Here is a 40,642-nt window from a genome sequence, read left to right as displayed (position 1 = left end):
CAGTTTGTGGTGCGGTACTTGCGCCGACCCCAGTTCGTCTCACTCATCATCCGAGCCTACTACCGCTGCGGCCCGGATTTGTGCAACAAAGCCCTCTGAATTGGAACAGACGCGAAATCTGCTCGGTGCCCTCCATGGAGCGAAATTCCAGTTGTTCGCCGAGCGGGCTGTGGGCGACAAAGGTGCGGCTTGACATGCTGGCCCCTGGTTTTTATTGGTTTATGTGTTTTGGTATGGGGCTCGATAGTAGATAAAGACAACCAAAAATCAGCGACCGATTGTCGGAAGACGCTGTTTAGAGACAGCGAACGCAAGCGATTGAGATCTCTCAATACGAAGAAGTAAAAAGCATGGTGAATGCCTAGCGGCATTTGCATGGATGGGAAGTCACCGTCATGCAACAACGCCCTTGTAAGCCCAAATGCGCTTCACACGTAAACGGCAGCGGCAAGCGCACTAGTGCGCTAATGCGTAGCCGTGTGCTTGAGGCGCAGGCTGCTGAACACTGCGGACATGGCGGCAAACGCAGCCGCGATGTACAGCGCCACCGTGGTGCCCATGCCGCTGTGCACGGGCCACAAGGTGAAGATGATGGCCACCAGCACCGCTCCCAGCGATTGCCCCGTGAGCCGCGCGGTGCCGAGCATGCCGCTGGCGGCTCCGGCACGTGCCAGCGGCGCCGAGGTAACGATGGTGTGGTTGTTGGGCGACTGGAACAGGCCGAAACCCAGGCCGCACAGCGCCATGCGCCAGCCGATGTTCAGATCGCCCGGATCGGCAGGCAGCAGGGCCAGACTGAGCAGTCCGAAAGCCAGGATCGCCATGCCGATGCCGCCCAGCAGGCCGTCTTCCACCTTGCCGATGAGCTTGCCCGCCACCGGCGCCACCAGCACGATGGCGGCCGACCACGCCGTCATCAGCATACCGGCGGCAAAGTGGCTGCGGCCCAAGGCATCGAGCAGCATGAACGGCAAGGCAATGAACGAGAGCATCTGCGCGCTGAATGCACCGATTGACGCCCCCATGGAGAGTGCAAACACCGGAATGCGCAGCAGATCGAGCGGCAGCAGTGGCAAGGTGAGCCTTTTTTGCCGCAGCACATACCAGGCACCCAGCACCAGTCCCAGGCCCAACATGGCCCAGCCGGTGCCGGCCTGCCCAGCGGCAGCGGCATCGTGCCGCACGCCGATGCGCTCTGCCCCCAGGAACACCAGCGAGAACATGGCAAAGTTCAGCGCCACATCCACTGGCGTGAGCCGTGCGTGAGGCGCGGCCAGCAATTGCGGCGGGTTGTGCGGCAAGGCCTTGCGCCCCAGCCACAAAGTCAGCAGCCCCAACGGTACGTTGATGGCAAACAGCCACGGCCAGCTGGCAATCGACAGGATCAGGGCCGCCACGCCCGGCCCGGCAACCGATGACACCGCCACCACCAGTGAATTGAGCGCCATGCCCTTGCCCAGCCGGGAAGCCGGATACGTCAGCCTCACCAGCGCCGCGTTCACCGCCATCACCCCGGCCGCACCCATACCTTGCAGGCCGCGCGCTGCAATCAGCAGCCACAACGATTGCGCCAGCATGGCAATGGCCGATGCGATGGTGAAGCACAGCATGCCAATCAGGTAGACCTTGCGGTAGCCGATGCGTTCACCCAGCGCCGCCAGCGGCAACAGCAAGCCCAAGGTGCCCAGCTGGTAGGCATTGACGATCCAGATCGCCTCCGATGGTTGGGCATTGAGCTGTTTGGCCACCGTAGGCAGGGCCAGATTCATGATGGAGCCATCGAGCACGGCTACTATCAGGCCCAGCACGATCACCAGCATTGCCAGGCGCCGCTCGGGCATGGGAAGGCCGTCTCTCATGGTTGCAGCCGGTGCCAAGACCGTATCGGGTGTCAGAGACTTATCCATGGCTGGCTCGATTTGCTATGAAAATATGAGCAGCTGTGCGCATCTGGCAAGCGCCAGCAGCCGATTTGAACTGCAGTCGTGCAATATCCCATTTCGCGCATGGCAGGTGGATATGCATGCGCTGCAGCTCTCATGCGCCCTGGCTGCGGTACAGCATGGTCAGGTGCGGAATGCCGTCTTCCAGGTACGGCTGCGACACGACCTCGAAGCCGCAACCCTCGTAGAACTTTTGCAGATAGGCCTGCGCGCCGATGCGAATCGGTGAACCGGGCCAGCGCTGCTCCACCTCGGCCATCGCGTGGCGCATCAGCTCCCAGCCAGCGCCTGTGCCGCGCACAGCCGCCATGGCCAGCACCCGGCCAATGGATGGTTCTTCGTAAGCCAGCCCTGGCGGAAGTATGCGTGCGTACGATTGCAGCACACCAGACCCATCGCGCCCCAGCAGATGCCAGGCGCTCTGGTCTTTGTAATCCAGATCCTGAAACGCCACCTGCTCGGCAATGAATACCTGGCAGCGCACGTGCAGCGTGTCATACAGATCGCCCAGGCTCAACTGGTCAAAGGAAAGACAGGTCCAGTTCAACTGATCAGCAGGAGAAGAAGGCTTTGGCATGGGATCTATCACTCAAACAAAGGCAGAGCGCTGCGGCTGGTGGCGGCCAGGGAAGCCGGTGAATTCAATCGGTCTTGATCTGCTTTTTGGCGGCCTGCAAGGATTGCACGACTTCCGGCATCACGTACTTGAAGGTTCCGGTGGCATGGCAGCAGAGCTTGCCCGCCTCGTCATACAGCCAGCCTTCGCAGAAAGCCATGGTTTTGGTGCGCGAGAGCAGCTTGCCCTTGGCGACCAGCGGGCCCTTGGCCGTGGCCATGAAACTGGTTTTCATCTCGATGGTGACCGCACCGCTGCCTGCAATAGCGCTGCGCGCCGCGTGGGCCATGGTCACATCCAGCAGCGTCATCGATGCGCCCCCATGCGTCACATCAAAGCTGTTGAGGTGCTCGGGGCGTGCGTGGTAGTGCAGCTCGCTCTCGCCATCGGCCCATTTGTGCAAGCTAAAGCCCAGGTGACTGACAAAGGGGATTTCAACTTCAAAAGGCAGCACGGCGGGCTCCAGCATGAGAACGTAGAACGCAAAGACAAAAAGCAAAGGCCGCGCGGCGGCGGGCGGCCCATGCAGCAAGCATAACCGCTTGCTGGCGCATTTAAGGGGAAACCCTGACGTCTAGGTGACAGCTGCTTGCAGCTTTCCATGAAAGCGCTACTGCATCTCTGTTGCGGCCCCAAACCCGCTACAGTCAAAGGCCATACATGCAGATTCAGCGAGCCACACACCATGCCTACCCAGATCCGTCCCCTGGCACCTACCGATTACCTGGGCTGGAAGCCGCTTTGGGATGGCTACAACGCCTTCTATGGCCGCGAAGGCGAAACCGCCCTGCCTGACGCCATCACCCAGAACACCTGGCAGGGTTTTCATAACCCGGTGGTACCGATGTTCGCTCTGGTGGCGCAATCCGAAGGGCGGCTGCTCGGCCTCACGCACTACCTGTTCCACGTCAGCACTTCACGCCTGCAGCCGGTGTGCTATCTGCAGGATCTGTTCACCCTGCCCGCCTGCCGCGGGCAAGGCATTGGCAAGGCACTGATCGAGGCGGTGTACAGCGAGGCCCGCCGTGCAGGCGCCTGCCGCGTGTATTGGCAGACCCAGCACCACAACTCAGCCGGGCGCGCGCTGTACGACAAGATGGCAGAGCACAAGGGGTTCATCGTGTACAGCCACGAGCTTTGATTCCTTTGAACCACTGGCGGCTCTGCCTGAAGTCTACCCAGCCGTCACCACGCTCACGCCGCCGTCCACGGCCAGAAACTGGCCGGTGATGTGCTTGCCCGCATCGCTGGCCAGCAGCACCGCAGCGCCCTTGAGGTCTTCGTTATCACCCAGGCGCCCGAGCGGCACGTTGGCGGTCATCTGGTCTTCGCCCAACTGGTCGATCAGTCCGTTGGCGAGCTTGGTACGGAAGAACCCCGGAGCCAGCGCATTGACGCGAATGCCATAGTGCCCCCACTCGGCCGCCAGCGCGCGTGTGAAGTTGATCACCGCGCCCTTGCTGGTGTTGTAGGCAATGGTTTTCATCGCCAGCGGGTTGCCGCCCAACCCTGCGATGGAGGCCACGTTGATGATGGCGCCGCTGCGCCGACCAATCATGCTGTTCTTGGCGATGTGCTGCGATAGCAGAAAATAGCCGCGCACATTCAGGTTCATCACCTTGTCCCAGGCAGCGATTGGGTGGTCTTCGGCAGGGGCGCCCCAGCTGGCGCCCGCGTTGTTGACCAGAATGTCCAGGTCGCCCACGCGCTCCAGTGTTTCTGCGGCCAGACGCTCAATTTCCGTCTCTACCGCACAATCGGCAGCAATCCAGCGTGCGTCGATGCCTGCGCCGCGCAGCTCGGCCACGGCAGCTTCCAGCTCGGTGGCCTTGCGGCTGGTAACGACAATCTTGGCGCCCGCCTCGCCCAGTGCATGCGCCAGTTGCAGGCCCAGGCCGCGCGAGCCGCCGGTCACCAGCGCAGTCTTGCCGCTCAGATCGAAAAGCTGTTGAATCCTACGCGCCATGATGGATCTCCAATACTATGATTTTGATAGCTTCAAGCGCAATACAGTTATACGGCATCCATTGATTGTGCTGAAAATTCGCTCCTACCCCGCAGCCTGAGCGATGGCTATATTGCGGTTGGCAATACGTAGCCAGCATGCTGCTCGCGCAGCCGGGTTTTCAGCATCTTGCCTGTGGCCCCGAGCGGAATGCTCTCGACAAACACCACATCATCGGGAATCTGCCACTTGGCGGTCTTGCCCTGGTAGAAGGCCAGCAGTGCTTCCTTGCTGACCGACTGGCCCGGCTTCAAGGCCACAAACACCACCGGGCGCTCGTCCCACTTGGGGTGCGGCATGCCCACACAGGCGGCCATGGCCACGGCGGGGTGGGCCATGGCGATGTTTTCAATGTCGATGGAACTGATCCATTCGCCGCCGGACTTGATCACATCCTTGCTGCGGTCGGTGATGTGCATGAAGCCATCGGCATCGATGGTGGCCACATCGCCCGTGGGAAACCATTCACGCCCTTGTGCATCCTTGACCAGGGGGGACGAGCCCTCGTTGCGGTAATAGTTGCCCACCGTCCAGGGGCCGCGCACGAGCAGATCGCCATAGGTCTTGCCATCCCAGGGCTGATCCTCGCCGTTGTCGCCCACGATCTTCATGTCCACGCCAAAGATCACCCGACCCTGCTTGGCCAGCAGCTTCGCCTGCTCCTCTGCAGGAAGGCCCAGGTGCTTGTTCTTTAGGGTGCAGACGGTGCCCAGGGGGCTCAGCTCGGTCATGCCCCAGGCATGCAGCACGGTCACGCCATAGTCGTCCTGAAAGGTCTTGATCATTGCAGGGGGGCAGGCCGAGCCACCGATCACCGTGCGCTTGAATGTGCTGAACTTCAGGCCCTGGGTCTGCACATGGTTGAGCAGCATCTGCCAGACCGTGGGCACCCCGGCGGCAAAGGTCACTTTTTCGGACTCGATCAGCTCGTACACCGATTTGCCATCCAGACCCGGGCCGGGAAAAACCAGCTTGGCACCATTCAATGGCCCCGAATACGGTAGCCCCCAGGCGTTGACGTGGAACATGGGCACCACCGGCAGCACCACATCGCGCGACGAAATGTCCATCACGTCGGGCAGCGAAGCACCGTAGGCATGCAAGGTGGTGCTGCGGTGCGAATACAGCACCGCCTTGGGGTTGCCCGTGGTGCCGCTGGTATAGCACATGCCACAGGCGGTGTTTTCATCGAACTGCGGCCAGGTGTAGCTGGTGGGCGTGGAAGCAATCCAGTTCTCGTACGATACCAGGCCGGGAATGCCGCTGTCCGCCGGCAGCTTGTCTGCATCGCACAGCGCCACCCATTGCCGGACCGTGGGGCATCTGGCGTGTACTGCCTGGACGATGGGCAGAAAGCTCATGTCAAAGCACAACACCTCGTCTTCGGCATGGTTCACGATCCAGGCGATCTGATCAGGGTGCAGGCGGGGGTTGACGGTATGGATGACGCGGCCCGAGCCGCCCACGCCGTAATACAGCTCCAGGTGGCGGTATCCGTTCCAGGCCAGGGTGGCCACGCGCGTGCTCGGCGCGAGACCCATCGCATCGAGCGTGCCTGCCACCTGGCGCGCGCGCCGGGCAAAATCGGCATAGGTGTAGCGGTGGATATCCCCTTCCACCCGGCGCGAGACGATCTCGGTATCGCGGTGGTAACGCTCCGCAAACTCCAGCAGGTTCGAGGTCAGCAATTGCTGGTTTTGCATCAGGCCAAGCATACGTTCTCCTTTGGTTTTTTTGATGTGCAGCGCTTACCCGGCAAGCGCCAGCAGCAACCATTTTTGTAGCACCAACCGGTAATACCCAGCCATCGTAGCAACCCTAGTTGCAGCAAATCGGCATGAGCAAATGCCGCTGGTGCATTTGGGCGTTACGGTAAGGCAAGGCGCGCTGGCCAGCAGCACGCGGCTGTCGCATTCCGTACAGTTTCTACAATGTCGGTCTTTCTTTGGCGAGACGGTGGCCCGTGTTGATTCCTGTGTACGAAGATGCGCACCTCGTGGTGCTGAACAAGCCCTCGGGCCTGCTGTGCGTTCCCGGCAAGGGGCCGGACAAGCTCGATTGCCTCAGCAGCCGTGCCCAGGAGCAGTGGCCGGATGCACTGGTAGTGCACCGGCTCGATCAGGCGACCTCGGGCCTGGTGGTGATGGCGCGCAGCCTGGCCGTGCAGCGCGCACTGGGCGACGCCTTTGCCGCTCGCAAGGTGGACAAGCGCTACATGGCTGTCGCCAGCGGCTCTCCTGTGCCGCAGCCAATGCCTGCCGATACGGGCCTGCTCACCGGCATGCCGCAAGACGGAGAACGCTGGAGCCTGATCGACCTGCCGTTGATCGCAGACTGGGAGCGTCGCCCGCTTCAGCGCGTAGACCATGTCATCGGCAAGCCCAGCCAGACCTGGTGGCGTGCGGAAACAGGCCCGCAAGCCGCTGCCCTGCCTGCCACCCCGGTAGGCAGCACGCGCTTGTGGCTGGCCCCCGTCACCGGCCGCACCCACCAGCTGCGCCTGCACCTGCAAGCTATAGGGCACCCGATACTGGGCGACAGCCTGTATGCCGCGCCCGAGGTACAGGCGATGGCGCCCCGCCTGTTGCTTCAGGCCCAGCACATTGCCTTCATGCACCCGGTGACGCAGGTGCCGGTGGCATGCACCCTGCCCGCAGATTTTTAATCGGATCGGATCAGGCCCATACGGACGCCTGCTTATGGGAGGCAGCCACCGTCTCATCCATGTGCGCGCGCAGCAACTCCATCACCTGCTGGGCCCGCGGCCCCAATGCGCCCGGGCCGCTGCGCAGCAGCACGGAAACCTGCGGCAGTGACGGCAGGCCCTCGCCCGGCGCAATCACCCGCAGCCCCTGCAAGGGCAGCATGCGCTGCGACAGCAATGCCACGCCCAGCCCCGCGCGCACGGCAGCCTGGATGCCCGATACATTCGGGCTGGTATAGGCAATGCGCCAGCGCCGGCCCATGGCGTCGAGCTGACCGAGCGCATAGCCGCGCAGGATGCACTCATGCGGAAAGAGCACCAGCGGCAGCACCTGCGATTGCTCAGGGCGGCTGCCTTGGGCGCATACCCATTGCAGGCTTTCTGCCCAGCAGTCCGGGCCGGAGCTCGGCTGGCTTTCCACACGGCGAAACAGCGCTACATCGAGAAGGCCGTTACCCAAATCGGCCTCCAAAAGCCGCGAGAGGCCGCACCGCACCTCCAGCCGCACATGGTCGTCTCCCAGCGCCAGCGGGCTGAGCGCGGCGGGCAGCGAATCGACAGCCAGGTCTTCGGTGACGCCCACGCGCACCAGCTCGGGCAGGTCTTCGGCAAACAGATTGCGCGCCTCGTCGTGCAGGGCCAGGATGCGCCGTGCATAGCTCAGCATGCGCTCGCCATCGGGCGTGAGCAGACTGGAGCGCGCACCGCGTGACAGCAGCTGGCGCCCGGCCTGCTCCTCCAGCTTCTTGATCTGCTGGCTGACGGTGGACTGGGTGCGGTGCACCCGCTCACCCGCGCGCGAAAACCCGCCGCTGTCCACCACCGAGGCGAAAGTGCGCAACAAGCTGATATCAAAGTCGGCCATTCGAGTCTCCTGCAGGCAAGCCATCGACAAATCAAATATCTCACATGGAAACTTTGAATTTCCAAATATCAGCTTAAACCCCTACAGTGGATTTGTCATCCTCTTTTGCCGCCCACTGCCATGCCTGCCCTGCCCCCTTCTTCGGCCTCGCCACTGCCGCCCCGCCTGACGGTGCTGGCCTTTGCCATTCCATTCACCCTGGTCTGGGCCAGTGCGTTTGCCGCCACCAAGTTTGCGTTGCTCGACAGCTCGCCGCTGCTGTTCCTGGCCATGCGGTTTTTCTGTGCGGGGGCGCTGCTGCTTGCCTGGAGTTACCACCGGGGCGAACGCATTCGCCCCAGCCGCCGCGAACTCGCCAGCCTGCTGCTGATGGCAGCCTGCAACCACGCGCTGTACCTGGGCGTGAGCTGGAGCGCCATGCGCGAGGTCTCCGCAGGTCTGGCCACCATCGTGATCGGGGCCGCGCCCATTGTGGTGGCCCTGCTTGCCATGCCGCTGCTGCGCGAACGGCTCACCGGGCGCAAGCTTGCGGGCCTGCTGCTGGGCTTTGCAGGCATGGCCTTCATCGTGCGCCACCGGCTGGGCGGCCCACTCGATTCCTGGCACGGCACGCTCATGCTGCTGCTCGCGCTCTTGCTGATTTCGCTCGGCACCGTGCTGTACAAGCGCCTGCGCATTGGAGTCGGCAGTACCGCCAATATTGCGCTGCAACTGCTGCTCGCTTCGGCCATCATGCTGCCGTGGGCGCTGTCTGTGGAGCGCTGGTCCGATGTGCACCTGAACCTGCGCTTTGCCGCATCCATGCTCTGGTCGGTGGCCGTGGTTTCCATCGCGGGCTACACGCTCTGGTTCGCCCTGCTGCGCCGCACCGATGCGAGCAGCGCCAGCGCCTGGTTCTTTCTGACTCCGCCACTGGGCCTGATCGTTGGCTGGGCGGTGCTGGGCGAGCCCCTGGCACTGGCCGATTTTCTGGGCATCGTCCCTGTGGTCATCGGCATTGTGCTGGTGACGCTGGCACCCCGCACGGCGCCCACCACCGCCCCATCCCCTTCCGCCACGCTCTCCACGCAGCGAGCATGCAGCGCGGGTAACCAATGAAAGCCCGTCCCCCTCCCCCCTTGGAAGGCTTCACCATAAAAATAGCTGCTCGCGCTCACCAACCAAGCGCCAGCAGCAAGGGGGTGGAAACCGGCCGACGCCGGCTCCGATGCAAGGCCTCAAATATGACGCATCAGGCCGCCATCGACCTTGATGTTCTGCCCGGTGATGTAAGCGGCGCCCTCGGACGCCAGAAACGCCACCGTCGCCCCGATCTCATCGGCCGTGCCGTAGCGCTGCAGCGGCACGGCGGCCTGCCGCTCGTCCTTCTTGGGCAGGCTGTCGATCCAGCCGGGCAGCACATTGTTCATGCGAATGTTGTGCTTGCCGTACTCGTCGCAGAAGATTTTGGTGAACGCTGCGAGGCCCGAGCGCGCCATGGCCGAGGTGGGAAACAACGCCGCGGGCTCAAACGCCCAGGCCGACGAGATATTGATGATCGCGCCGCCGCCCTGGGCCTGCATGATGGGCGCCACCAGCCGCGTGGCTCGCACCACGTTCAGAAAATATACTTCCAGGCCCTTGATCCAGTCTTCATCGCTGATGGCTAGCAGATCACCCTTGGGGCCGTGGCCTGCGCCATTGACCAACACATCGATACGGCCAAAGCGCTGCATCACCGCGTCCACCAGCTTCTGCATGTCGGCCACATTCTGGTTCGACCCGGTCACGCCGACACCGCCCAGCTCCTTGGCCAGAGCCTCGCCCTTGCCCGAAGACGACAGAATGCCGACGGCAAAACCGGCCTGGTGCAGTTGGCGTGCGGCTGCAGCGCCCATGCCGGAACCGCCGGCGATCACGATGGCAACTTTTTGCTGGCCCATGGTGCAATTTCTCCTGAATCAATCAAACCCAGCCATCCTAACCAAGCTCTTCGAAGTGTGCAGCCAAACCGATAGAAAAGGATGAAGCTGCGAGGGGCGAAACGGGCACCAACTGCCGTTAGCATTGATGGCTATGACCAAACATCTCCACATTCTCACCGGCGGCTCGCGCGGCATGGGCCTGGCCATGGGCCAGCAGTTACTGGCTCAGGGTCACACCGTGCTCAGCATTGCGCGCCGCACTTCCAGCGAACTGGCGGCAGCAGCCCCCGCGCCTGCCCATCTCATTCAGTGGGAGCAAGACCTGGGAGATACCGATGCCGCCGCCCAGCGCCTGGGCGACTGGCTGCGCAGCCTCAATCCTGCAGATTGGGCCAGCGTCACGCTCATCAACAATGCGGGGGTCATCCCGCAGATCGCCCCCCTGTCTGCCGTACCGACCGCAGACCTGCGCAACGCGCTGCGCGTGGGCCTGGAAGCGCCCATGGCGCTGACCGGGGTCTTTCTGGGCGCAACCGATGGCTGGAGCATTCCGAAAAAAGTGCTGAATGTGTCCTCTGGCCTGGGCCGTCGCCCCATGGCATCGCAGGCCGCTTACTGCACCGCCAAGGCGGGCATGGATGCCTATGCCCGCTGTGTGGCCCTGGAAGAAGCGCACAAGCCCCATGGCGCCCGGATCGTCTCGCTTGCCCCGGGCGTGATCGACACCGACATGCAGGTGCAATTGCGCAGCGCCGACGCGGGCGCCTTCCCCGATGTGGCCAACTTCAAGGGCCTGCACGAAGGCGGCAAACTCAGCTCTCCGGCAGAAGCTGGCGCCAAGGTGCTGGCCTGGCTGGACCGCCCGGATTTCGGCCAGAACGTGGTAGCCGACGTACGTGAGCCGTAAGAACCCCCATTGCCACCATGCTTGACCACATTGGCATCAACGTCAGCAACCTGGAGCGCAGCCGCGCCTTCTACACGCGGGTGCTGGCGCCGCTGGGCTATGAAATGCGCAAGCTGCATCCCGGCGCCGTCGGCTTTGGCAGTGCAACGCCCCTCCAGAGTGCCGACCCCGGTGGCGATTTCTGGATTCGTGAAGGTACTCCGCACTCGCAGTGCGTCCATGTAGCCTTTCGGGCCGCCAGCCAGGCGCAGGTACAGGCCTTCTACACGGCGGCGCTAGCCGCCGGAGGCATTGACAATGGCCCTCCCGGCCCGCGCAGGCATTACCACGCGCACTACTATGCAGCCTTCGTCCGCGACCCGGACGGCTACAACATCGAGGCGGTGACGCATGCGCCTGCCTGAAACCGCATCCAGGCAATTCTAAAAAGATAGCACCTGGTGTACATCCGTTGTGTGCCAGCTGCTCTTTTTGTGCCCTCACCTTCGCCGCAGCAGTGTCGCCAAGGCGCGCTGTATGCCTGTCCGTAGCGATACCGACTTGTCCAGCAGGCGCGAGGCTGGCAATAATGCGACCATGCTGCAGCGCACCAATAAGAAGTAGTTTCCCACGCGCGGCATACTGTTTTCGTTCGCGTTTTCGCATACCCATCCAAGGAGATACACCATGACCCGTGAAGTACTTGTCTGCAGCGCCGTGCGCACCGCCATCGGCACCTTTGGCGGCAGCCTCAAGGATGCTCCACCGACCGAGCTGGGCGCGCTGGTCGTCAAGGAATCGCTTGCCCGCGCAGGCGTCGAAGGCAAGGATGTGGGCCATGTGGTGTTCGGCCATGTGGTCAACACCGAGCCCAAGGACATGTACCTCAGCCGCGTGGCAGCCATCAATGGCGGCTGCCCCAAGGAAACGCCCGCCATGAACGTGAACCGCCTGTGCGGCTCGGGCCTGCAGGCCATCGTCAGCGCGAGCCAGGGCATTTTGCTGGGCGACTACGACATCGCCATTGGCGCTGGTGCCGAAAACATGAGCCGCGCACCCTACGCCAGCCTCAACACCCGCTGGGGCGCCCGCATGGGCGACACGCAGATGGTCGACATGATGACCGGCGCCCTGCACGATCCGTTCCACAAGATCCACATGGGCGTGACAGCCGAGAACGTGGCCAAGGAATTTGGCATCAGCCGCGACGACCAGGACCAGCTGGCCCTCACCAGCCACCAGCGCGCCGAAGCCGCCTGGGCCGAAAACCGCTTTGCGGGCCAGATCGTGCCCGTCATGCTCAAGAGCAAGAAGGGCGAAGTCGCCTTCGACAAGGACGAGCACTTCCGCGCCGGAGCCAAGATCGAGGACTTCCAGAAGATGAAGCCCGTGTTCGCCAAGGAAGACGGCACCGTCACCGCCGCCAACGCCTCGGGCATCAACGATGCCGCCGCCGCCGTGGTGCTGATGGAAGCTTCCGCCGCAGCCGCGCGCGGCGCCAAGCCGCTCGCCCGTCTGGTCGGATACGCGCACGCGGGTGTCGAGCCCAAGATCATGGGCATTGGCCCCATTCCTGCATCCAAGGCCGTGCTGGCCAAGACGGGGCTCAAGCTCGACCAGATGGACGTGATCGAGGCCAACGAAGCTTTTGCAGCGCAGGCCTGCGCCGTCACCAAGGGCCTGGGCGCCGACCCAGCCAAGGTCAACCCCAATGGCTCCGGCATCTCACTGGGCCACCCGATCGGGGCGACCGGCGCCATCATCACGGTGAAGGCCATCCACGAACTGCACCGCACGGGCGGCCGCTATGCACTGGTGACCATGTGCATTGGCGGCGGCCAGGGCATTGCAGCGATTTTCGAGCGCCTGTAAGCCAGGCCGGGACACCGGCTGCCCCCTGTGCCCTGGCATCGCCGGGTACAGGGAGTGCTGCAGGACACATGCCATCAATGGCCGTGCAGCTCTGTACCACAGACGAATGCACGCCCCACCCGCAACAGGCTATTCCATGCGATTTTGTATCTACACCCGCGTTGTTGATGTGGAGCGCCAGGGCGATGCCTGGCAGGTTATGGCGGTCGGCTCCGACGGCAAACGCCGCCCCGCAGGCTTTGTGATCCCCGATTTCGTCGAGGAGCACGAACTGGTGCAATACCTGGAAGACCTGTTCCACGAAAGCGCCTCGCCCACCAATGGCGATGTGCGCCGGCTGGATTAGATAAAAGCGCCGCTTGGCCGTGCCTAGATGCGCGCGCCCAGTGCCAGATCCTGCGCGTCCGCATTCGCGGTAAACAGCCTGGCCGGATAGGCGCCACCCACCACGACAGCGCTGTCATTCACCTCCAGCCAGGTTCCCTCGGGCAGCGCCACCACGCGCATCTGCGGGTTGGCCACCAGAAACTCGGCCAGGCGCTGGTCGCGGGTTTCGCCCTGATGGCCGGGCGGCAGGCTATTGTTGTAGTGCGGGTTGATGCAAAAAGGCACCAGCCCCAGCGCGCCAAAGCCGTGCGGGTTGACGATGGGCATGTCGTTCGTCGTATTGATCGTCAGCCCCGCCAGATTGGCACCTGCGCTCCAGCCGATGTAGGGCATGCGGCCCGACCGCGCCGCATCGCCAAGGCGCACCAGCCAGCCGCGCCTGCGGCACTCGGCCAGCAGTTGAAAGGTGTTGCCTCCGCCCACGATGATGGCCTGCACCTCGCCCGCCAGAAACTGCTCCACGGCGTCATCTGCATGCGCGCCCACCAGGTGCACGCCGGTATGCGCAATGGCGGCCTGCACCTGGGCGGTGTAATCGTCCCAACTGATGGTGACCCCGGCAAACGGTACAAACAATGCCTTGCGCACCCCTTGCAAGGTAGCGGCGATCACATCGCGTTGCTGGGTGAGGTAGCCGCCATCAGGGGCACGGGAGTTGCTGAGCAAAAGCAGTTTCATCAAAGAGCTTTCAGGACCGAATGCAGCCACAGCATAGCAGTCCCGGTCTCAGCAAATGCAGGCCCCTGAGCCCATGGCGACTCGTGCGGACGGGTTTGCGGCGAGGCCTGGCAGCTCAGCGCTGCCAGTCCTGCGCGGGCTGCGTCGGTGGGTGGCGGCGGTGGTTGGATGAGCGGTTCTTGTGGCGCCTCTCCCGCAGGCGCTGCTCTCTGAGCCGATCCTGGCGATCACGACGCTCTGCCCTGCGATCATCATTGCTGTAATAGCCTTGCGAGCGCTCGTGCTCGCGTATCTTTTCTTCTCGGCTGCGGTAATCGCGGTCGCGCGCATGGACAGGGGTTGCCCACGAACCAGAGGACAGGCCCCATCCGGTGCCTGCCGGCCGCAAGCCCTCCGCCCAGGCACCTCCAGCCAGCCCCGCCATCGCGCCCAGCACCAGCAAGGACGCGCACAGACGGCGCAGCACGTTCTGCCCTCTTCCTGCCCCTCGGATGCTGCGTGCGGGCAAATGCTTGTCAACCATGATGGCTCCTCCTTTTTTGCTTTTGCGTGGATAAGAGCATTGTGCCCGCTCACCCGGCTTTTTTCGTCAGTCAACAGCGCATTGGAGCGAAGCCCATGGCGCCACAATGCGCACAGCATATAAAAAAGGCCCTTGGCGTCTGCCAAGGGCCTGTGCATTCATTCCACCCCAACCGGGTGTCTTTACTTCTTGCCGTCCAGGCGGGCCTGCATGGCCTTGGCGCGCTCTTCCGATGGGGGGTGCGAGCTCATCAGCGAGTTGCCGCCGCCACCGCCAAGTTTGGCCAGCTTCTGGAATGCGGTGACCAGACCCTTGCGCTCCATCTTCTGCTTGGTGAGCAGGTCAAACGAATAGTTGTCGGCTTCAGATTCATTCGATTGCGAGAACTGTGCGTGGACGAATTTCTCGCCCAGCTCGCCCGCCTGCGAGCGCGAGAGCGACGACAGCGCCGAGTTGCCACTGTTGGCTGCGATCTGGCGCGCTGCCGAAGTTGCGTAGGCGGTCTGCATGCGCTTTTTGCTGTGGCCCAGGGCGACGTGGCCAATTTCGTGGCCAATCACGCCGCGCAGCTCGTCATCGTTCATCAGGTCCATCAGGCCGCTGTAGACGCGGATGCAGCCATTTGCCATGGCCCAGGCGTTCACGTCGCTGGTCAGGTACACCTTGTAGACAGCTTTCTTGCCGTCGATGTCCTTGGGCATGTTGGCAATCACCTTGTTCAGGCGCTGGGTGTACTTGCTGTTGGCCGGTGCGATCTTGTTCTCTGCATCCATGGCCTGGCAGGACTCGTTGGACAGGGTCACCACATCGCCGTCAGACAGGGTCATGGCCTTCATTGCCGCTGAGCCGCTGTCTACCATGCTGCCGATGTTGCCCGTGTCCATGGTTTTACAGCCGACCAGAGCCAGGCTACCCGCCATGGCCGTCAGAACCAGAGCTTTACGCATACGCTATCCCCTTCTTGATACTGGTTGAAAAACCGCATCATAGCGTACACATATCAGAACAAGAAAAACAAATTATTCAAACAATTAACTTAGCTTAAGCCGCCTTTTGCACAGCGTTCACAGAGGCATCCTCTTCAGGAGCGGCGGCAGACACCGCTTGCAGCACGACATCACGGGTCAGGGTCGGCACAAAGCTCTCGATGAACTGCAGCGCATAGGCGCGCAGCCACACTCCTTTGCGCAGCGCGATACGGGTGGTGTTGACCTTGAACAGATGTCCCGCGTCCAGCGCACGCAAATGGCGATCACGCTCCTCATCGAAGGCAATCGACGCGACGATGCCAATCCCCATGCCCAGCTCCACATAGGTCTTGATCACATCGGCATCCATGGCCGTCAGCACGACATTGGGCTCCAGGCCCGCGGTGGCAAAGGATTCGTCGATATGCGCGCGGCCGGTATAGCCCTGCTCGTAGGTGATGATGGGAAAGCGCACCAGCGACTGCAGGGTGAGAGGTCTGCCCGATTCCACCTGCGCCAGCAGCGGGTGGCCCAGTGGCACGACGACGCTGTGCGTCCAGCGGTAGCCCGGCAAGGTGGCCAGGCTGGCATAACCCGTGAGCGCTTCAGTGGCCACACCGATGTCCGCCGCTCCGCTCAAGAGCATCTCGGCCACCTGGCGGGGCGAGCCTTGGTGCAGGTGCAGCGCTACATCGGGGAACTGGGCCCGAAAATCGCGCACCACCACCGGCAGCGCATAGCGCGCCTGCGAGTGCGTGGCGGCAATGCTCAGCTGCCCACTGCGGCTGGCATGAAAATCCGCGCCCGCGCGGCGCAGATTCTCCGATTCGAGCAGCAGCCGGTCCACAATGGGCAAGATCGCCTCGCCCGGTGGAGTCAGGCCCGTCAGCCGCTTGCCAGCACGAATGAAGATATCCACCCCCAGCTCGTCTTCCAGTTCGCGGATCTGGCGGCTCACGCCCGGCTGCGAGGTATAGAGCACCTGGGCCACTTCGGTCAGGTTGTAGCCGTTGCGTGCGGCTTCGCGCACGGCCCGCAGTTGCTGAAAATTCATGGCGTTCTCCGCTTTGCTGATGGCGCTGGCGCTTATTTCTTGGTGTAGATCTGGTCAAAGGTGCCGCCATCGGCAAAATGCGCGGCGTCGGCCTTGGCCCAGCCACCAAAGGCGTCGTCGATGGTGAAAAGCTTGAGCTGTGCAAACTGCTTGCCGTATTGCGCCTTGGCCTTTTCGCTGGTGGGACGGTAGAAGTTGCGGCCCGCAATGTCCTGCCCTTCGTCGCTGTACAGGTACTGCAGGTAGGCCTCGGCGATCTTGCGCGTGCCGCGCTTGTCCACCACCTTGTCGACCACGCTCACTGTAGGCTCGGCCAGGATGGACAGCGACGGCGTCACGATCTCGAACTTCTCGGCACCAAACTCCTTGAGTGCCAGATAGGCCTCGTTCTCCCAGGCCAGCAGCACGTCGCCCTGACCGCGCTGCACAAAGGTCACGGTCGAGCCGCGCGCGCCCGTATCCAGAATGGGCACGTTCTTGAACAGCTTGCTGATGTAATCCTTGGCACCCGCATCACCGCCGTAGGTGCGCTTGCCAAATTCCCACGCGGCCAGATAGTTCCAGCGTGCGCCGCCGCTGGTCTTGGGGTTGGGCGTGATTACCTTCACATCGGGTTTGATCAGATCGCCCCAGTCCTTGATGCCCTTGGGGTTGCCCTTCTTGACCAGGAACACGATGGTCGAGGTGTAAGGCGCGCTGTTAAGCGGCAGACGCTTTTGCCAGTCGGCGGGCACCAGGTTGCCAAACTTGTGCAACGCATCAATATCTCCTGCCAGTGCCAGGGTTGCCACATCAGCCTCAAGCCCGTCGATGATCGCCCGCCCCTGCTTGCCGGAGCCGCCGTGCGACTGCTTGATCGTCACGTCCTGCCCGGTCGTCGCCTTCCAGTGCTTGGCAAAGGCCTGGTTGAACTGGTTGTACAGCTCGCGGGTCGGGTCATAGGACACATTGAGCAGAGTCACCGGCGCTGCGCCCTGGGCGTGCGCGCTGCCGATGAAAGCTGCGGGAGCAGCAGCAATCAGAGACGCGATTGCGGCTGCGGCTATCGGAAACTTGATAAAGTGGCGGCGTTGTTGCATGAAGAGCTTTCAAAATTTCAGAAATCGGATGGCCAGCGGGCGCATATCGCTTGCCCCAAGGCTTGACGGCATTCTGAAATCCGCTCCTCAAAACTCAAACTACTATTAATTCAGTTTTTAATGACTGAAATTTATTAACAAGACGATTCTCAGCCTCCACTTCCCTGATTTCTCAATGGATTCAATCACTTGATTGGCCAAGGCTGAAATGCGGCGGCAGCTGCACCCCACGTCAACTACGAAAAGGACACCACCCATGGCACGCATGGTTCAATGCATCAAGCTGCAAAAAGAAGCCGAAGGCCTCGACTTCCCGCCCTACCCTGGTGAGCTGGGCAAGCGCATCTGGGAAAACGTCAGCAAGGAAGCATGGGCTGGCTGGCTCAAGCACCAGACCATGCTGGTGAACGAAAACCGCCTGAACCTCGCCGACGCCCGCGCCCGCCAATACCTCGCCCGCCAGATGGAGAATCACTTCTTCGGCGGCGGTGCAGACGCCGCGGCGGGCTATGTTCCGCCCAGCGAAGCGTAATTGCTGCTTATTTGATAGCAAATGGCGTTTATCCACCAAGCGCCAGATAGCTGTTTCGCACCCCGGCCGGTTTGTACCGGCCTTTTTTGACGCTGTTCGTTGCGCACCTCCATTTGCAGCATGCCAATTGAGCTCTCCACGTATCTGAAAGCCTGGTCGCTGGTGCCGGATGGGCCGGTGGTGGAGACCCATGCGGCCACTCTGCTCCCCGTCATTCACCTGGGCCGCCCGGCCATGCTGAAAGTGAGCGAATCCGAGGAGGAAACCGCTGGCTACGACGCGCTGCAGTGGTGGGGCGGGAGCGGCGCGGTTCAGGTATACGCACGCAGCGACCATGCCCTGTTGATGGAGCGGGCGGCCGGAGCACGCTCACTTGCGGCGATGAGCCAGCACGGCAAGGATGGCGAGGCCACTCGCACCATCTGCACCGTCGTCGCGCAATTGCACGCCGCACGTGCCACACCGCTGCCTGCATTGACGCCACTGCCCCAGCGCTTTGCCTCATTGGTGGCCTTCCGTGCCGAGCCCGCCAGCGTGCTGCGCGCGTCACAGCGGGCCATGGAGCAGTTGCTGGCTGCGCCCCGCGATGTCGTCTGCCTGCACGGCGATGTCCACCACCACAACATTCTGGATGGCGGCAAGCGCGGCTGGCTGGCCATCGATCCCAAAGGCCTGCTGGGCGAGCGCGGCTTTGACTATGCCAACCTCTTCTGCAACCCCGATGCCGCAATCGCTTGCCATCCGCAGCGCTTTGAGGCACGGTTGCAACTGGTCGCGCAGGCCGCACACCTCGATCGACAGCGCCTGCTGCAATGGATTCTGGCGTGGAGCGGGCTCTCTGCGGTGTGGCACATGGAGGACGAAACCCCGGCCGACATTGCCCTGCAGGTTGCGGGCATGGCGGCTGCGGCACTCAATGGATAGCCGTTTTCACTCTACTTTTGGTAGCATTCTGCGTAGCCCAGAATAGCGCTGCACATTATTTTTGCTGCGCATCCGTGGTCGCGCTGTGAGCGTCATTGTGTTCCGCCTCCCCTCTTGGCGCAGACAGCTCCATCACCATCCGCGCCACCAGATACAGCCGGGGGACGATGCTGCCCAGCAGAATGTATTCGTCATGGTTGCTGTGGGCGCCAAAGCCGCCAAGGCCCATGCCTTCGACCACGCCACCGCGCGCGCTGAGCGCGGCAAAGGCGGCGTCGGTGCCGCCCCCCAGAGCTACATCGTTCACGCGCAGTGGCAGATCCAGCTCCTTGCGGTAAATCTGCTGGGCCTGGGCTGCAATCTTGCGGGCGGCGTCGCTCGCCTCCATGGGCGGGCGGCGCAGCTCGAAGCGGGCGCTGATTCGGCTGCTGTCGAAAAGCTTGTTGCGGATGCGCTCCTGCACGGCACTCTGCAGCGCATCAAAATCCTGCACGCGCAGGGCGCGCGCGTCGGCCTGTGCTTCGGCGTGGGCGGGTATCACGTTGCGGTTGCTGCCCGCCTGTGACAGTGTCCAGTTGAGCTTGAGGCCGCGCTCGGGCTGGGAGAGGTTGCGCATCTGCAGCAGCTGGTGCGACAGCTCGTAGAGCGCGTTCACACCGTATTCGGGCCGCGCGCCAGCATGCGATGCCTTGCCCTCCACCGACAGGAACAGCGCGCCAATGCCGCTGGTGGCCAGGTGCAGCGTGCCGTCCTGGCCACCGCTCTCAAACGAGAAGACGGCATCCTGGTCTCTGGCGAGCGCCGTGATCAGCTTGCGCGATCCGGGCGAGCTGATTTCCTCGTCGCTGTTGAACAGCACAGTAATCTGGCCGAACCGGTCGTAGCCGATCTTCTGCAGCAGGGCCATGCTGTGCAACACCAGCGCCACGCCCTGCTTTTCGTCCTCGATGCCCAGGCCATAGGCACGTTCGCCATCGATGCGAAAGGGTTGCTGCGCCAGATCGCCCTGGTGGTAGACCGTATCCATGTGGGCGATCAGCATGATCCTGGAATGGCCCGAGCCTTTGAACACCGCCTGCACGGCGGGGCCGGGCTGCTCGGGCGTGTCCTGCAGGCGCTCCGGGTCGGTGCTGCGAATGATTTGCACCGCCCCCCCCAGGGCCTTGAGCTTGTCGGCCGCCACCTGGGCGATATAGCTGACGCCGGCAAAATCCTTGCTGCCTGACTCGATGTTCACCAGCGTCTGCAGCGTATCGAGCAACGGTTGCCGCTCGGCCTGCGCTGCGCTGTAGACGGAGGGCACGGCGCCAACGGGCATGGCAGCCTCGCCGCTGGCCGCTGCAGCAAAGAGCAAGGCGCCAGCGCACACCACAGGATGGGCCAGCGTTCGGATCACAGAGCGGCGGGGACACATGGGGCCATGATAGTCTGCACGCATGGGGCTTTCTGTCATGTCAATGAAATGTGAGCATGGCGTATACCCCAACTACCTACAATGCTCATGTTTTTGACAAGGAACCGAACAAGCCATGAGCGAGACCGTGCAATGGATGGAAGACGGCACGCCCTATAGCCCGCGCTTTGGCGACCGCTACCGCAGTGAGGCCGCATATGCGATGCAGCAGGCCGAGCAGGTTTTTCTGGCGGGCGTGGGCCTGCCTGCGGCATGGGCGGGCCAGCCGCAGTGGCGCATTCTGGAGACCGGTTTTGGCTTTGGCCTGAATTTTCTTGCCACCTGGCATGCCTGGCGGGGCGATGCTGCTCGCAGCCAACTGCTGCATTTCGTATCCACCGAGGCCTTCCCCGTGAGCGCGGGCGATCTGCTGCGCCATGCCGAGCAGTTTCCGCATCTGCAGGCCATGGCACGGGAGCTTGCCGCGCAGTGGTGGGGCCTGCTGCCCGGCGTACACCGCCTGCGGTTTGACAACGGCCGTGTGCTGCTGACCCTGCTGGTGGGAGATACCCAGGCCATGCTGCGCCAGCAGGACATGGCGGTCGACAGCATCTACCTCGACGGCTTCAGCCCGGCGCGCAACCCACAGATGTGGAGCCTCCACACCCTCAAGGCCGTGGCCCGCTGCGCACGGCGCGGCACCCGCCTTGCCACCTGGACGATTGCCGCCCAGGTACGCAAGGATCTGGCGCAATGCGGCTTTCAGGCGCACAAGGTGCCTGGCGTGCCGCCCAAGCGCGACAACCTGCATGCCACGTTCGATCCCGCCTGGGAGCCACGCAAGGCGCCGCTGTGGGCACTGGGGGCGCACGCTGTAAAAACAGCTGATCTGGCAGCACCCAATCTGCCCACCGCCGCCGTGATTGGCGCAGGAATCGCTGGCGCCGCCTGCGCGCACCAGCTGGCCCTGCGCGGCTGGCAGGTCACGATGCTGGATGCTGCCCCGCACCCAGCCGCAGGCGCCTCCGCCCTGCCCGCTGGCATTTTTGCGCCGCACACCAGCAGCGATGACAGCGTACTCTCCCGCATCACCCGCGCTGGCGTGCGCACCACCGAGCAATGGGCGCGCCAGTTGCTGCAGCACGGCGAAGACTGGGAGCCGACCGGCGCGCTGGAGCGCCGCCGTCTGGCCACACCGCGCGATGAGACTGCAGCGCATGCCGAAATCGCGCCCGACAACACGGCCAGCCGCCGCACCGGCGCCCACGAACGCCCTCCCGCCTGGAGCGCAGACCCGGCCCTGGCGCAGGCCGCAGCGGCCTGGAGCACCCCCGCCAGCGCAGACGTGCTGGCAGCGCAAGGCCTGCCCGCCGATGAAGCAGCGCTGTGGCACACGCATGCGGGCTGGCTGCGCCCCGCAGCCCTGGTGCAGGCGCTGCTGCAGGCGCCGGGCATCCGCTTTGTGGGGCAAGCGCAGGTGGCGCAGGTCAAAGCTTCATCGGATGCGGCAACCTGGGCGGTGCAGGACGCGGCAGGCGCCGAGCTGGCACGCGCGCACCTGCTCATCATCTGTGCAGGGCCACATTCCAATGCGGTATTGGCCTCCATGCCCGAAGCGAGCGCGCCCCAACCATTGCCGCTGCAGTCCATTCGCGGTCAAGTCAGCTGGGCCAGATATGGCGATGGCGAAGTACCTGCACAGCATCACCCGGTCAACGGCCACGGCAGCTGGGTGCCCTTCTTCAAAGCGCCAGCCAGCGCCTCTGGTGCTGCGGAGCCCGCCTGGGTGATGGGATCGAGTTTTGAGCGCGATGTGACACAACTGCCGCCTTCGCCTGCAGACACTGCCCGCGCGCATGGCGACAACTGGGCCAAGCTGCAGACCCTGCTGCCCACGGCCAGCCAGGTCTATGCCGCCCCTTTTGCCGCCGCCCAAACCTGGGCGCAGGTGCGCTGCGCCTCGGTAGACCGGCTGCCCGTCGTCGGCCCCCTGCCTGAAGACAATAACGCCAGCGATTCAAACGGTACCCAGGATGGTCGCATGCCGCCCTGGGTCTGCACCGCCATGGGCTCTCGCGGGCTCAGCTGGGCGCTGCTGTGCGCTGAGCTGCTGGCCGCTCGCCTGCATGGCGAACCACTGCCGGTCTCCAACAGCCTGGCCAAAGCCTTGTCCACCGACCGCATCCGCCCTGCACGGGCCGACCGGTCTGCCCAGCCGTAGCGCCTCAAAGCTGTCAAATGTGGGATCGCTTATGCCAAATCTGCACAAGCTTTCTTGGTTTTCTTATTACTCAATTTCATACATGCACAAGAAAAAAGTCGTTTGAGTTTATATAAAACTTTTCTACAGTACATCGAAACAGCCGGACAGCCGCCGCCATTGAGGGACAGCTTCTCCGGTTTGGGCCTAGCAAACCTTGCACCACGATGTACCAATACACCTCTTTCGACCGCGAATTCGTCAAACTCCGCGCCCAACAGTTCCGCGACCAGCTTGAACGCTGGCAGCGCGGTGAGCTGACCGACGAGCAATTGCTGCCGCTGCGCCTGCAGAATGGCTGGTACATCCAGCGCTACGCCCCCATGGCCCGCATTGCGGTGCCCTATGGCGAGATCAACAGTGCCCAATTGCGCATGCTGGCCCACATTGCCCGCGAATACGACAAGCCCACCCCCGAGCTGCTGGCCCATGCCCAGACCACGCAGGACCAGCTGCAGGCCGCCCAGCCCGGCCTCACCCTGGAAGCAGCCCCGCTGAAGTATGGCTATGGCCACTTCACCACGCGCACCAACGTGCAGTTCAACTGGATTCCCATCACCAAGGCTGCCGATGTGATGGACCTGCTGGCCAGCGTCGGCATGCACGGCATCCAGACCAGTGGCAATGCCATGCGCAACATCAACTGCGAAGCATACGAAGGCATTGCGCAAGACAGCGTGGCCGATGCGCGCCCCTTTGCCGAAATTCTGCGCCAGTGGAGCACGCTGCACCCCGAGTTCGCCTTTTTGCCGCGCAAGTTCAAGATGTCGCTCAACGGCTCTGCCGAAGACCGCGCCGCCACCGGCTGGTACGACATCGGTCTGCAGACCGTGCGCAATGATGCGGGCGAAGTTGGCTTCATCGTCAAGGTAGGCGGCGGCATGGGCCGCACGCCGGTCATTGGTACCGTGGTGCGCGAGTTCCTGCCCTGGCACCAGATGCTCAACTACATCGAGGCCGTGATCCGCGTCTACAACGTCTACGGACGACGCGACAACAAATACAAGGCCCGCATCAAGATCCTCGTCAAGGCCGAAGGCCAGAAGTTCATCGACGCGGTGGAAGCCGAGTACCGCGCCATCCTGGAGCAGGACGGCGCGCCGCACACCATCACCCAGGCTGAGCTCGATCGCGTGAGCGCCAATTTCGTGGTGCCAGCGCTCCAGCCCGCCAATCTGCCCTCCAGCGTCAAGACCGACGGCCAGCTCTACCAGCGCTGGCTGCAGCAGAACGTGCGCGGCCACCGCCTGCCGGGCCTGCGCGCCGTCGCGCTGTCGTTCAAGCGTGTGGGCTTTGCCCCGGGCGATGCCGATGCCGACACCATTGACGCCCTGGCCCAGCTGGCCGACCAGTTCTCGGCGGGTGAGGCGCGACTGACGCACGAGCAGAACCTGCTGCTGCCCTGGGTGCATGAGAGCGATCTGCCTGCGCTGTACGAAGCGGCACGCGCCCTGGGCCTGGCCCAGCCCAACATCGGCCTGCTGACCGACATGATCGCCTGCCCCGGCGGCGACTACTGCGCGCTGGCCAATGCCCGCTCGCTACCCATTGCAGCAGCGCTGACCGAGCGCTACCAAGATCTGGACGAGGTGTTCGACCTCGGCCCCATCGACCTGCACATGAGCGGCTGCATCAACAGCTGCGGCCACCACCACAGCGGCCATATTGGCATCCTGGGCGTCGACAAGGACGGCAAGGAGTGGTACCAGATCACCCTGGGCGGGGCCGACGGCACTGCGCTGTCTGGCCCGGCTATCCCGGGCAAGGTGGTGGGCCCCTCGTTCTCGGCGGCCGAAGTGCCCGATGTGATCGAAGCCATGCTCTCCACCTTCCGCGAGCTACGCGAGCCGGGCGAATTCTTCATCGACGCACTGCGCCGCATTGGCCACGACCCTTTCAAGGCCGCCGCCAATGCCGCCCGCCACCCCAAGGCCGAAGAAGCCATTGCCGAATAACGCAGCCTATTGAGAAAAAGCCATGAAAATCATTGCTGCCAACGCGCTCTCCCCAAGCGCAGATACCGAAAAAACCTTGGTTATCGCCAATGACGCCGAACTCGCCGAGATCGCGGCGAGCGGCGCCTTGCAGGGCGTGGAGCGGGTCGAGTTGAACTTTCCCAAGTTCACCGACGGCCGCGCCTTCAGCCAGGCCGTGCTGCTGCGCCGCCGTTATGGCTTTGCGGGCGACATCCGCGCCACCGGCGACGTACTGATCGACCAGTTGGTGCAGATGGCCCGCAGCGGCTTTACCAGCGCCGTGCTGGCCGAAGGCATCGACCCCGCCGCCGCAGAGCGCCAGTTTGCCCGCTTCAGCGGCTTCTACCAAGGCGACGCACTGCAGCCGCGCCCGCACTTTGCCCGCGACGCTACCGCCTCCGCTGCTACTGCCGGAGAGTCCGCATGAGCAGCCTGAACCTGACCCAAGTCAATCTCGAACTCGGCCACAATGCACCCGGCCTCGTGCAATGGGCCCTGGGCCTGGGCAAAAGCGCTATCGTCACCACCAACTTCCGTCCCTTCGAGGCGGTGATCCTGCACATGGTGGCGCAGGTGCGGCCCGATGTTCCCGTCATCTGGATGGACAACGGCTACAACACCGAGGCCACCTACCGCTTTGCCGATGCGGTAACGCGGCAGTTGGAGCTCAACCTGCGCACCTACCTGCCGCTGCGCTCGCGTGCGCACCGCGAGGCGGTCGAGGGCCCCACACCCGCACTCGATGACCCGCGCCACGCCGCCTTCACCGAAGAAGTCAAGCTCGAACCCTTTGCCCGGGCCCTGCGCGAGACGGCGCCCCAGGTCTGGTTCACCGCGCTGCGCGCCACCGACAGCGCCGTGCGCGCCCAGATGGAGCCGGTCAGCATCAACCCTGATGGTCTCATCAAGGTGGCGCCACTGCTGCACTGGTCGTCCAAGGATCTGTATGACTACTGCGAAAAACACGGTCTGCCCAACAACTTCGACTATGCGGACCCAACCAAGGGCGAAGCGCAGCGCGAATGCGGCCTGCACCTGGCCCATTGATCGGATATCGATCAAAGAGACACCAAAAAAACACAGCTAACTGCGCCTGCTGAACAAGCGCTAGAACCCGATTTGCCGATCTGAATGGACAAACCCATGAACGCCCGTGTTGAAACCGATGTGCTCAGCCACCTGAGCAACCAGCATCTGGATGCGCTGGAAGAGGAAACCATCTTCATCCTGCGCGAGGTGGCGGCCGCCTTCGAGCGCCCCGCCTTGCTGTTCTCCGGTGGCAAGGATTCGCTGGTCATGCTCAAGTGCGCGGAAAAAGCCTTTGGTGCCGGCCGCATCCCCTACCCGCTGCTGATGATCGACACGGGCCACAACTTCCCCGAGGTGACCGACTTCCGCGACTTCCGCGCCCAGGAGCTGGGCGCCGAGCTGATCGTGCGCAACGTTGAAGACTCGATGGCACGCGGCACGGTGCGTCTGGCGCACCCAGGCGAATCGCGCAACGTGCACCAATCGGTCACACTGCTCGAAGCCATTGAAGAATTCCGCTTCGACGCGCTGATTGGCGGCGCGCGCCGCGACGAGGAAAAGGCCCGCGCCAAGGAGCGCATCTTCTCCCACCGCGACAGCTTCGGCCAGTGGCAGCCCAAGGCCCAGCGCCCCGAGCTGTGGACGTTGTTCAACACACGCCTGGCGCCCGGCGAGCATTTCCGCGTCTTCCCGATCAGCAACTGGACCGAACTGGACGTGTGGCAGTACATCGACCGCGAAAAAATCGCTCTGCCCAGCCTCTATTACGCCCATGAGCGCGATGTGGTCGAGCGCAAGGGCCTGCTGGTGCCCGTGACGGCGCTCACGCCACCCAAGGATGGCGAATCGGTGGAACAGCGCACCGTGCGCTTTCGTACCGTGGGCGACATCACCTGCACCTGCCCCGTAGAGAGCGACGCAGCGACAGCCGCCGACATCGTGCTCGAAACCCTGACAGCCGAAGTGAGCGAGCGTGGCGCCACCCGCATGGACGACAAGACCAGCGACGCCTCGATGGAAAAGCGCAAGAAAGACGGATATTTCTAATGACTATCGAAACCATAGCAGCCACCGCCCACCCATCAGTTGCCGGCAGCCAAATTGATGCCAAACCGGCAGACAGTGCCTCTGCCCTGCGCTTCATTACCTGCGGCTCGGTCGATGACGGTAAATCCACGCTGATCGGCCGCCTGCTGGTCGACAGCAAATCGGTGCTGCAGGATCACCTCGCGGGTGTGCAGCGCGGCGGAGAAACCGACCTGGCGCTGCTGACCGACGGCCTGTCTGCCGAGCGCGAGCAAGGCATCACCATCGACGTGGCCTACCGCTACTTTGCCACCGAAGCGCGCAAGTTCATCATTGGCGATGCGCCCGGCCACGAACAATACACCCGCAACATGGTCACCGCCGCCTCCAGCGCCGATGCCGCCGTGGTGCTGGTCGATGCCACCAAGCTCGACTGGAAGAACCCCCAGTTGCCGCTGCTGGCCCAGACCCGCCGCCACAGCCTGCTGGTGCACCTGCTGCGCGTCAATGCCCTGGTGTTTGCCGTCAACAAGCTCGACGCCGTGGCCGACCCCGCCCTCGCCTTTGCCAACATCCGCAATGCGCTTGCCACCTTTGCGCAGGCCGCGGGCATCACCGTGGCCGCCACCGTGCCCGTATCGGCGCTCAAGGGCTGGAATGTGGTGACGCCCCATGCCGACTGGGCTGGCTACCAGGGCCCCAGCCTGCTGCAACTGCTGGAAAAGCTACCCGCAACGCCTGCCGACGTAGGCCAGCCCTTTGCCTTTGCCGTGCAGTGGGTGGAAAAGTTCTCGTCATCGGCCGACACCAGCCAGGGGCGCCGCGTGTTCTGGGGCAAGGTGGCCACCGGCGACGTTGCCGTTGGCACCGCCGTGCAGATCCTGCCCAGCGGCCAGCGCGCCACCGTGGCCCAGGTACTCGACCACACCCGCCAGGCCAAAAGCCGCGGCGCAGGCCAGAGCGCGGGCATCGTGCTGGACCGCGAGGTCGATGTCTCGCGTGGCGACTGGCTCATTGCCGCGCCTGTGGCTGCTGCGGCAGCCGACGACGACTTCGACGCCCCCGCCGAGCAGGCCACCTGGCCCGCCACCCGCGAGATCACCGCCACCGTCGCCTGGATGGACGACGAGCCCCTGGTGCCGGGCCGCGTGTACCAGGCCCTGCATGGCCGCCGCTGGACCAAGGCCAAGGTGCGCAAGGTACTGCACCGGCTGGACATCAACACGCTGGAGCGGCAGGCCGCCGAGCAACTGGAGCCCAATGCCATCGGCCGCGTCGAGATCACGTTGCAGGAGGCGATTCCGGCAGCGCCCTTTGCAAGCTCGCGCGAGCTGGGTTCGCTGATCCTGGTGGACCCGGCCTCCAACAGCACGGCTGCGGCCGTGCTCGTGGAATGAACATGTCCCCCATCCCGTACCCGAAAACCACGGTATTCAAGTACGCGCTATGTGCTCTTGCACAAAAACCGTAAAATTCCTGCTGTTTGTCTGAACCACTGGCGTAAATAAATTCCATGACCCACGTCGTCACCGAAAACTGCATCAAGTGCAAATACACCGACTGTGTAGACGTCTGCCCTGTTGACTGCTTCCGCGAAGGCCCGAACTTCCTCACCATCGATCCGGACGAATGCATCGACTGCGCCGTCTGCATTCCCGAGTGCCCGGCCAATGCCATCTACGCAGAAGAAGATGTGCCGGCCGACCAGATCGCCTTCATCAAGCTCAACGCCGAGCTGGCCCTGGCCGACGGCTGGAAGAGCATCACCAAGCGCAAAACGCCGCTCGAAGGCGCCGACGAGGCCAACGGCCAGCCCGGCAAGATCAAGGACCTGATCCGCTGATTGCCAGCACCTCAACAAGCCAGCCTGCCAGCTGGCTTTTTTATTGCCCGGGGCCCAGGGCCACAAAATCCTCGGCCACACGCAACAGGCAACAGGCAACAGGCAACAGGCAACAGGCAACAGGCAACAGGCAAGCGTGGCGCTTCCATCTTGCCCCCTTTTTTCCAAATAGGTATACCGTGAGCAGCTCCCGATTCGCAAAAACGCCCCAGCCCCCTTATTACGCCGTCATTTTTACCTCACAGCGCACCGCCACTGAAAACGACGCCTACGGCAACATGGCCGAGCAGATGGAGGCGCTCGCCCAGCAGCAGCCGGGCTTTTTAGGCGCAGAAAGCACACGCGGCGCCGATGGCCTGGGCATCACCGTTGCCTATTGGGAAACCGAAGCCCACATCGCCGCCTGGAAAGCCAACGCCGACCACCTGGCCGCCCAGCGCGCAGGCGCAGAGCGCTGGTACGAGCACTACGAGGTGCGGGTGGCCAAGGTGGAGCGCGCTTACGGAAAGCGCTAAAACAGCTGGAGCGGCTCCATCAATCCGGGTGCGACACACCCAGCCGCTCATGCAGGCGCTTGCTCGTCGTGGTGTATTCGAGCAGCAGCTTTTCGCCGCGCAGGTATTCAATGGCCGCCATGGCCGCCATCGTGGCCTCGTAGAAACCGCTCAGGATCAGCTTGCGCTTGCCTGGGTAGCTGACGATATCGCCAGCGGCATAAATGCCCGTGGCGCTGGTGGCAAAGGTGTCGGTCGCCACCTGCAGCTGTTTTTTCTCGATCGCCAGGCCCCATTCCAGCAAGGGCCCGAGTTTGGGCGAGATGCCCTGGCATACCCATAGCTGGTCGCAAGGCAGGCGCTGGTCCTGGCCGTCCGCATCGATGTACGCCATCGCTTGCAGGCGCGCGGCCGCGCCGTCTTCAGCCACCTCCAGGCTCTGCGGCATGCCAATCACCACCTCCAGACGGCCACTGGCACGCAAGGCCGCCAGCGCATCCAGCAGGGCTTGCGGCGCGCTGAACTGGTCGCGCCGGTGCAACAAGGCAACCGATGCCTTGGCAAGCGAAGGATGCTGCGCAGCGGCGACGGCTGCCTGCACGGCGGCCTCGTCTCCGCCGTGCACCACAATCTTTGGCGCCCTGGATGCAGCAAGCGCCGCCGCTTGCTGCGCCATCCAGTCATCGCCCGGATCCGGGTGGTAGAACACCTGCCGCCCCACCAGCGCTTCAATGCCGGGCAGGCGCAGCTGCTTGGGCACAAAGGCGCCCACACCTGCTGTCACAAAAATGGTTCTGGCCAACAGCCACGTGGTTCCGTCGCCGCCATCCGGCCCAGGCTCCTGGCCCTGCAACTGCACGCGCCAGCGGCCATCGCCCTGGGCCAGCACCTGGGCCACCTGGGTGCGGGGGTGGAAGATGGGGGCAAAAGGTGCAATCTGCTGCTGCAGCTTTGCCGCCAGCTCGCGGCCGGTACACAACGGAATCCCAGGGATGTCGTAGATGGGCTTGTCGGCGTAGAGCTCAATGCACTGGCCGCCCATGACAGGCAAGGTATCGCAGATATGTGCCTGCACGCCCTGCAGTCCAAGCTGAAAAGCGGTGAAGAGCCCTACCGGCCCGGCGCCGATGATGAGCGCATCCACCTCCTGCGCAGCCGGTGCATCCAGGCTGAAAGCGGTTGAAGCAGCTGACGCGGCGGCAGTGGCGGCAATCGGGGTGTCGGAAACGGTGTCAGGGCGCTGTGTATCTGTCATAGCCCGATGGTAGTGCAGCGGCCTTGGCCTTGATGGCTTTGCGCATATGCACGCCATGGGCTGCGCTGCCCGCGCTTGCCGTTATCGGTTTTTTGGCGACGTAGCCTTTTAAAACCCATACCTGCAAGCGCCAGCAGCTTACTTTTTACCTATTGCACCGGCTCGATGCCGCCGCCCAATGCCTTGTACAGCGCAATGCGGTTGACCTGCTCGGCCTGCAGCAAGGTGATCTGCGTCTGCTGCGCGGCATACAGGCTGCGTTGCGCATCCAGCACGGTGAGGAAGTCGTCCGCCCCCGCCTTGAAGCGGGCCTGCGACAGCTCCAGCACGCGGCTGGCCGATGCCACCAGGGCAGTCTGGGAGTCCAGCCTGCGCTGCATGGTGGCACGGTCGGCCAGGGCATCGTTCACTTCGCGGAAGGCGGTCTGGATGGCCTTTTCGTACTGCGCAAGCGCCACATCGCGGTTGGCTTGCGCAATATCAAGATTCGCCTGGTTGCGGCCATTGTCAAAAATGGGCAGGCGGATCTGCGGCACAAAGCTCCAGGCGCGGTTGCCGCCTTCAAACAGACCACTGAGTTCGTTGCTGCCCGTGCCCACGTTGGCCGTCAGGCTGATGGTGGGGAAGAACGCGGCGCGCGCCGCGCCAATGCTGGCGTACTGGGCCTGCAGGCTGTGTTCGGCTGCCGCGATGTCGGGGCGCGCCAACAGTACGGTGGATGACAGGCGCGCTGGCACCTGCGTCATCGCCGTGGTGGCTGTCTGCATGGTTACCTTGGGGGTGGCGCCATTGAGCAGTTGGCCGGAGTCGGCCTTTTTCAGATCCAGGGCTGTGAGCGACGCGGCAGGCGCCTGCGGCAGCATGTCGGCAGAAACCGGGCCGCCTACGAGCAGTTGCAGCGCATTGCGGTCACGCTGCACCTGCGATTCATAGGCCGCCACATCGTTGCGCGCAGTCTCCACCGCCGTCTGGTTCTGTGCCAGCACCAGCCCATTGGTCGCGCCCAGCTGATGCATGCGCTGTACCAGGCGGTAGCCATGCTCGCGCGTGGCCAGGGTGTCGCGCGCCAGTTGCAGGCGCTGCTGGTCGCTGGCCAGCGTGATCCAGGCGTTGCTGATGTCGGTGATCAGGCCCAGTTGTACGCTGCGGCGGTTTTCCTCGATCTGCAGGTACTGCTGCAGCGCCGATTCGCTCAGGTTGCGCACCCGGCCCCAGAAATCCAGCTCGTAGCTGGCCAGTCCCAATTGCACATTGAACTGGTTGGCCGTGGAAGAGCCCGCACTGGCCGAGCGCAGGTCATCTGCCGTGCGTGTACGGCTGGCCTGGCTGCTGGCATTGAGGGTGGGCAACTGGTCTGCGCGCTGCACCCCGTATTGCGCGCGCGCCTTTTCGATATTGGCGATGGCAACGCGCAGATCGCGGTTGTTCTGCAGCGCGGCCTCCATCAACTGGCGCAGCCGGGCGTCTTCCACCCACTGCTGCCAGGGCAGCATGCGCCATTCGCTGGCAGAGACGGGCTCTACCGCGAACTCATCGGGCACGGCAGAGGCTGCGCCATCCAGCGTGGCAGGCACGGGCGCATCAGGGCGCTGGTAGATGGGCGCGAGGTTGCAGGCACTCAGCAACCCGGCCGCCAGCAAGGCGAGCGGCAGGCGCAAGGCAGAGGGGCAGACAGTCTTCATGCTCGGAATCATTGCGCGCCCTCCACCGGGTGCGCATTAACGGTTGCGATTGCAGTTGCGGGCGGCGCAGCATCTTCATGGCGGCTGCGCGAGCGGAACCAGCTGCGGATCAGCAGGAAGAACACCGGCACCATGAAGATGCCCAGCACGGTGGAAGCCACCATGCCGCCCAGCACCGCCGTGCCGATGGCCACCCGGCCGGCCGCGCCGGCGCCGGTACCAATGGCCAGCGGTATCACGCCAAAGCCAAAGGCCAGCGAGGTCATCAGAATGGGGCGCAGCCGCAGCCGCACGGCGGCCACCACGGCGTCGAAAACGCTCTTGCCCTGCTCTTGCAGCTGCACGGCAAATTCCACGATCAGAATGGCGTTCTTCGCGGCCAGCCCCACAGTGGTGAGCAGGCCGACCTGGAAGTACACGTCGTTCGTCAGCCCGCGCGTATACGTGGACAGCAGCGCGCCGATGACGCCCAGCGGCACGGCCAGCATCACCGACAGCGGCACCGTCCAGCTTTCGTACAGCGCAGCCAGGCACAGGAAAACGAACAGGATCGAGATGGCGTACAGCATGGGCGCCTGCGCACCCGACTGGCGCTCCTGCAGCGAGGCGCCCGTCCATTCGTAGCCAATGCCGGGCGGCAGTTGCTTGAGGATGTCCTCGATGGTCTGCATGGCCACACCCGAGCTCACGCCGGGGGCGGAGCTGCCGATGATTTCATACGCAGGGGCACCGTTGTAGCGCAGCAGCTGCGGCGAGCCGTAGGCCCAGTGGCTGCTGGCAAAGGCGCTGAAAGGCACCATCTCGCCCTTGTTGTTGCGCACCGTCCACTGGCCAATGTCCTGCGGCAGCATGCGGTACTTGGCATCGCCCTGCACATACACGCGCTTGACGCGGCCGTTGTTCAGAAAGTCGTTCACATAGGTGCCGCCCATGGCGCTGGAGAGCGTGCTGTTGATGTCGTTGTATGACAGGCCCAGCGCTGCGGCCTTGCGGTCGTCCACCTCCACGCGCAGCTCGCTGGCGTCGTCGAGGTTGGTGGTGCGCACGGCGGTCAGCAGGTTGCTTTTGCGGGCTTCTTCCAACACCTTGTTGGTGGCTGCCAGCAAGGCGCTGTGGCCCAGGCCGTTGATGTCCTTGATCATGAAGTTGAAGCCTGCATTCGAGCCCAGGCCCCGCACGGCAGGCGGCATCATCACGTACACGCGGGCATCGCGGATGCGTGCCAGATCCTTGTTGGCCTTGAAGGCGATGGCATTGGCCGCCTGGCTGGCCAGAGGGCGTTCCTCCCAGGGTTTCAAGCGGATGAAGCCGCGCGCCGAGCTCTGGTCGCCATTGAGCCCCGATACCTGGTTGAAACTGATGATGTCGGGCTGGTCCAGCAGGTAGTCGCGCACCTCGTCCAGCACGTCCTGCAGTCGCGCGTCGGCGGCGCCTGCAGGCAGATTGACGTTGACGTACAGAAAGCCCTGGTCTTCGTCCGGCAGGAAGGACGTGGGCAGCACACGTGCCACGATCCAGATGGCGGCCAGCACGGCCACAAAGATCAGCATCATGCGCTTGGCGCGGCGCAGGCTGTAGGCCACCGTGCTCTGGTAGCGGCTGGCGGTTGCGTCAAAGCTGCGGTTGAACCAGCGGAAGAACCGGTCGCTCACGCCCAGCAGACCTGTGCGGACGGCGCGCTCGTGGTGCGCATCCTCTTGCGGCGCTTTGAGGATGGTGGCGCACAGCGCTGGCGTCAGCGTCAGCGCCACAAACACCGACAGCGCCATGGCCGCGACGATGGTGATGGAGAACTGGCGGTAGATCACCCCGGTCGAGCCGCCAAAGAACGCCATGGGCACGAACACCGCCGACAGCGTGACCCCAATGCCCACCAGGGCGGGCGTGATTTCACGCATGGAGAGCTTGGTGGCTTCCTTGGCGGACAGGCCCGTCTCGTGCATCACGCGCTCGACGTTCTCGACCACCACGATGGCGTCGTCCACCAGCAGGCCAATGGCCAGCACCATGGCAAACATGGTCAGGGTGTTGATGGAGTAGCCCGCGATGGACAGCACGCCGAAGGTGCCCAGCAACACCACCGGCACGGCAATCGCGGGAATCAGGGTGGCCCGCAGGTTCTGCAGGAAGATGAACATCACAATCACCACCAGCACCATGGCTTCACCCAGCGCGCTCACCACCTCGTGGATCGAGGCGCGCACGAAGGGGGTCGAATCCGAGCTGACGAAGTACTCGATCTGGTTGGGGAAGAACGGCTTCATCTCTGCCAGCTTGGCAGCCACGGCATCTGATACCGCCATGGCATTGGCACCGTCGGCCAGGATGATGCCCATGCCCGCGCCGCGCATGCCGTTGAGCTTGGCCTGGATCGAGAGGTTGTCGGCCCCCAGCTCCACCCGCGCCACATCGGCGATGGTGACGACCGAGCCGTCAGTGGCAGCCTTGAGCACGATGTTCTCAAACTGGTCCACCGTCTTGAGCTTGGTGCGCGCCGTGATGGTGGCGTTGAGCTGCTGGTTCTCAACAGCAGGCAAGGCCCCCAGTTGGCCCGCCGAGACCTGGGCATTCTGCGCATTGAGCGCGTTCACCAGATCGGACGGCACGAGGCCGTATTTCTCCATCTTGGCCGGGTCCATCCACACCCGCATGGCATAGAAGGTGCCAAAGACGTTGACGTCCCCTACCCCTTCGATACGGCCGATCACATCGACCAGGTTGGAGTTGATGTAGTCGCCAATGTCCACCTCGGTGATCGACGGATCCTTGGAATAAAAGCTGTAGGTGACCAGAAAATCCTGGCCGCCCTTGTTGATGAAGACGCCCCGGCTCTTGACCGCATCGGGCAGGCGGTTCAAGGCGCCCTGGATCTTGTTCTGCACCTGCACCTGGGCCACGTCCACATTGGTGCCGGGTGCAAAGGTGAGCGTGATGCGCGACTGGCCGGACGCGCTGCTCGACGAGCTCATGTAGAGCATGTTGTCGATGCCCTTGATCTGCTGCTCGATGATCTGCGTGACCGAATTTTCCACCGTTTCAGCCGATGCGCCGGTGTACTGGGCGCCAATCGTCACGCGCGGCGGCGCGATCTCGGGGTATTGCTCCAGCGGCAACTTGAAAATGGACAAGGCGCCGCCCAGCATGATGACGATGGCGATCACCCACGCAAAAATGGGGCGCTGGATAAAGAACTGTGCCATGGGTGCTGCCTTTTTCTTCTTGCTTCTTTTTATTTGGCAACTGCAGGTGCAGAAGCAGCGGGCGCGGCAGGCGCTGCCGATTCACCAGGCGCTCGTCCCGGGCTGCGCGGCTTGTCAGCCTTGGCCTTGAGGTCAACCACGGTGGGGTGCACCTTGTCGCCCACCTTCACACGCTGGAAACCATCCACCACCACACGCTCGCCTGCCTTGAGGCCACTGCCCACCAGCCACTGGTTGCCGATGGCACGATCAATCTCCAGGGGGCGCTTCTCGATCTTGTCGTCCTGGCCCACCACCATCACGCTGGCGCGGCCGGTCAGATCGCGGGTGACCGACTGCTGCGGCACCAGCAGCGCATCGGGCGCCACTGCCGTGGGCAGCAGGGCCTGCACATACATATTGGGCATCAGCATCCCATCGGGGTTGGGTACCTGCGCGCGCAGAGTGACGGTGCCCGTGGTGGCATTGACGATCACACCCGCAAACTTGAGCTTGGCAGTGTGCGGATACTGGGTGCCGTCATCCAGGCGAATGCGCACCGGAATCTGGTCGCCATCGACCTTCTGGAAGCGCCCGGCCGCCAGATCGCGCTGCAGCTGCAGCATCTCGGTGCTCGACTGCGTGAAATCCACATACATCGGATCGAGCTGCACCACCGTGGTGAGCGGTGCCGTCTGGTTGGCCGTGACCAGCGCGCCCGGCGTTACCGAAGAGGTGCTGACCCGGCCGCTGATGGGCGATGTGATACGGGTGTACTGCAGGTTGACCTTGGCGTTGTCCAGCGCGGCCTGCGCCACGGCGACATCGGATGCGGTCTGCGCAACCGCTGCCTGGCTGTCGTCATACACCTGGCGGCTGATCGCGTCGATCTTCACCAGCTCGGCATTGCGCGCGGCGTTGCTGCGCGCAGTCTGTGCGGTGGCCTTGGCCTTGGCAACCGCTGCCTGGGCGCTGTTGACGGCAGCGGTGGCCGAGCGGTCATCCAGTTGGTAGAGCACCTGCCCGGCCTTGACCTGCGCGCCCTCGGTAAACAGGCGCTTTTCGACGATGCCGTTGGCCTGGGGACGAATGTCGGCCATCATGAAGGCGCTGGTGCGGCCCGGCAGCTCGGCCATCAGGCTCTGCGCAGTCGGCTGCACGGTGATGATTCCCACCTCGGCCGCCTTGGCCGCAGGCGCCTCCATAGCCTTCTTCTCGGAACATGCCGCTAGCAAGGCAATGGCCGCCATAGCTGCGGCGCTACGCCAGCCGGAAGATGGGAGTGAAAGGGCTGAATGCAAAGGGGCAGAAGCAACCATGGGGCGGCGAGAGGGAGAATGGGCATCCAGCATCATCGGTGGTGATTTTGGTAGAGATCAAACTACTATTTTTGCAGCTTAATATGTAGGAAATGTAAAGCCTGCCAGCGGATTGGCTTGCGCTTGCCGCCATGCCGCGCTCCGGCGAATCTCACATTCTGCTACAGCCGGTATCCGGACGATACAGCCGCTGCAATGCTCTATGGGAAAGCGATAATGCGCAAAGGTTCCCTTCGAGTCCCCTTGCTGACACCGGTTTCTTTTTCGCCACATGGAGTGTCTGGCGCACCCGCAACCGATCAGCCAACTACCCAGCCCACCACCTAAGGAGCATCCGATGCCCATCTCCTCCCCCGCTTCCGGAGTGATTTTGCTCTCGCATGGCTCCAAGGACCCGGTCTGGCGCGGCAATGCCGAACGGCTGCTGGCCCTGGTGCAGCAGGATAGGCCGCAGGCAGCTGTTGCCTGCGCCTACCTGGACTGGTGCGAGCCAGCACTGGGCGCCGCCTTGGAGCAGCTGGTGCAGCAGCACCCGCAGTTGACGCAAGTCACCATCTGGCCGCTGCTGTTTGGGGTGGGCAAGCATGCACGTGACGACATCCCCGCCCTGGTGCAACGCACGGCACCGCAATTTCCGCAGATGACCCTGACCATCGCGCCCGCCATGGGTGAAGACGACCGGGTGATGCAGTTGCTGGCGAGCATGGCCGCCGGCTATCTGCAAAGCTGACACCCCGCGCGTCGCTCTTGTGGCCTTGCTATGCCGGTGCGCTGGTGAGTGATGCGCCCATGCGCTGGCAATCCGGGCGCCACTAGCGCTACCGCCAACATTGGCCTGCCGAATCCCGGCAAAATTTCAGTGTTCTATCGATATCACTGGCGTTTATATTCCAATGAAGCATAATGATGCAGATCAATATTCCATAATCTTGTAGGACCTGTGTAAAGCGCGCGCAGCCGCTGGGCGCAGGCCGAATCTTTTATGAACCTGCATCAGTTCCGCTTCGTGCAAGAGGCCGCGCGCCGCAACCTCAACCTGACCGAGGCCGCCAAGGCGCTGCATACTTCGCAACCCGGTGTTTCCAAGGCCATCATCGAGCTGGAAGAAGAGCTGGGCATCGACATCTTCGCCCGCCACGGCAAGCGCTTGAAGCGCATTACCGAACCCGGCCAGCAGGTGCTCAAAAGCATTGAGATCATCATGCGCGAAGTGGGTAACCTGAAGCGCATCGGCGACCAGTTCAGCACCCAGGACAGCGGCACGCTGTCGATTGCTACCACCCACACGCAGGCCCGCTATGTGCTGCCCACGCCCGTGGCCAAGCTGCGTGAGCACTACCCCAAGGTCACCGTCAGCCTGCACCAGGCCACGCCTGCCGAAGTAGCGCGCATGGTGATCGACGAGCAGGCCGATATCGGCATGGCCACCGAATCGCTGGCGGATTACCCCGACCTCGTCACCCTGCCCTGCTACGAATGGCAGCACGTGCTGGTCATGCCGCACCAGCATCCATTGGCGCAGAAAGAGCGCGTCACGCTCGAAGACATTGCCAATGAGCCGCTGATCACCTACCACCCCAGCTTTACCGGGCGCGGCAAGATCGATGCAGCCATGGCCTCGCGCCAGCTCACGCCGCGCATCGTGCTGGAGGCCATCGACTCCGACGTGATCAAGACCTATGTGCGCCTGGGCCTGGGTATCGGCATCGTGGCCGAGATGGCCATGCGCGACGACCCGCTCAAGGACCTGGCGGTGCGCCCCATGGGCTACCTGTTCGGCCAGAGCGTGGCACGTGTGGCCTTCAAGCGCGGCGCCTACATGCGCAACTTCGTCTACAAGTTTGCCGAGCTGCTGAGCGACCGCTTGAGCCATGACCTGATCGACCGCGCCATGGTCGGTCACGTGGCGGACTATGAACTGTAAGCCCAGCGTCTAAAATACTCATGAATTGATAGCTACCAGCGCCCGGCCAACGGGCGCTAGCTACGTATAACACTGCAAATCCATGACTGCCACCGTCTCCACACCCAGCTTTCCCAGCCGTCTGCCCCAGGTAGGCACCACCATCTTCACCGTCATGTCGGCACTGGCTGCCGAGCACAAGGCGGTCAATCTGGGCCAGGGCTTTCCGGATTTTGGCTGCGACCCGGCGCTGATCGAAGGAGTGACCCGTGCCATGCAGGCGGGCCACAACCAATACCCGCCGATGACTGGCGTGCCTGCGCTGCGCGAGGTGGTGTCGCAGAAAATCGAAGCGCTATATGGCAGACGCTATGACGCCACGAGCGAGATCACCGTCACCGCCGGTGCCACCCAGGCCATCCTGACCATCATCCTGAGCTGCGTGAGCCCGGGCGACGAAGTGATCGTGCTCGACCCCTGCTACGACAGCTACGTGCCCAACATCGAGCTGGCCGGTGGCGTGCCCGTGCGTGTGCCGCTCACGCCCAAAACATTCCGCCCCGATTTCGGCAGGATCGCCGCTGCCATCACGCCCAAAACCCGCTTGATGCTCATCAACACCCCGCACAACCCCAGCGGCACCACCTGGACGGCGCAGGAGATGCAGCAGCTCGAAGACCTGCTGGCGCCCAGCAACATCCTGCTGCTGTCCGACGAGGTGTATGAGCACATGGTGTACGACGGCGCACGCCACGAAAGCGCTTCGCGCTACCCGGCCCTGGCGGCTCGCACCTATGTGGTCAGCAGCTTTGGCAAAACCTTCCACGTCACCGGATGGAAGGTGGCCACCGTTGCAGCGCCCGCAGCGCTGACTGCAGAATTCCGCAAGGTGCACCAGTTCAACGTGTTCACCGTCAACACGCCCATGCAGGTGGGCCTGGCCGATTACTTGAAGTACCCGGCCCCCTACCTTGATCTGCCCGCGTTCTACCAGAAAAAGCGCGATCTCTTCCGCGCAGGCCTCGAAGGCTCGCGCCTGCAGTTGCTGCCCTGCCCGGGCACCTACTTCCAGTGTGTCGATATCTCTGCCGTGACGGACGCCAGCGAAGCCGATTTCTGCCAGCAACTGGTCAAGAACCTGGGCGTTGCCGCCATCCCGCTGTCCGCCTTCTATGGCGATGGCTTCGACCAGCAGGTGGTGCGCTTTTGCTTTGCCAAGAAGGACGAAACCCTGCTGGCAGCGCTGGAGCGGCTGCGCAAGCTGTAGGCGAGCCATCGGGTTGCTTTGTGTCTGGTAGTTGGTGTCGTACGTGGTAGCGGTGCTGTAGCCGCGTGCGTTGGTGCATTTCTGGCTGTAGGCGCCGTCCCACTGGTCAGAGGCGGTTTTCTTTCCATTAAATGTGCAGCCCAGTTCGTTGCCCTGCAGGTCGTAGATGTAGACGGTGGCGCTGCAGCCTCGCGGCCAGGGATCATTCGTACGTAGAAGTACGCCGGCACGCCGAAGGAGGTTGTCAGTGCGGCATGCCTGACTGGAAGGCCTTTAGAGCCGCTAGCACAATCCTTGAGACGTCTTTGCGTTGCCTTGTCGTACGTCTGTACTGCGGCTTCGCGCCTCACCTCAATCGCAAATCTACCATTTGCTGGGTTGTGTTAGCACCTCTTGATAGAAAGCGACTCCCTGAAATCGAGGACAAGCACCCTCTGAAACAACAGCACAGTCCCTACAACTATTTTTCGACACATTGAGCAAAAAAGGTGCCTTCACCTGGAGTGGTCAGACCTACCGTATCGCACCCGCCTTCCGCCGTGACCGCAATTTCCTCTACACAACCCTTACGAGATTTATATCTGTAAATTTCATCCCCCTGAATTACAGACCCGTACTCTTGCGTAATCCTAATTACATCTTTTTCCCCACCGGCTCTTGATAGGAGTGTTTGAGGCAATTGGCAGCAATTACATCTTTATCTCCGATGACTCTGTATTTGTAGTCATGCAGCAAAATACATAATGCACTGACGAATAGCACAAGAATAATTGAGAATATTATTTTCTGCAGACACTCATTGACCCCAATAATAACCTATTTTAAATTTATTAAAGCCTGCTCTGCCATGCATATTAAAAAATCTCCTGAATTATATTTAATTTCACATCCATTCACTCGATGTTGCCAGAATAAACTTATATTGAGAAGATTGAAATTATATATATTTTCCCTTTGATTTTATTTTTGATATTTGAAAAAGGCTTTGTTGCATAAATCGGTTTGAGACTGAGTCTCCCCAAACCCCAGACTTAGTTATGCCACGGCCACCGTTTGGGGCGTGCCCAGCTCGGTGA

General features: G+C 63.0%; 37 protein-coding genes. 20 read left to right on the top strand and 17 right to left on the bottom strand.

The features are described from left to right. Positions 1–464 precede the first annotated feature (464 nt). From HNP33_RS18095 to HNP33_RS18085, 3 genes are all read right to left on the bottom strand, one after another. Entirely contained in the window at positions 465–1,907 is a 1,443-nt protein-coding gene (locus HNP33_RS18095) for an MFS transporter (RefSeq protein WP_233464594.1), read from the bottom strand. Between the two features lie 130 nt (positions 1,908–2,037). Then, complete coding sequence (locus tag HNP33_RS18090) at positions 2,038–2,520, bottom strand: GNAT family N-acetyltransferase (protein ID WP_184711042.1); 483 nt, start codon at positions 2,518–2,520, stop codon at positions 2,038–2,040. Positions 2,521–2,584: 64 nt separating this feature from the next. Then, on the bottom strand, positions 2,585–3,013 hold the full coding sequence (locus HNP33_RS18085; protein WP_184711051.1) for a PaaI family thioesterase: 429 nt from the start codon (positions 3,011–3,013) through the stop codon (positions 2,585–2,587). A 231-nt stretch (positions 3,014–3,244) separates the two neighbouring features. On the opposite strand from HNP33_RS18085, the gene HNP33_RS18080 reads away from it, so the two are divergent. Further along, a complete protein-coding gene (locus tag HNP33_RS18080) occupies positions 3,245–3,700 on the top strand; it encodes a GNAT family N-acetyltransferase (RefSeq protein WP_184711040.1) in 456 nt (151 codons plus the stop codon). Positions 3,701–3,733: 33 nt separating this feature from the next. On the opposite strand, the gene HNP33_RS18075 is transcribed toward HNP33_RS18080, so the two are convergent. Together HNP33_RS18075 and HNP33_RS18070 are read right to left on the bottom strand one after the other, a co-directional pair. Beyond that, positions 3,734–4,525: an SDR family oxidoreductase gene (locus tag HNP33_RS18075; RefSeq protein WP_184711038.1), complete on the bottom strand. Its 792-nt coding sequence runs from the start codon at positions 4,523–4,525 to the stop codon at positions 3,734–3,736. A 107-nt stretch (positions 4,526–4,632) separates the two neighbouring features. Beyond that, complete coding sequence (locus HNP33_RS18070; RefSeq protein ID WP_184711036.1) at positions 4,633–6,279, bottom strand: 3-(methylthio)propionyl-CoA ligase; 1,647 nt, start codon at positions 6,277–6,279, stop codon at positions 4,633–4,635. 248 nt (positions 6,280–6,527) lie between these two features. On the opposite strand from HNP33_RS18070, the gene HNP33_RS18065 reads away from it, so the two are divergent. Further along, positions 6,528–7,229, top strand: coding sequence for a pseudouridine synthase (locus HNP33_RS18065; RefSeq protein WP_418903860.1), 702 nt, complete (start codon positions 6,528–6,530; stop codon positions 7,227–7,229). A 10-nt stretch (positions 7,230–7,239) separates the two neighbouring features. Here HNP33_RS18065 and HNP33_RS18060 read toward each other — a convergent pair whose 3' ends face one another. Then, positions 7,240–8,133 (bottom strand): LysR substrate-binding domain-containing protein, encoded by an 894-nt coding sequence (locus HNP33_RS18060; RefSeq protein ID WP_184711034.1) that lies wholly within the window; start codon positions 8,131–8,133, stop codon positions 7,240–7,242. A gap of 120 nt (positions 8,134–8,253) precedes the next feature. On the opposite strand from HNP33_RS18060, the gene HNP33_RS18055 reads away from it, so the two are divergent. After that, complete coding sequence (locus HNP33_RS18055; RefSeq protein WP_184711032.1) at positions 8,254–9,231, top strand: DMT family transporter; 978 nt, start codon at positions 8,254–8,256, stop codon at positions 9,229–9,231. A gap of 119 nt (positions 9,232–9,350) precedes the next feature. Here the strand turns inward: HNP33_RS18055 and HNP33_RS18050 are convergent, their stop codons facing one another. Continuing rightward, on the bottom strand, positions 9,351–10,055 hold the full coding sequence (locus HNP33_RS18050) for an SDR family oxidoreductase (RefSeq protein ID WP_184711030.1): 705 nt from the start codon (positions 10,053–10,055) through the stop codon (positions 9,351–9,353). A 133-nt stretch (positions 10,056–10,188) separates the two neighbouring features. On the opposite strand from HNP33_RS18050, the gene HNP33_RS18045 reads away from it, so the two are divergent. The 4 genes from HNP33_RS18045 to HNP33_RS18030 all read left to right on the top strand — a co-directional run bounded on the left by HNP33_RS18045 (position 10,189) and on the right by HNP33_RS18030 (position 13,141). After that, a complete protein-coding gene (locus HNP33_RS18045; RefSeq protein ID WP_184711028.1) occupies positions 10,189–10,944 on the top strand; it encodes an SDR family NAD(P)-dependent oxidoreductase in 756 nt (251 codons plus the stop codon). A 17-nt stretch (positions 10,945–10,961) separates the two neighbouring features. After that, on the top strand, positions 10,962–11,348 hold the full coding sequence (locus HNP33_RS18040; protein ID WP_184711026.1) for a VOC family protein: 387 nt from the start codon (positions 10,962–10,964) through the stop codon (positions 11,346–11,348). A gap of 262 nt (positions 11,349–11,610) precedes the next feature. Next, positions 11,611–12,795, top strand: a complete 1,185-nt coding sequence (bktB, locus tag HNP33_RS18035; RefSeq protein WP_184711024.1) for a beta-ketothiolase BktB — start codon at positions 11,611–11,613, stop codon at positions 12,793–12,795. Positions 12,796–12,931: 136 nt separating this feature from the next. Then, positions 12,932–13,141, top strand: coding sequence for a DUF7661 family protein (locus tag HNP33_RS18030; RefSeq protein ID WP_233464593.1), 210 nt, complete (start codon positions 12,932–12,934; stop codon positions 13,139–13,141). Between the two features lie 23 nt (positions 13,142–13,164). Here HNP33_RS18030 and pepE read toward each other — a convergent pair whose 3' ends face one another. The 5 genes from pepE to HNP33_RS18005 all read right to left on the bottom strand — a co-directional run bounded on the left by pepE (position 13,165) and on the right by HNP33_RS18005 (position 17,484). Further along, on the bottom strand, positions 13,165–13,860 hold the full coding sequence (gene pepE / locus HNP33_RS18025; protein ID WP_184711020.1) for a dipeptidase PepE: 696 nt from the start codon (positions 13,858–13,860) through the stop codon (positions 13,165–13,167). Between the two features lie 115 nt (positions 13,861–13,975). Then, complete coding sequence (locus HNP33_RS18020; protein WP_184711019.1) at positions 13,976–14,383, bottom strand: hypothetical protein; 408 nt, start codon at positions 14,381–14,383, stop codon at positions 13,976–13,978. Positions 14,384–14,565: 182 nt separating this feature from the next. After that, a complete protein-coding gene (locus tag HNP33_RS18015) occupies positions 14,566–15,330 on the bottom strand; it encodes a M48 family metallopeptidase (RefSeq protein WP_184711017.1) in 765 nt (254 codons plus the stop codon). A gap of 94 nt (positions 15,331–15,424) precedes the next feature. Further along, on the bottom strand, positions 15,425–16,405 hold the full coding sequence (locus HNP33_RS18010; protein WP_184711015.1) for a CysB family HTH-type transcriptional regulator: 981 nt from the start codon (positions 16,403–16,405) through the stop codon (positions 15,425–15,427). Positions 16,406–16,437: 32 nt separating this feature from the next. Continuing rightward, on the bottom strand, positions 16,438–17,484 hold the full coding sequence (locus HNP33_RS18005) for a sulfate ABC transporter substrate-binding protein (RefSeq protein WP_184711013.1): 1,047 nt from the start codon (positions 17,482–17,484) through the stop codon (positions 16,438–16,440). Between the two features lie 256 nt (positions 17,485–17,740). Here HNP33_RS18005 and HNP33_RS18000 point away from each other — a divergent pair, with 256 nt between their 5' ends. Further along, complete coding sequence (locus HNP33_RS18000) at positions 17,741–18,016, top strand: oxidative damage protection protein (RefSeq protein ID WP_184711012.1); 276 nt, start codon at positions 17,741–17,743, stop codon at positions 18,014–18,016. Positions 18,017–18,136: 120 nt separating this feature from the next. Next, positions 18,137–18,940 carry an aminoglycoside phosphotransferase family protein gene (locus HNP33_RS17995; RefSeq protein ID WP_184711010.1) on the top strand — a complete coding sequence of 268 codons (804 nt, stop codon included), beginning with the start codon at positions 18,137–18,139 and terminating at the stop codon, positions 18,938–18,940. A 55-nt stretch (positions 18,941–18,995) separates the two neighbouring features. Here HNP33_RS17995 and HNP33_RS17990 read toward each other — a convergent pair whose 3' ends face one another. Then, the gene (locus tag HNP33_RS17990) at positions 18,996–20,354 is read right to left on the bottom strand and encodes a glutamate carboxypeptidase (protein WP_184711047.1); all 1,359 of its coding nucleotides are present in this window, start codon (positions 20,352–20,354) and stop codon (positions 18,996–18,998) included. A 115-nt stretch (positions 20,355–20,469) separates the two neighbouring features. Here HNP33_RS17990 and mnmC point away from each other — a divergent pair, with 115 nt between their 5' ends. From mnmC to HNP33_RS17950, 8 genes are all read left to right on the top strand, one after another. Next, complete coding sequence (gene mnmC / locus HNP33_RS17985; protein ID WP_184711007.1) at positions 20,470–22,554, top strand: FAD-dependent 5-carboxymethylaminomethyl-2-thiouridine(34) oxidoreductase MnmC; 2,085 nt, start codon at positions 20,470–20,472, stop codon at positions 22,552–22,554. 206 nt (positions 22,555–22,760) lie between these two features. Continuing rightward, on the top strand, positions 22,761–24,548 hold the full coding sequence (locus HNP33_RS17980) for a nitrite/sulfite reductase (protein ID WP_184711005.1): 1,788 nt from the start codon (positions 22,761–22,763) through the stop codon (positions 24,546–24,548). Positions 24,549–24,570: 22 nt separating this feature from the next. Further along, entirely contained in the window at positions 24,571–24,996 is a 426-nt protein-coding gene (locus HNP33_RS17975) for a DUF934 domain-containing protein (protein WP_184711003.1), read from the top strand. After that, entirely contained in the window at positions 24,993–25,616 is a 624-nt protein-coding gene (locus HNP33_RS17970; protein WP_184711001.1) for a phosphoadenosine phosphosulfate reductase family protein, read from the top strand. Before HNP33_RS17975 ends, HNP33_RS17970 begins: the two co-directional genes overlap by 4 nt. Positions 25,617–25,712: 96 nt before the next feature. Continuing rightward, the gene (cysD, locus tag HNP33_RS17965) at positions 25,713–26,645 is read left to right on the top strand and encodes a sulfate adenylyltransferase subunit CysD (RefSeq protein WP_184710999.1); all 933 of its coding nucleotides are present in this window, start codon (positions 25,713–25,715) and stop codon (positions 26,643–26,645) included. Continuing rightward, entirely contained in the window at positions 26,645–28,021 is a 1,377-nt protein-coding gene (locus tag HNP33_RS17960) for a sulfate adenylyltransferase subunit 1 (protein WP_184710997.1), read from the top strand. The genes cysD and HNP33_RS17960 overlap by 1 nt, the downstream gene beginning before the upstream one ends. Positions 28,022–28,137: 116 nt before the next feature. Then, positions 28,138–28,467: a ferredoxin FdxA gene (gene fdxA, locus HNP33_RS17955; RefSeq protein ID WP_184710995.1), complete on the top strand. Its 330-nt coding sequence runs from the start codon at positions 28,138–28,140 to the stop codon at positions 28,465–28,467. Positions 28,468–28,646: 179 nt separating this feature from the next. Continuing rightward, the gene (locus tag HNP33_RS17950; RefSeq protein ID WP_325064955.1) at positions 28,647–28,982 is read left to right on the top strand and encodes an antibiotic biosynthesis monooxygenase; all 336 of its coding nucleotides are present in this window, start codon (positions 28,647–28,649) and stop codon (positions 28,980–28,982) included. A 19-nt stretch (positions 28,983–29,001) separates the two neighbouring features. On the opposite strand, the gene HNP33_RS17945 is transcribed toward HNP33_RS17950, so the two are convergent. The 4 genes from HNP33_RS17945 to HNP33_RS17930 form a co-directional block, all read right to left on the bottom strand. Then, on the bottom strand, positions 29,002–30,216 hold the full coding sequence (locus tag HNP33_RS17945; protein WP_184710993.1) for an NAD(P)/FAD-dependent oxidoreductase: 1,215 nt from the start codon (positions 30,214–30,216) through the stop codon (positions 29,002–29,004). 149 nt (positions 30,217–30,365) lie between these two features. After that, on the bottom strand, positions 30,366–31,910 hold the full coding sequence (locus tag HNP33_RS17940; protein ID WP_233464592.1) for an efflux transporter outer membrane subunit: 1,545 nt from the start codon (positions 31,908–31,910) through the stop codon (positions 30,366–30,368). Further along, positions 31,907–35,098 (bottom strand): efflux RND transporter permease subunit, encoded by a 3,192-nt coding sequence (locus HNP33_RS17935; RefSeq protein ID WP_184710991.1) that lies wholly within the window; start codon positions 35,096–35,098, stop codon positions 31,907–31,909. Before HNP33_RS17935 ends, HNP33_RS17940 begins: the two co-directional genes overlap by 4 nt. Before the next feature lie 29 nt (positions 35,099–35,127). Further along, on the bottom strand, positions 35,128–36,432 hold the full coding sequence (locus tag HNP33_RS17930; protein WP_418903859.1) for an efflux RND transporter periplasmic adaptor subunit: 1,305 nt from the start codon (positions 36,430–36,432) through the stop codon (positions 35,128–35,130). Positions 36,433–36,733: 301 nt separating this feature from the next. Between HNP33_RS17930 and HNP33_RS17925 the strand changes: the two genes are divergently transcribed. The 3 genes from HNP33_RS17925 (at position 36,734) to HNP33_RS17915 (ending at position 39,566) form a co-directional block, all read left to right on the top strand. Beyond that, a complete protein-coding gene (locus HNP33_RS17925; RefSeq protein WP_184710987.1) occupies positions 36,734–37,126 on the top strand; it encodes a sirohydrochlorin chelatase in 393 nt (130 codons plus the stop codon). Positions 37,127–37,378: 252 nt separating this feature from the next. Continuing rightward, the gene (locus HNP33_RS17920; RefSeq protein ID WP_184710985.1) at positions 37,379–38,320 is read left to right on the top strand and encodes a CysB family HTH-type transcriptional regulator; all 942 of its coding nucleotides are present in this window, start codon (positions 37,379–37,381) and stop codon (positions 38,318–38,320) included. Positions 38,321–38,402: 82 nt separating this feature from the next. After that, positions 38,403–39,566 (top strand): pyridoxal phosphate-dependent aminotransferase, encoded by a 1,164-nt coding sequence (locus HNP33_RS17915; protein WP_184710983.1) that lies wholly within the window; start codon positions 38,403–38,405, stop codon positions 39,564–39,566. Positions 39,567–40,642: the final 1,076 nt, after the last annotated feature.

Source organism: Comamonas odontotermitis (genome assembly GCF_014207855.1).
GTDB lineage: Bacteria > Pseudomonadota > Gammaproteobacteria > Burkholderiales > Burkholderiaceae_C > Comamonas > Comamonas odontotermitis_A.
The sequence above is the reverse complement of the archived record's forward strand: the minus strand, read 5'-3'. Positions and strand labels throughout refer to the sequence as shown.

What these genes read in the sequence shown, in the direction of transcription:
- pepE (WP_184711020.1), bottom strand. Translation starts at nt 13,860, where the DNA reads ATGAAACTGCTTTTGCTCAGCAACTCCCGTGCCCCTGATGGCGGCTAC.
- fdxA (WP_184710995.1), top strand. Translation starts at nt 28,138, where the DNA reads ATGACCCACGTCGTCACCGAAAACTGCATCAAGTGCAAATACACCGAC.
- HNP33_RS18010 (WP_184711015.1), bottom strand. Translation starts at nt 16,405, where the DNA reads ATGAATTTTCAGCAACTGCGGGCCGTGCGCGAAGCCGCACGCAACGGC.
- HNP33_RS17990 (WP_184711047.1), bottom strand. Translation starts at nt 20,354, where the DNA reads ATGTGTCCCCGCCGCTCTGTGATCCGAACGCTGGCCCATCCTGTGGTG.
- HNP33_RS17915 (WP_184710983.1), top strand. Translation starts at nt 38,403, where the DNA reads ATGACTGCCACCGTCTCCACACCCAGCTTTCCCAGCCGTCTGCCCCAG.
- HNP33_RS18040 (WP_184711026.1), top strand. Translation starts at nt 10,962, where the DNA reads ATGCTTGACCACATTGGCATCAACGTCAGCAACCTGGAGCGCAGCCGC.
- cysD (WP_184710999.1), top strand. Translation starts at nt 25,713, where the DNA reads ATGAACGCCCGTGTTGAAACCGATGTGCTCAGCCACCTGAGCAACCAG.
- HNP33_RS17995 (WP_184711010.1), top strand. Translation starts at nt 18,137, where the DNA reads ATGCCAATTGAGCTCTCCACGTATCTGAAAGCCTGGTCGCTGGTGCCG.
- HNP33_RS18000 (WP_184711012.1), top strand. Translation starts at nt 17,741, where the DNA reads ATGGCACGCATGGTTCAATGCATCAAGCTGCAAAAAGAAGCCGAAGGC.
- HNP33_RS18075 (WP_184711038.1), bottom strand. Translation starts at nt 4,525, where the DNA reads ATGGCGCGTAGGATTCAACAGCTTTTCGATCTGAGCGGCAAGACTGCG.
- HNP33_RS18005 (WP_184711013.1), bottom strand. Translation starts at nt 17,484, where the DNA reads ATGCAACAACGCCGCCACTTTATCAAGTTTCCGATAGCCGCAGCCGCA.
- HNP33_RS17935 (WP_184710991.1), bottom strand. Translation starts at nt 35,098, where the DNA reads ATGGCACAGTTCTTTATCCAGCGCCCCATTTTTGCGTGGGTGATCGCC.
- HNP33_RS17940 (WP_233464592.1), bottom strand. Translation starts at nt 31,910, where the DNA reads ATGATTCCGAGCATGAAGACTGTCTGCCCCTCTGCCTTGCGCCTGCCG.
- bktB (WP_184711024.1), top strand. Translation starts at nt 11,611, where the DNA reads ATGACCCGTGAAGTACTTGTCTGCAGCGCCGTGCGCACCGCCATCGGC.
- HNP33_RS17980 (WP_184711005.1), top strand. Translation starts at nt 22,761, where the DNA reads ATGTACCAATACACCTCTTTCGACCGCGAATTCGTCAAACTCCGCGCC.
- HNP33_RS17960 (WP_184710997.1), top strand. Translation starts at nt 26,645, where the DNA reads ATGACTATCGAAACCATAGCAGCCACCGCCCACCCATCAGTTGCCGGC.
- HNP33_RS18070 (WP_184711036.1), bottom strand. Translation starts at nt 6,279, where the DNA reads ATGCTTGGCCTGATGCAAAACCAGCAATTGCTGACCTCGAACCTGCTG.
- HNP33_RS18060 (WP_184711034.1), bottom strand. Translation starts at nt 8,133, where the DNA reads ATGGCCGACTTTGATATCAGCTTGTTGCGCACTTTCGCCTCGGTGGTG.
- HNP33_RS17970 (WP_184711001.1), top strand. Translation starts at nt 24,993, where the DNA reads ATGAGCAGCCTGAACCTGACCCAAGTCAATCTCGAACTCGGCCACAAT.
- HNP33_RS17920 (WP_184710985.1), top strand. Translation starts at nt 37,379, where the DNA reads ATGAACCTGCATCAGTTCCGCTTCGTGCAAGAGGCCGCGCGCCGCAAC.
- HNP33_RS18055 (WP_184711032.1), top strand. Translation starts at nt 8,254, where the DNA reads ATGCCTGCCCTGCCCCCTTCTTCGGCCTCGCCACTGCCGCCCCGCCTG.
- HNP33_RS18030 (WP_233464593.1), top strand. Translation starts at nt 12,932, where the DNA reads ATGCGATTTTGTATCTACACCCGCGTTGTTGATGTGGAGCGCCAGGGC.
- HNP33_RS18045 (WP_184711028.1), top strand. Translation starts at nt 10,189, where the DNA reads ATGACCAAACATCTCCACATTCTCACCGGCGGCTCGCGCGGCATGGGC.
- HNP33_RS18080 (WP_184711040.1), top strand. Translation starts at nt 3,245, where the DNA reads ATGCCTACCCAGATCCGTCCCCTGGCACCTACCGATTACCTGGGCTGG.
- mnmC (WP_184711007.1), top strand. Translation starts at nt 20,470, where the DNA reads ATGAGCGAGACCGTGCAATGGATGGAAGACGGCACGCCCTATAGCCCG.
- HNP33_RS18095 (WP_233464594.1), bottom strand. Translation starts at nt 1,907, where the DNA reads ATGGATAAGTCTCTGACACCCGATACGGTCTTGGCACCGGCTGCAACC.
- HNP33_RS18050 (WP_184711030.1), bottom strand. Translation starts at nt 10,055, where the DNA reads ATGGGCCAGCAAAAAGTTGCCATCGTGATCGCCGGCGGTTCCGGCATG.
- HNP33_RS18020 (WP_184711019.1), bottom strand. Translation starts at nt 14,383, where the DNA reads ATGGTTGACAAGCATTTGCCCGCACGCAGCATCCGAGGGGCAGGAAGA.
- HNP33_RS17930 (WP_418903859.1), bottom strand. Translation starts at nt 36,432, where the DNA reads ATGATGCTGGATGCCCATTCTCCCTCTCGCCGCCCCATGGTTGCTTCT.
- HNP33_RS18015 (WP_184711017.1), bottom strand. Translation starts at nt 15,330, where the DNA reads ATGCGTAAAGCTCTGGTTCTGACGGCCATGGCGGGTAGCCTGGCTCTG.
- HNP33_RS17945 (WP_184710993.1), bottom strand. Translation starts at nt 30,216, where the DNA reads ATGACAGATACACAGCGCCCTGACACCGTTTCCGACACCCCGATTGCC.
- HNP33_RS17975 (WP_184711003.1), top strand. Translation starts at nt 24,571, where the DNA reads ATGAAAATCATTGCTGCCAACGCGCTCTCCCCAAGCGCAGATACCGAA.
- HNP33_RS18090 (WP_184711042.1), bottom strand. Translation starts at nt 2,520, where the DNA reads ATGCCAAAGCCTTCTTCTCCTGCTGATCAGTTGAACTGGACCTGTCTT.
- HNP33_RS17925 (WP_184710987.1), top strand. Translation starts at nt 36,734, where the DNA reads ATGCCCATCTCCTCCCCCGCTTCCGGAGTGATTTTGCTCTCGCATGGC.